Origin of the sequence: Shimia sp. R9_2 (genome assembly GCF_017743735.1) — a bacterium.
Taxonomy (GTDB): Bacteria; Pseudomonadota; Alphaproteobacteria; order Rhodobacterales; family Rhodobacteraceae; genus Shimia.
Genome location: NZ_JAGHRO010000003.1, coordinates 1 through 57,210 on the forward strand (window position 1 = coordinate 1; position 57,210 = coordinate 57,210).

The following is a 57,210-nucleotide window of genomic DNA, read 5'->3' on the forward strand; positions in this document are numbered from 1 at the left end:
TACAACACCAAACGACCGCATAGTGCTCTGGGTTACCGCCCACCAGCGCCGGAAACCGTCGTCCCGATGGATCAGAGGCCAGTCATGCACTAACAATCAAACCGGACCACTTGGGTGGGGCTGATCAGCATTGCCGCCAGCCTACCCAGCTTTGCGAGCGTTGCATCGGTGCTGCGCGGAACAGATATGGTAGCCCTTATGCCCGCGCGCTTGCAATCAACGACATTTCAGGGGCTCTACTTTTGTGATGCGCCTTTCAAAACACCCAAAGATACGATCTCAGCTATCTGGCATGTTCGTGTTGATGCGTCGCATCGCCAAAAGTGGATGCGCAACATGATTGAATTTTGATAAAGCCGACATTGGCGCAAGCGCAGCGAATTCACACTTTGTCCGCGATGTGTGAGTTCGACGAAGCCCAGAATTCGCACTTGCAGCGAATGGCCGTAAGGCGGGTTGCGACCGCAGAATTTTGGCCGGTCAACGAGTGTCCGGAAAGGGTCGAAAACAGCCTTCCCCCAAGGTAAGCTGATTACTTGTTGTTGCAGTGTACGTTTATCGTATGCTTTGTACGCCCTTGTTCATATGAAGGATTTTTAGATCTCTCGATGTTTAAAATTTTTCTTTTTAGAGCTCGATGAGCATTAGTAGTGGGTTCGATGCAAGCTGCACTTTGGGTGCGACGAAGCCGACTTTTTCGCAATCATTCTCGCGAGAGATCTCTGTAGAGCGTATTTTATTGTTGGGGGTATATTTGGGGGTATCGAATGTTAAATTCGTTTTTTGTATTTTATTTACAATATACTAGATTTATTTTTAGGGTCCGTGTGGGCACCACTCATTCTTCCATTTGCGCCCCGTGTAGCCTGATAGTAGCCTGTATTCGCAGGTTTTTTCTTTTGGTCTTGTCTTATGTTGTCCTGCCACGTCCAGCCAAGTCTGCCTCTATCAGGGTATCTCTGGGGGACGTGCCGCGCAGCATTTTGGAAGATACTCCCATGACTGTTTTGAGCGATTCGAGGATTCGGGCAATCAAGCCCAAAGCCAAACCCATCAAGCGCGAGGTTGATCTACCTTTCTGCCATCAGAGAATCTGGCGGTTCATGGCGTTGGTGGGTCGTCAAGGATATTGGTTCTAGCCCTCGGTATTCGCTGCTACTGTCATCCACGATGACACGCGAACCAGAATCTTCATTTTCAACCGTATCAAGTAGCTTCATTCTGGATTGGCTCGAGGCGCTGCAGGGGCTTTGTGAGCCGGGTCAATTTGCGTCGCTGCTTGTCCGATCTGGCATCCCATGTGGCAACGAAATCCCGTTGGGGCGGGTGACTTTGGAGCAGATGGTGCGACTTTACCAACTGGCGGCCGTGGAGACCGGAGATGAGATGATGGGGTTGTGGTCGCGCCCGATAAGGGCACGCGCCTTGCAGCATCTTTTGACATCGGTGCGTGAGTCGACCTCGCTGTCTTCTGCTCTCTATCGATTTTCGACTTTCTGGAACCTGCTGCTTGATGATTACCGGTTTGAACTGATCGATGCAGAAGGCAGCATAACGCTCTGTCTTCTGCCGCGGTCAGACACTCATGCGCAGCGTTTTGGTCATATGCTGATCCTCAAGCTGGCCCATGGGATCCTGTCATGGCTTGCCAGGCGTGAAGTGGCTTTGGAGCGTGTGGAATTTGCGTTTGAGCGTCCTTCTTTTGAGGAGGATTATGCCGTTATCTTTCCTGCGCCGGTCACCTTCAGTGCGCCCGCCACGTCCATTCGCTTTTCCAAGGCCTCCCTCGGACCGGTCAATACGCGCAGTACCGATGATCTGGATCGCTTCTTGGAAAATGCCCCGCGTGATTGGCTCTTTACGCGCTCACAGGAGCACAGGCAGTCTCTGCGTGTCCGTGCTTATCTGAACCAATCGGGTTGGCAAGACGCAAATCTGGCCGGGGCCGCCAAGGCGCTCAATATGACGCCACGCACGCTGATCCGCAAACTGGATGCAGATGGCACATCTTTTCAAGCCATCAAAGACGGCTTGCGGAGAGACATCGCCATTCGCCGCTTGCAAATCGGGGATGCAAGTATCGAAGCCATCGCTCAAGACGTTGGTTTTTCTTCGGCAGCGAGTTTCCACAAGGCGTTTCATAGATGGACGGGCGCGACGCCCAGTTCGTATCGGCAGCGGCATCTTTCCTAGGCAATCTTTTTGTCACTTTTGGACAATCAGTTGTCATCGCGCGAGATGGCATGAGGCTGGTGTGGCCTGTTATCTGGCTGCCATAGCACATCTTACTGCGTGAAACGGAATTGCTTCGCCGACTGAGTTTGGCGAAATTGGATATTTGCGCGCTACAGAAAGGACCAAGCCCATGTCGTCTCACCTCGAAACCATTTTGGCCGCTGCGCGCGATCATGCCAACGATGTCATCCTGCCCAATGTAGATGTTTGGAACACAAAAAAGACATGGCCCCGCGAAGCCTCTGACAAGGCTGGCGCGGCTGGCCTGACCGGTCTTTACGCTCCCAAAGAGTGGGGCGGTCAGGGTTTGCCGCTTTCAGAGGGCATTCAAGTGTATGAACAACTGGGGCTGGGCGATGGCGCCTATGCCTTTGCGCTGTCCATGCACAACATTTGCACTTTCGCGGGCTGTGGATACGGGACCGATGCCTTTAAGGAAGGATGGGCGCGCGATCTGACCTCGGGCCGTAAGCTTGCGAATTTTGCGTTGACTGAGCCGCAGTCCGGGTCAGATCCGATGAAGATGTACACCCGTGCCACCATCAATGATGACGGCACCTGGACAATCAACGGTGCCAAAGCCTGGGTGAGCCTGGCGACCGAGGCCGATATCTACTTTACGGTTGTCAAAACCTCCGATGATCCGGGCCATAAGGACATGGCGATGGTCGCGATCCCGGCAGACGCGCCCGGCATCAGCTTTGGCCCGAAGTATGACACGCCGTCCTACAACTTCTTGCCGCTGGCCGAGATGAATTTCGACAATGTTGTGGTCAGCGAAGACAACATCATTCTGCCAATTGGCCAGGGCTTTCAGGGGGCATTGATGGCCATCGATATCGCACGGGTATCGATCGCTTCTGGATGCTGTGGTTTGATGCAGGCCGCGCTGGATACTGCGCTGTCCTATTCAAAGAACCGCAAGATGTTTGGCGGCAAAAACCTCGATCTTGACGGTATCCAATGGATGTTGGGCGAGGTGGCGACGGATCTCGAAGCCTCCAAGCTGCTTTACCGCAAAGCTGCTGAAGCGCTCGGGACCCCTGAGGGGCCACTCATGGCGGCACATGCCAAACGGTTTGTGCCAGATGCCGCAGTAAAGGCTGCCAACACGTGCACTCAGGTTTTGGGGGGCATGGGACTCTTGCAGCCGTATGGGCTGGATCGCCTATCACGTCTGGCCCAGATGCTGCGGATCGTTGATGGGACTACCGAGATCAGTCGCGTTGTGATTGGCCGTGCGCTTCAAAAACGTGCAGCCGGTTTGCCAGACCTTCCCGTGCCAAAGGGGTATGGCGAAACCGATGAGAACGATGCAAATATCGCGGCGGAATAGAACGCAATACTCACGGGAGCTTAAGCCATGCGCGCCATCCTTTGTTCGAAATTTGAGGGCGCTGATGCGCTTGAGCTTGGCGAAGCGCCAGAGCCGACCCCCGCGGCCGATGAGGTGCTCATCGAAGTGCATGCCGCCGCTGTGAGTTTTATGGACAAGCTGATGGCCGAAGGCGGCTATCAGCTGAAGCCAGAGCTGCCCTATGTCCCGGGAACGGACGCGGCGGGCATCGTTCTTGAGGTCGGCAGTGAGGTCACGAACTTTAAACCGGGAGATCGTGTCGTAGGCCAAATGTGGCATGGGAGCTATGCGGAACGTGCGGTGACCAAACACTGGAAGTGCGCCAAGGTGCCCGAAAGCGTCGACTTTACCGTCGCCTGCACGGTCTTGCACAACTATATGACCGCCTATCACGCGCTGGTTCAACGATGTGCGCTGAAGCCAGGTGAGACCCTAATGGTCACCGGGGCGACCGGCGGGGTTGGGCTTGCGGCCGTTGACATGGGGCGGATGCTTGGTGCGCGCGTTCTTGCGGGGACGGGGGATGTCGCCAAGATGAGTGTCCTGCAAGATCTGGGCGCGGATGCTGTCGTCAACATGCGTAAGGGGGATCTGCGTGAACAGATCAAGGAACTGACAGGCGGCCACGGATTGGATGTGTGCTTTGAGATGGTTGGGGGCGACACTTTTGTAAAGCTTGCCCGATCCATGCGGTGGGGCGGGCGCATCACGCCAATTGGGTTTGTGAGTGGGGACATTTCAAACCTGCCGATGAACCTGCCTCTGCTCAAAGGCTTCTCAGTTGTCGGCGTGTTTGAGGGCGCATGGGCTGAGAAATTCCCGGCCGAAGCCACGGAGGCAGCCGACATGATCATGAGTTGGATTGCGGAAGGGGAGCTGCAGCCACTTATTGATCGCGTTTTGCCTTTGGAACAGGCGGCTGAGGCTTTCCAGTCTCTTCAGGAGCGTGAAGTGATCGGGCGCATTGTTCTGCAAGTCTAAGGGGGCGAGCTGCGGTCTTGGTCTGGTTGGAAGGGCTGGTACGCGGTTTTTTATCCACGGGGTGGGTACGCACCACCCCATTGTCATTTTTCGGTGTTGTTGGGCTGCGTAAAGAATTGCGCTGCCCATTGCGCAGAGCGTCTGTGCGGGGCGCTGTAAACTCACGTTTTAGCGCGGGCGGCCTCATCTTCGGTAATCAGCGCTGCGATCTTCGGGCGGGTTACTTGCTTTGCGAAATAGGCCTCCAGGTGCGGATAGCCTGCTATTGGCACTTGCGCGCGTGCTGAAAGCACAAGGAACCAGACAAGATAGGCGTCTGCAGCTGTAAAGCGATTGCCGACGAGGAAGTCGCGTGTGCTCAGGTGTGTGTTCAGAAGTGCCAGACGATCCGGTGCAAGCGCGCGAAAGTTGTCTTTCACCGGGTCTGTAGCCTCCGGGTAAAACACCACACGCAAGATCTGTTTGTGCAGCTCTGTGGCGGTAAAGCTTACCCATCGGACCAATTGAAAGTAATCCGGATTGTCCGCAGTAATGCGCATGTTTGCCTGAGCTTGTGATTGCACCCAAAGCAGGCAGGCAGTGGTCTCTGTGAGCAGTTCTCCTGTCTCAAGGCGCAAGGTTGATACCTGTCCTAAGGGGTTCACATCCAGGAGGGACCCTCCTGAAGCCAGCGCCTTGGTTGCAAAGTCAACAAGGTCGATATCCAGCGGTACTCCGCCTTCCGCGGCCGCGAAACGCACTGCGAGCGAGCAATTGAACGGACAGTGATACAAAAGCGCGGGCATTGGCGGTCTCCTGATTTTGGGTCTACCGGTTTGTTTATCTCCAGTTTCTAGATCCGTCACTGGTGCAGGCACCGCAATAGATGGCTAAGCCCGATGTTTGGCGAGATCTGCTGTTCTTTGAGCGCGTACCTGCGCAGCGAACTGCAGGAATGCGGTGCAAGGGCGCGGCAGCGCGATGCGAAACCCTTCAGCGCTTTGGGAGTGCCTTGCCTAAGAAAGCGGCGTTGTGGCTGCAGATCCTGACCTTAAACCGGTCATTCTTTGTCTGATTGGGAATATCTATCGCTATTTGCGCAAACCAATTTAGTATTGGTACAGGTTTGATGATTCGGAATGCATTGATGGGCACGCATCTGCAGCAAGAGACAAAAAACACCTCTTTGGGCACCGCTCTTCTCGAGCTGACCGATTTGACTCTGCGGTTCGCAGGTCAGGAAAATGATGTGGTCCAAGGCGTAAATTTGCGCGTGAGCCGTGGTGAAGTTTTGTGTCTGGTTGGCGAGTCCGGTTGCGGAAAGAGTGTCACATCTATGGCTTTGATGGGCTTGCTCTCAAAGAAAAATACTCAAATTTCTTCGGGTTTCCTCTCGATTTCTGAGGGTGGCTGGGAATTGCCAAGCGAAGAACTTCCCGCGGAGATGCGTGGCAACACTGTCTCGATGATCTTTCAAGAACCGATGACTTCTCTCAATCCGGCGTTTCGTATCGGGGATCAAATTGCCGAAGTCGTTCAGCGTCATCGGGGTGGTTCCCGAGAGGGCGCTTTGGGGCATGCAAAGGAGATGTTGGGTCGCGTTGGTATCGCCAACCCTGAGCAGCGATTGCATGAATATCCGCACCAATTGTCCGGTGGTATGCGTCAAAGGGTCATGATCGCCATGGCGCTCGCCAACGATCCAAAGGTGTTGATCGCGGATGAGCCAACCACAGCTTTAGATGTTACTATTCAGGCGCAAATCCTCGAGTTGATCCGGGATCTGCGCGATGAGACCGGCATGGGTACCGTCATGATCACTCATGATCTGGGCGTGGTTGGCGAAATCGCGGACACGGTTGCGGTCATGTATGCGGGGCAGGTTGTTGAGCAGGGGCCGGTGCGCGACGTTTTTGACGATCCGCAGCATCCCTATACCATTGGTTTGATGAGTGCGATGCCGCGGATGGATCGTCCAGGCGAACAGCTTGCCATCGTTCCGGGAACCGTACCAACTATTTCACAAATGCCTGAAGGATGCCGTTTTCGCACCCGCTGTGCGTTTGCCGCTGAAACCTGTGTTGAGCGCCCTGTTTTGACGGAGCTCGGTGGGGGCCATTCTGTGGCGTGCCAATTCGCGCCTTTAGAAGATCATGTGGCGGTGTCGTCATGACGGATGATGTCATTCTCGAAGCCCTTGATGTGGTCAAACACTTTGGAACCGAGCGTCGATGGTTGTCCAATAAGCGCCCGGTGCAGGCCGTCGATGGTGTGTCCCTGCAAATCAAACGGGGTGAAACCTTTGCCATCGTTGGTGAGTCCGGCTGTGGCAAGTCGACTTTGGCACGGGTGTTGATGCGATTATTGCAGCCGACAGGGGGCGCGGTGCGTTTTGACGGTACTGACATCAGCCGTGCGCGGGGTGCGGATCTGACGGCCTTGCGCGGGGATATGCAATTCATCTTCCAAGATCCGTTCTCATCGCTCAATCCCCGCATGAGCGTGGGCAAATTGGTGGGCGAGCCTCTGGAAGTTCATGCCCCGGAGTTAGGCAGGGAAGCACGGCGGGCAAAGGTCGCACATTTGTTGCGGCAAGTTGGCCTGCGCCCCGAGCACGCGGATCGATATCCCCACGAATTTAGTGGCGGGCAGCGTCAACGCATCGGTATTGCACGTGCGCTGGCCGCCGAGCCCAAGTTGATTATTGGCGATGAACCGGTTTCTGCATTGGACGTGTCGGTACAGGCGCAGGTTATCAATTTGTTGGCTGATCTGCGCGATGCCCTGGGTCTGACGCTGGTCGTAATTGCGCATGATCTGGGTGTTATACGGCATATGAGTGATCGCGTAGCCGTCATGTATCTGGGGCGGATTGTGGAAATGGGCACGGCTGAAGAGGTCTTTGGCCAGCCGCGCCATCCTTATACCCAGGCCCTTTTGGCAGCGATCCCGATGATGGATGGTTCATCTCGCGACACGCGGCCGGAACTCTTGGGAGAGTTGCCCAGTCCGTCAAACCCGCCGTCTGGATGCCGATTTCACACACGATGCCCGTATGTCGAAGACCGGTGCCGGGCTGAAAGTCCTGCACTGGCAGGAGGCGGCCACCAGACCGCATGTCACTTTTGGGAACAAATCGCCGGTCGTCATACGCCGTCGGCGCCCCCTCAGAGATCTGCCACCGCTGAGGCGCGTTTCGCGCTCTATCGCGCAGCGACCACTGGTGGAACCGTTATTCACAAAACCAGGAATACAACAGCAGAGGATTGAAGGATGAAGACTATAAAAACGGCTCTATTCACGGCCCTGATGGGCGCCACTGCGCTTGCAGCGGGCCCGACTTTTGCCAAAGACCTGCGGATCGCTCTGCAATCAGACGCAGATGTGCTCGATCCGGATCAGTCTCGGACCTTTGTTGGGCGGATTGTTTATGCTTCGATGTGTGACAAGCTGGTCGATATCACGCCTGACCTTGAGATCATCCCGCAACTGGCGACGGGATGGGAAACCTCGGCAGATGGCAAAAGCATTCGCATGTCGTTACGCGAGGGTGTCGTCTTTCACGATGGAACACCTTTCAATGCCGAGGCCGTGGCAGCGAATATTGAAAGATCGCAAACCCTGGACGAGTCCCGCCGCAAGTCTGAGTTGAAGTCGATCACGTCAACCGAGGTGACCGGCGAGCACGAGATTGTGCTGAACCTGGCTGGCCCGGATGCGACGTTGATCGCGCAATTGGCCGATCGCGCAGGTATGATGGTGTCGCCAACTGCTGCGGCGGCTGCGGGGGCTGACTTTGGTCTGAACCCTGTCTGCTCCGGTGCGTTCAAGTTTGAAGAACGTGTGGCCCAAGACAAGATCGTGCTGACCAAGTTCGATGACTATTGGAACGCGGATGCGATCCATTTTGACAGTGTCACATTCCTGCCGATCCCTGATACCACGGTGCGTCTGGCCAACCTGCAATCCGGTGATATCGATATGCTGGAGCGTTTGGCGGCCACGGACATTCCGCAGGCACAAAGCGACAGCAACCTTGTTGTCGATAGTGCGGTGTCCTTTGGCTATCAAGGCATCACCTTCAACATCAACAACGGCGACAAGGGCGACAATCCTTGGGGCAATGACAAGCGGCTGCGTCAGGCGCTGAGCTATGCGATTGACCGAAATGCGCTGAACCAGGTGGTGTTTGAAGGGGCTTATGCGCCTGGCAATCAGTCTTTCCCGCCGAACTCACCTTGGTACAACAGCAGCCTGCCAGTAGAGAGCATTGATCTGGAAAAAGCCAAGGCATTGCTGGCCGAAGCCGGATACCCTGACGGTCTGGATCTTGAGGTACAGGTGCCCAATTCGACCGAACCTCTGGCTGTGATGCAGGTGGTTCAGGCGATGGCGGCGCAAGCCGGGATCAATATCAAGCTGACATCAAAAGAGTTTGCGACCTTGCTGGCTGATCAATCCGCCGGTGACTACACCGCCAGCCAGATTGGCTGGTCTGGTCGGGTCGATCCCGATGGCAACAACCATCCCTTTGTGACCACAGATGGTGGCATCAACGACAGCAAGTTTTCGGACGCGAAAATGGATGAGCTGCTGAATGGTGCGCGTGTGGCTCCGACGACGGAAGAGCGCAAGGGTCTTTACGACGAGGCGATGACACTGATGCTGGACGAGCTGCCGCGTCTGTTCCTGTATCACGTCACTTGGATCTGGGCCTACAACGACAACATGAAGGGCTTTACGCCTTACCCCGATGGCATGATCCGTCTGGAAAATGTGACCTGGGAAGAATGACCCCACAGCCTCGCGCCGCCGCATGCGCGGTGCGAGGTATTCGTGCAAGAGGCTGACCCATGTACGCATATTTTGCCCGCCGTGTGTTGATCGCCATTCCGACGATCATCCTGATCTCGATCTTTGTTTTTGCCCTGCAAAAGCTGTTGCCGGGTGATCCGCTGCTGGTGCTTGCGGGTGAAGAACGTGATCCGGAGGTGTTGGAGTTTTTACGGGAGAAATACCGTCTAAATGACCCGATCCCGATGCAATATCTGGCGTGGATTGGAAATGCCCTGCAGGGGGATCTAGGCATCTCTCTGCGCTCGAACCAGCCTGTGACTGAGTTGATGGCGGAAAAATTGCCTGTGACCATCCAACTGGCGGTGATGTCGATGATCTTTGCAATGGTGATTGGCATCCCGGCGGGCATTCTGTCCGCTGTCAAGAAAGGAACAGCGACAGATTACGTGGCCAATGTGGTCGCTTTGTCGGGGCTGTCGATCCCGAATTTCTGGCTGGGGATCATGCTGATCTTACTGGTGTCGGTAAAATGGCAGTTGTTGCCTGCGTCCGGTTATGTGCCGTTGTCTGTGGATTTTGGCCAATCCATTCACACGATGCTGATGCCGTCTTTTGTGCTTGGTACCGCGTTGGCGGCCACGTTGATGCGCCACACGCGGTCCTCGATGCTGGGCGTGCTGAGTGCGGACTATGTGCGCACCGCGCGGGCCAAAGGTCTTTCAGAGCGCGTGGTGATCCTGAAACACAGCTTCCGCAACGCGCTCACCCCGATCGTGACGCTCACCGCATTGCTGTTTGGCGAGCTGATCGCGGGGGCTGTGCTGACGGAGCAGATCTTCACCATCCCTGGTTTTGGCAAGCTGGTTGTTGATGCGGTGTTCAACCGGGATTACGCCGTTGTGCAAGGCATCGTGCTCGTCACGGCGGTGGGCTTTATCTTTATGAACCTGTTCGCGGACATGATGTATTTTGTTCTGAACCCGCGCCTGAGAGGGCAGTAGATGACGGACGCCACGCTCCAAAACGCGCAGCCCGATCCCGTGTTGGCAGCCAAGCCGGAAAACCGGGTATGGAAAAAACTGCGCAGCCATCGCAGCGCCATGCTGGGCGGTATTCTGGTGGCTTTCTTTCTGCTGATTGCTTTGGCTGCTCCGATTTTGCCTATTCCGGACCCGGCGAGCACCGATTGGGGTGCTGTTCGCAAAGCGCCGAGTGCGGCGCATTGGTTGGGCACGGATGAAATTGGTCGTGATGTGCTGTCTCGGATGATTTGGGGCGCGCAGGCCTCATTGCTGGCTGGAGTGGTTTCGGTTGGCATTGCGGTGCTGCTCGGTGTGCCGCTTGGGCTTGTCGCCGGGTACTTTGGTGGTTGGACTGATGCCGCAATTTCCCGCTGTACCGAAGCGTTGTTGGCCGCGCCTTTTCTGATCCTCGCCATTGCTTTGGCTGCGTTCCTTGGACCCTCGCTCACCAATGCGATGATCGCCATCGGAATTTCGGCCACGCCGATATTTATCCGCCTGACACGCGGGCAGGTGATCAATGTCAAATCCGAGGATTATGTCGAAAGCGCCAAGGCCATCGGGCTGCCCACACGCCTGATCCTCAGCCGCTATATCCTGCCAAATGTGCTGCCACCTATTCTGGTGCAGGCGACGTTGACCATCGCCACGGCGATCATTGCCGAGGCGTCGCTGTCTTTCCTCGGTCTCGGGCAGCAACCTCCGGCGCCCAGCTGGGGATCGATGCTGAACACGGCCAAAAATTTCTTGAACCAATCCCCTTGGATGGCCATGTGGCCGGGGATTTCGATCTTCCTTGTGGTGCTTGGTTTTAACCTTTTGGGGGACGGGCTGCGCGATGCGCTCGATCCACGCGAACACTAAGAAACTGGAGTAACCATGTCTGACTTTACAACCCGTCCAGAAATCCGAGGCACCTTTGGCGTCGTCACCTCGACCCACTGGATCGCTTCGGCGGTGGGCATGTCTATCTTGGAAAAAGGGGGCAACGCCTTTGATGCGGCGGTTGCCTGTGCCCTGACCTTGCAGATCGTGGAGCCGCATTTGAACGGTCCGGCCGGGGATATGCCCGCGATCTTCCATTCTGCGGAGACAGGTAAGACCGAAGTGCTTTGTGCGCAGGCGGTGGCCCCAGCGGGCGCTACGGTGGAGCACTACAAAGAGCAGGGCCTGACGCTCATTCCCGGATCTGGCCTTTTGTCGACCGTGGTGCCGGGGGCCTTTGATGGCTGGATGCTGATGCTGCGCGATCACGGAACGCTGTCCTTGCGCGAGGTAATGCAGCCCGCGATTGACTACGCGCGCGGCGGGCATCCGGTGCTGCCGCGCGTGGCGAATACCATTTCCGGGTTGGCGGATTTCTTTGCCAAGGAATGGCCCAGCTCTGCCGTAGTCTGGACCCCAGGTGGCAAAGCGCCGGAGGCGCATACTCTGTTCAAGAACCCCGATCTGGCCGCGACTTACGACCGTCTGGCGGACAGCGCTGGCGATACCCGCGAAGCCCAGATTGACGAGGCGCGTCGCCAGTGGCGCGAAGGGTTCGTGGCTGATGCGATATTTGACTATCTCGAAGATGCCCAAGTGATGGACGTGTCTGAGGCATCGCATTCAGCTGTGTTGGCTCCTGAGGATATGGCAATCTGGCGGGCAACATATGAGGCGCCGCTGAGCTTTGATTATCATGGCTGGACGGTAAACAAGACCCACGCTTGGAGCCAGGGGCCGGTGATGTTGCAGGCTCTCGCGATCCTCAAAGGGTTTGATATCGGGGCAATGGACCCAAACGGGGCCGATTTTGTGCATACGGTGATAGAGGCGATGAAGCTCGCCTATGCTGATCGCGAGGCCTATTACGGTGACCCGGACCACAGCGACATCCCGATGGATGTACTTTTGAGCGAAGACTATAACGCGGAGCGGCGCAAGCTCATTGGGGCGAAAGCCTCATTGGAGCAGCGGCCCGGCCGTGTGCCGGGGTATGAGCATCTGGCAGACGCTTATGTCGAGCGCAGCACGCGCGACTTCAATGTGGGGCAGGTTGCAGCACAGGAACCGACCATGTCGCACCTGACGGAAAAACGTGGGGATACCGTGCACCTGGATGTGATTGACCGGTGGGGCAATATGGTGGCGGCGACGCCATCAGGTGGCTGGCTGCAAAGCAACCCGGTTATTCCCGGTCTTGGCTTTCCTCTTAACTCCCGCGCCCAGATGTTCTGGCTGGAGCATGGTCTGCCCACCTCGCTTGCGCCGGGACGAAGGCCACGTACCACCCTGACGCCAAGCCTTGCCGAAAAGGACGGGGTACGTTTGGTGTTTGGCACGCCGGGGGGAGATCAACAGGACCAGTGGCAATTGATCTGGTTCCTGCGCTTTGTCCATTTCGGGCTAGGCCTGCAGGAATGTATGGACGCGCCTCTGTTTCACTCGATGCATTTCCAAGGATCGTTCTTCCCACGTGAGGTGCGCCCCGGTGAGATGATGATTGAACCAAATGTGGGTGAGGCCACGATTTCTGATCTGCAGGCGCGGGGGCACAAGGTGACGGTGGCTGATCCATGGACGGTCGGGCGCCTGACCGCTGCATTACGGGAGGTCGATGGCACCATGCGCGCCGCAGCGACGCCTCGCCTGATGCAAGCTTATGCGGTGGGCCGATGACCTGGTCTTTGATAGCGCGCGACGCCGATGGCAGTGTCGGGTTGATCGTCGCCAGCAAGTTTTTCGCTTGCGGCGGTGTTGTACCCTTTTGCGGGGCGCAGGTGGCCGTGGCGAGCCAAGCCTTTTGCAATCCGGTCTGGGGCACCGAAGGGCGAAAACGCCTCGCTGCCGGAGAGCGTGCGCAGGAGGTGTTGGATGATCTCGTGTCGCGGGATGAGGGTCGGGCCATTCGGCAGACCCATCTCATGGATGCGCACGGTGGCTTCGCGGCCCACACGGGTGCAGAGTGTGTTGATTGGGCGGGCCATATTCTCGGCGACGGGCATTCAATTGCAGGCAATATGCTGGCAGGGCCAGAAGTATTGGAGGCAACATCGGAAACCTATATGGCCAAATCAGACTGTCCGTTTGCGGAGCGTTTGATCCTGGCGATGCAAGCGGGGGAGGCCGCAGGAGGGGACAAGCGCGGGCGACAAGCGGCAGGGCTTGTGATTCATCATGGCGAAGAGCACCCTTGGCTAAGCCTTCGGGCCGATGATCATGCTGATCCGCTGGTAGAATTGGCGCGTCTCTGGGATGTGGCGCAGGAACGTTATGTACATTTCACCAAAGGTATGCCAACAGCGAATGCCTTCTCAGGCAGCCCGACGCGGGATGGCATTGACGCGGCGATTGCTGCTGCTGAGGAGGAGCGCAAGGCAGCTGGGCGTCCGAGCAGCTCCGCTGCTATTGAATACGAATAGGGAGTAGTGATGATGGGTTTGAGTGCGCCGTCCAATCGGGTGCGGGAGCAAGTTCTGGCCCTGATCAAATCAGGTGAATGGGCCGCACAAGGCAAGCTTCCCACCGAACGCGCTTTGGCGGATCGTTTTGACGTTGGTCGCCGCCATGTGCGGCAAGCGCTGGACGCGCTTGAAAATGAAGGGCTTGTTTGGCGCAAGCAAGGCAAGGGCACCTTTCTGGGCCAGCCTGCTGACCCGATGGGGGATTTGGCGGCGAAAATCACCGGCGAGACCAATGCGCTTGAAGTGATGGAGGCGCGCCTCTGTATCGAGCCGGAGTTGGCTGCCCTGTGCGCGCACCGGATCACCGAAGATGAGTTGGCGCGCCTGCGCCATTTGATGCAGCGCCAGTTCGAGGCGGGGGACGCGCAAGCCACCGAACTTTGGGACGGTGCGTTTCACCGGTTGATCGCGCAATGCGCCCGCAACCGACCACTGCTGACGGCTTTTGCCCTGCTCGACAAAATTCGTTCCAACGCAACCTGGGTCAGGATTCGCGCGAAAGCCCGTGACGGCGCGTCTCTGGCGGTTACGCATTCCGAACATTTGGCCATTGTGGACGCTATTGCACTGGGCCACGCTGATGCCGCACGACAAGCCATGCGGGATCATCTCGATACTCGCTTTAAAGCACTTCAGGGTGAGATCGCAGCACTGGCCAGTGCTGAAGACAGAAAGTTCTTCGCCGCAGATGTTGATACCTGAGCGTTAGCAAAGAACGTTTTGTGGCCGAAGAGGCTGCTGCCGGGGCGATGCAGCCCCCCCAAAAAAAAGACATGGGTGGTGAATGCGCGACAATTTCTCTGATTTGTTTATGGCGCGTCGCCACACAGAGAGTTATTCGTGATCGCATCACGGCATTGAGCCTTAAGCTGCTTTGCTTTGCTTTGCCGTAGCGGTTGTGGATCATGCTCCTGCAGATGCCGCGCAAAGCAAAGTTTGGTCCGCGGCAGTGCCAATTTCCTTTATTGTGCAAGCGCCATTAGAGTCGTCGGTTTTGTAGGCGAGGCATCTTCCAGAACGCGGGTTTGGTCACAAACACACCGGTCAAAAGTTGCTCATGAACCGGGTGCGTGTTGCGTCTAGATGGCTTTGCATCGCCTGCTTGGCTGTGTCTTTGTCGCGGCGCATCAGCGCATCCATTACGGCCAGATGATCGCGCGCGGCGGCCCTATCGTGTTCGCCCTGGTCTTGGACTGGCCAAAGATAGTGATAGTTGAAGATCATGGCGATCGCGTCCTGAAACCCGATAAACAGGCGGTTGTCTGCAGCGGCGTTTATGAAACGGTGAAACTCAGTGTCCAACGCCGGAAAATGCAGGCTGGCTTGGGCGGTAGGTGACACAAACGCAGAATGCTCTTGCCTGAGCCGACGTAAGCCGCCCCAAAATGGGTCGTCATCAGGGATGTCGCAGGTTTTCTCGACTGCACGCGTTTCAAACAATGCGCGAATTTCATGAAGCTCCAGAACATATTTCTGAGTAACTCCCTCTAAGACCCAGCGGCGCTGGTGGTCCTTTCTGACAAAGCCAAACCGGCTTAGGCCGATCATGAACTCGCGCAGGGTCTGAACGGAGACGCCGAACTGACGGGCCAACTGGCCTTCGACCAGCCGGGCGCCGGGGGTCAATTCCTGCTCGCGTATCTTACGCATGAACGCAGCCTCCAAGGTTTCGCGGACATCCATGGTTTCGGATGACGGAAAGTAGTCGGCCGGTTCAGGCGCGCGTATTACGTGACCTGCGCCGTCAAGAATTCCAATCTGTTCAAGATGGCTCAGAACGGCGCGGATTGTGGTGCGGCTGACGCTGAGATCTCTGGAGAGTGCGGATTTATTGGTCATGGTGAGGCCGGACGAAGCACGATCCAGCGCCGCGTTGATGGCCGTTTTGAATACTCTGTCTGGTCGTGCCATACGGGAGCTCCGAGATGTTCTAAACTGCACAATAACCCAATTAAAGACATTTGAGCAGCCACCATACGTGGCATATGTTTTTATCAGCGATCTGCCTGTGGCGCAGGCCTGTTTGGGCAAGTGCCGCATGCTCTTTTGATACTTTCATTGCTTAGGGAAACCCGGTTATGGCCAATGGTCCTTATGTGCCCAATGCGGGGCGCTACGACGAGATGATTTACAGCTATTGTGGCAATAGCGGTTTGAAACTGCCTGCGATTTCGTTTGGCCTGTGGCACAACTTCGGTCATGATCGTCGGCATGGTTTGAAGCAGCAACTTTGCCGGACGGCCTTTGATCATGGGATTACCCATTTCGATCTGGCGAATAACTATGGCCCGCCACCCGGCAGTGCTGAAATGGCTTTTGGCGAGATCCTCAAAACAGATTTTAGAGGCTACCGGGACGAGCTGATCATATCATCCAAGGCTGGTTATGATATGTGGCCGGGCCCTTATGGCGAATGGGGCAGCCGCAAACAGCTTATCGCGTCCTGTGATCAGAGCCTGAAGCGCATGGGGCTGGACTATGTTGATATTTTCTATTCCCACCGGTTCGACCCCAACACGCCTTTGGAGGAAACCATGGGTGCGCTGCACCAGATTGTGCAATCCGGTAAGGCGCTTTACGTCGGGATATCCTCCTACAATTCGCAACGCACGCGTGAGGCTGTGGCCATTCTGAAAGACCTTGGAACGCCCTGTGTCATTCACCAGCCCAGCTACAATATGATCAATCGCTGGATTGAGACGGATGGATTGAAAGAGACTTTGCAAGAGCTGGGTGTCGGTTCCATCGCCTTCACACCGTTGGCACAAGGCATGCTGACCGGAAAATATCTCAATGGCGTCCCGCAGGACAGCCGTGCGGCAGATGAAAAATCGCTCGATGCAGATTTGTTGACAGAGGCAACCATTAAAAACCTGCGCGCGTTGGCTGCTGTCGCAAAAAGGCGCGGGCAGACACTGGCGCAAATGGCACTGGCCTGGGTTTTGCGCGATGGCGGGATCACCACAGCCCTGATCGGTGCCTCCAAACCTGAACAGATCGTCGATTGTGTGGGGGCGTTGAAGAATTTGGAGTTCACGCCTGACGAATTGGCCGAGATTGATCAGCTGTCTGCGAACGGGGATGTGAATCTGTGGTCGCAATCATCTGACGCATGATGCGCTGCCAACAAGGGAAAAGAACATGACCAAACCTGTTGTAGGATTTATCGGTGTTGGCCTTATGGGGCACGGCATGGCCAAGAATATCGTGGAGAAAGGGTATCAGCTGGTTGTGATGGGCCATCGCAATCGAGCGCCCGTTGATGATCTGCTGGCGCGTGGCGCGACCGAAGTGACATCCGCGAAAGAGATGGCTGCCCAATGTGACATCATCCACCTGTGTGTCTCTGGCAGCCCTCAGGTTGAAGAGCTGGTGCGTGGACCTGATGGGATTTTGGCCTCAGGCCGGCAGGGTGTGATCGTCGTCGATTGCTCGACTTCTGATCCGGTCTCCACAATGCAATTGGCAGAAGAGCTGCGTGCTGCTGGTATGGATCTGGCCGATGCGCCGCTGGCCAAAACTCCGAATGAGGCTGAAGCGGGCACTTTGGACACAATGGTTGGCGCGACGCCTGAGACCTTTGCACGGATCAAGCCGGTTATTGACTGTTGGGCTTCGCTGGCCGTGCATTTGGGGGATGTCGGCTTGGGCCATAAGATGAAGCTGATCAACAATTTTATCTCCCTAGGGTATGCGGCGCTGTACTCTGAGGCGTTGGCTATCGCAGAAAAATCCGGGCTGACTGTGGAGCAGGTAGATTCCATCATCCGACCTGGCCGTCTGTCCAACGGGTTCTACGATACCTTCATGAAATGGACGCTTGATCGGGATGAGAACGCGCATCGCTTTTCGATCACAAACGCCCATAAAGATATGCGGTATCTGGCGAATTTGGCTGCCCGTGTTGGAGCTGTCACCCCGGTACAGGCTGATGTACGAAATGGGTTTGCCGCGATGGAGGCTTCGGGGCAGGGAGATCGGTACTTGCCAATGCTGGCAGATTTCATTGCGCAGATGAATGGACTGAGCCGGGGATAAAAAACTAAGATTGCGGTACTGGGCAATTCGCCGAGATCGGGTTGGCGGTGACAAATCGCAGGTCGTTGCGGCATTTGCCTGCGTTGCGCACTGCGTAGCCGCTTCGCTGTCTGGCGACGTTGTCAGTCCTCAGAACTGAAACCCGATGCCGACCTTTAGGAACGGGGCGATTGGGAGGTCGTCCAGTGTGTTGTTGATGTCTGAGAGCTCGGCATCGATGTCGGATTGCACAATCGTGTTTGTCGGGTCGCTGGCCGCCGCGGTGGCGCCGCCGGTGTAGATCACGCCGAGATCGCCGGTGAAGACAAAGCGGCTGTTTCTGATCGGCGCTTGCACCCCCAGAGCAATCATAGGTGCGAGGGACTGATCAAAGCTGGCGCTGAGGTTGAGGGGGGCGGAATAGCTGGTGCCATTGACCACGATGTTGCCGCTGGTGGCGCCTTCAAAACGGTGATCCAGCGTCACGGCGCCAGCGCTGAGACGGAAGGTGTTGCCGCTGGTGTAATAGTCAAAAATCAGGCCAAATCCGCCCAGGTTGACATCGCCATCATATTGATTGCCCTCAAGGCTGGTGTCGATGGAGACACTGCCGTCTCCGTAGAGGCCGCGCATGCCAAATCGGCTGTTGAAGCGGTATCCGGCTTCAAACGTGTGCCCCAGAACCGACTCTCCCACGCTGAGCGTGAAAGGGGCAGGGGTGACCTCTGCCGAGGTCTGTGTGCTGAGGCCAAAAGTGGCAACTGCGATGGCGTTGGCGAGGCAGCGTTTCATGTCAGGCTCCTGTGGGCGCACCCCTGATTGGAGCACAGAAACAGTGAATTCTCGAAACTTTAAGTGCCTAAAATAGCCCCTGCTTCCTTTGCAAATCGTTAACCAGCCTGAGATCGCGGGCTCTTTGGGGCACGCTCAAGTTTTTGCTTTGAGATGAGGGGGATCTGCAGTACTAATTTCCTAGTAATGAAGGTACGGAGTGGCCAATTGGCACGTCGACGCAGTGAAATGCTCACCGATGTTGAGCTGGAGTTTATGATTGCCCTTTGGGACATCGGGTCTGGCTCGGTGCGCGATATTATGGCGGCCTTGGAGGGCCAGAGCCAACGCGCCTATACGTCGGTGGCCACCGTAATGAAAATTCTCGACGAGAAGGGGTTTGTCACCTCCGCCCGCAAAGATCGGGCGCTGGTCTATACCCCGGCCGTCGCGAAACGCGACTATGAAGGTCGCAGCCTGAAAAACCTGTCAAAGACCTTGTTTGGAGGAACCCCGACGGCGCTTGTGGCGCGATTGGTGGATAATGAGGACCTGACAGATGAGATGATCCAGGAAATCAAAGAGATCATTGAAACGAGGATCAGAAAGGATGACGGTTGATCAAATCGTAGGGGGGGCGATCTGGATACAGCTTGTGATCCTGTTGGCCGCGTTGGTTTTCGGTGCATTCGAAGGCGTGTTGGTCCTGTCTGGGCGACGACGGAGCTACTATACTCGGCGTCGGATGGGGATGGCGGTGATTGCTTGTCTGGCGGTGTTGCCTCTGGTGGCGCCCTATCTGGTATCATCTCCCTATGCCGCCAGCGTTAATGCAACGGACGCTCTGGTTTCGCAGGTTCTGAACGGCAATCTCGACATCAGCGCGCATAAGATGCAGCAGCTTTTGGCGCTCAAAACCGATTGGATGGCACAGGTGGCCACCGCGAGCTCGACCGTGGCGCAGGTGCTGATTGCAGCCTTCATCGCGGCGTTTATTGCGCGCAGCGGCTACTTGCTCTTGAACGTCGGGCGCATCCGTCATGCGATCACTGAGGGCCGTGTGGTGCATCACACCAAACGCTGCCGGATTGTGGCCAGCCCAACCGTGAGTGTGCCCTTTTCGACCCGTGGGTTCTGGCACTATTATGTGGTGCTTCCCGAGGCGATGTTGCGCGATCGCACTTCTGTGCAAATGGCGCTTGGCCATGAGCTGCAACACATCCGCCAAGGCGATGTGGATGCGGAAGTTCTGCTTTCCCTGATCTCTCCTGTGGCGGTGCTCAATCCCGGTTTCTGGTTTCTTTCCAGTCGCTTGCGCAAGCTTGGTGAACTGGCGTGCGACAGGGCGTATCTGTCGCGCAAGGGCTTTGACGCCCACACCTATGCGCTGCGGCTTCTGGAGATTGCACGACGCAGTGCCAAGGCCTCGCAACAGCCTGCGGCCTTTGGCGTACCACTGGTGGGGCGGCGGGTGCCGTTCCTGTCGCGTCGCTCCATGTTGAAGGACCGCATTCTGGAGATCGCGCAGGATCAGGACACACCAGCCAAGGAAGCGGTGCTGTTTGGCGCGGTTTTATCCATCGTCATGGCGGGTTGTGTGCTGGTGGGGGCGGTGTCTCTGGCGGAGCCCGAGGACTGGAGCCATGAGCGGATCATGCTGAGCACGGTGGCCAATCTGGACCGGCTTAATCAGCTCAACACGCTGGCGCAGCGTAGCTGGTAAAACGCCCAGCACGGCGAAAGGCAAAACAAACGCCAAAACCGGTCAAAGGTTAACGCAAAACGCCCCGTTGTGAGAGGATCACAGCGGGGCGTTAACCATGTGCAAGAACGTCGGTATCGCGTCTGTATCGCGGCTGTTTTGCGTAGGTGCCATTTCGGCGGGCCGGAGCGTGTTAATCTTTGAGTCGTTTTGTCTGAAATCGGGCAAAAGTGTTGCGTGTTGCGTTAGCGGTAAAAGAGATTTCAATTTGAATGAAAGACCATCGTTTATTCGCAGGTCTTTTCAAGTTAGCCTTCCAGCAGCCTTGCGTGGGTCTGCGCGCGAGGAGGTATTTTTACAGAGGTATTCTTCGGTATGAGATTATTGTTTTCGACGCTCGTTGCCGCGACGCTCGCTGCGGGCGCGGTTGCTGCGCAAGACGCGCGGATTGGCACATATATGGCCTTCATCGGGCCGGAAGATTTGACAAACTCCAGCGGGGTGCGTCTCAACGATGCTGCCGCTATTGTCGCGCAGGATCGGGCCAACGTGCATCGCTTTGGCATTGTCCACCAATTTGATGAAAGAGATCCTTGGTTCGCAAGCCGAGGTCATCGTATGGCCATTCCTGAGCTGGTGGTGATGTCGCCAGCGACCGCCAATCAGATCGTCAGAAATGGCGCGCTTATAGCTGTGAGTGTCTATGCCGATCCCACCGGTCAAATGACGCGCATGGTTGTTGAGATTCCCGGCTAGGCATCGAAGTGGTTTGGTTTTGGAGAGCTAGTTGATCGGTTGCTGCACCAGCAACTGCAACTCTCCGTCAATGACATGGGCAACGGAAATGAGGTTTGCATTCGGAAATAGCCCGTCAATTGCAAACAGGTAAATCTCTTCAACTGTTTCGCCGTCATAATCCTGCGGAGCATGGCCCCCGGAGATTGTTGCAGAGCCGGTTGAAGATGCAATGTTCAGCAGTTGACTTGCGATTTCAGATGTATCGAGATCGTAAAATTCGCCGATGACTGAGCAATCTCTGATTTGGCGGTTTCCGATCACGTGGAACTGAATTTCGTCATAAACGTTGTGTTCCCGCCGATAGATGGAAATCGCCTTGGAGTCTGGGCTGACGGAGAGAACTCTGTCGCCAGAAGCCGCCGGAATTGTCAGGCTGGCCATAAAGGCATTGGGATCAAGAAACACTTGCCTGCAGGTCGACTGGAATCTGTTCCAGACCTCTAGTGTGGACAGCTGTTGTGCTTGCAGGGGCGAAACAAAGAACGAGCAAAAAAGCCCGGCGAATGTAATGTTCTTTAGCATGTCAAATTTACTTTCGGATGAAATGAAAAAGTCTGAAGTCCATATCTTTAAAGCACATTTGTTGGGGCGCGAGATAATTTGTTTTGCGCTTGTTCAATGATCACACACGTGTTCGGACGCCGTGTAAGGGGAACATGGTTAGTCTCTGGAGGGCTGTTGAAGGACGCGTGCGAGATCCTGCGGGTTTGCGAAGGTCTCTGACCGGATGGCGAGAATGGCAGTGCCAAAAGAAAAGGGCAGACGCTCCGCACGTCTGCCCTTGGTGTTTTATACCCTTAAAGGAACCGGATCAGACTTTCCAGAAGCAGAAGGTGCCCCAGCCGATGGCGAGGCCCAGCGGCCACCAGAGCGGTTCGCCCATCAGGCCGAGCCATGCCAGGAAGATGAAGCTGCCCCCCAGACAGGTGAGAAACAGACGGTCGCCTCGGGTGGTGACAAGGCCAAGTGCGCCTTTGCGCTCGGCGCCGCCGGGGTATTTGATTTCCAGCACAATCAGCAGGCCGATTGTGGAGAAAAGCACGATGAAGATTGCGGCCGTGGGCCAGGTCCATGCCATCCAGCTCAGCATATCAAACTCTCCCCATCGCGAAGCCCTTCGCGATGTAGTTGCGGACAAAATAGATCACGATGGCGCCGGGGATGATGGTGAGCGTGCCGGCAGCGGCCAGCAGGCCCAGCTCATAGCCCGCGCTTGAGGCGGTTTTGGTCATCGTTGCGGCGATTGGCTTGGCGGCCACAGCGGTCAGGGTTTTGGCCAGCAGCAGCTCCACCCATGAGAACATGAAGCAGAAGAAGGCTGCCACACCCACACCGGCTTTGATCGTCGGGATGAAGATCGTTAGGAAGAAGCGCGGGAAGGAATAGCCGTCCACATAGGCGGTTTCATCCAGTTCTTTTGGCACGCCGCCCATGAAGCCTTCCAAGATCCACACGGCCAGCGGGATGTTGAAGAGGCAGTGCGCCAGCGCCACGGCGAGGTGCGTATCAAACAGGCCAACAGCGGAGTAGAGCTGAAAGAAGGGCAGGGCGAACACGGCTGCCGGTGCCATGCGGTTTGTCAGCAGCCAGAAGAACAGCTGTTTGTCGCCCAGAAAGCGATACCGGCTGAAGGCATAGGCTGCGGGCAGGGCCACGGCGATGGAGATCAGGGTGTTCAGAGAAACATAGATGATCGAGTTGATATAGCCCCAATACCAGGAGGGATCGGTGAAGATCGTGACATAGGCCTCCAGTGTGAAGGTCTGTGGGAAGAGCGAAAAGCCAGAGAGGATCTCATTTGTGGTTTTGAAGCTCATCGCCACCAGCCAGTAGATCGGCAGCATCAGGAAGAAGATGTAGAGGATTGGAACGAGTGATCTTTTACGCATGATCGCTCTCCTTAGTTCAGGTCGTCTTTGGTCATGAGTGTGTAGAACAGCCAAGACACAAAGAGGGTGATTGCAAAGTAGATGAGGCTCATCGCGGCGGCGGGGCCGAGGTCAAACTGACCAAGCGCGATTTTCACCAAGTCGATAGACAGGAGCGTGGTCGAGTTGCCGGGGCCACCGCCTGTGAGCACGAAGGGCTCGGTGTAGATGTTGAAGCTGTCCATGAAGCGCAGAAGGATTGCGATGGTCAGAACGCTTTTCATCTTGGGCAACTGGATGAAACGGAACACCGACCAGTTGGAGGCGCCGTCGATCTTGGCCGCCTGATAGTAGGCGTCCGGGATGGAGACGAGGCCCGCATAGGACAGGAGCACCACCAGCGAGGTCCAGTGCCAGACATCCATGGTGATGATGGTCACCCATGCGGCCACGGGATCCTGGGTCATGTCATAGTTGATGCCCAGCACGTGGTTGAGGAAATAGCCCAGCAGGCCGATGTCTGGCAGGGCAAAGATGTTCCACATTGCGCCGACCACATTCCACGGGATCAGCATGGGCAGGGCCATTAGCACCAGACAGACCGGTACCCAGAAGCCTTTGCGCGGCATGGAGAGGGCGATGGCGATGCCAAGGGGGATCTCGATCAGCAGGATCATGGCGGTGAAGAAGAACTGACGCCCCAGAGCAGCGTGGAAGCGCTCGGACCGTAGGATCTGTTCAAACCATGTGAGGCCTTCCCAGAAGAAGAGGTTATCGCCGAAGGTTTCCTGCACCGAGTAGTTCACCACGGTCATCATCGGGATGATAGCGTTGAACGCCACGAGGATCAGCACCGGGGCGACGAAGAACCAGGCTTTTTGGTTTTCGGTTTTCATGCTGCGCTCTCCTTTTGCGCGGGCGTGGTTGCGATCCAGCCGTCGGCGTAGAGCCGGGTGTGTTCTGGGGTGAAATGCAGATGCACCTCGTCGCCTTTTTGCGGCGCGGGGCCGTTTTGGATGGCGGCGACCTTGTGGGTGCCGACGGTGGCTTCGACCACGGTGTGGCGGCCCACATCTGCCACGCGGGTGACGGTGGCAGGGATGCCGGTGTCAGCCAGACGCACAAACTCGGGGCGGATGCCGATTTCGAGCTGACCGGAGGCGCCTGCATTGATCGGACCTTCCAGCGCGACCGCACGGCCCGCAAAGAGGGCTTGGCCGTCTTTCACTTCGGCGGGCAGGACGTTCATGCCCGGGGAGCCGATGAAGTGGCCCACAAAGGTGTGTGCGGGGCGTTCAAACAGCTCTTCAGGCGTGCCGATCTGCACCACTTCGCCGAGCTGCATCACCACCACCTGATCGGCAAAGGTGAGCGCTTCGGTCTGGTCGTGGGTCACATAGATCATGGTGTGGGAGACGCGCTGGTGCAGCTCTTTGAGCTTGGTGCGCAGTTTCCACTTCAGATGCGGGTCGATCACGGTGAGTGGTTCGTCAAACATGACGACATTCACGTCGTCGCGCACAAGGCCACGGCCCATGGAGATCTTTTGCTTGTTGTCCGGAGACAGGCCAGCCGCTTTGCGATCCAGCATGTCGGTGACTTCGAGCATCTCGGCAATCTCTGCCACGCGCTTTTCGATGATCGCCGGGTCCACGCCACGGTTTTTGAGCGGGAAGGCAAGGTTTTCGCGCACGGTCATGGTGTCGTATATCACCGGGAACTGGAACACCTGTGCGATGTTGCGCTGATCCGGGGGCAGGGTGGTGACATCCTGACCGTCAAACAGGATCTGCCCCTCAGAGGGCACCAGAAGGCCGGAGATGATGTTCAGAAGCGTGGATTTGCCACAGCCGGAGGGGCCAAGCAGGGCATAGGCGCCGCCGTCCTGCCAATCCAGATCCACTTCTTTGAGGGCAAAGTCCTGTGGCCCCTTGGGATCGGGGTAGTAGCTGTGCCGGAGGTTTTTAAGTGTGATTTTCGCCATTCTGTCTGCCCTCAGCCGACGCGGGCGCCATCGGGCGCGAAGTAAAAACATGTGGTCGGATCAAGGAAGAAATCGTGTTCTTCGCCAATCCGGTAGGGGTGGGTGCCATGGGCGAGGCTGACCCAGCTGTTGCCGTCAAAATCAAAGTGGGCCGAGCTTTCAGAGCCTGAGAGTTCGGTCACGCCCACATGACCTTTCAGAGCCACATCGGAGCCGTCATGGGCATGGGGCAGCACGTGGTGCGGGCGCACGGCCATGATGTAGTCGCCATCTTTGAGACCTGCGGCCTCGCCTGTGGCGGTCCAGCTCAGCGCGCCAAGATGCATGGCGTCGCCGCGTTTGGTGACAGGTGCGTGGTTGATGGGCGGATCAGAGAAGATGCGGGCCGCCGTGAGAGAGGCCGGAGCGCGATAGATGTCAGCAGTGGTGCCGAATTGGGCGACGTTGCCATCTACCATCAGTGCGGTTTCACCGCCCAGCAGCAGGGCCTCTTCGGGCTCGGATGTGGCATAGACCACCACAGCGCCGCGACCGGCAAAAAGCTCTGGCAGCTGCTCGCGCAGTTCTTCGCGCAGTTTGTAATCGAGGTTGGCCAGCGGTTCATCGAGAAACACCGCCCGGCTCTCCTTGGCAATCGCGCGCGCCAGCGCACAGCGCTGTTGCTGGCCACCGGAAAGCTCGTGCGGGCGACGGTGCAGCATGGGGCCAAGCTGGAGAATATCGGCGGCCTCAGCCACGCGGTCTTCGATCTCGGATTTGGCCATGCCCGCCACCTTCAGCGGGGAGGCGATGTTTTCAAACACCGTCATATGCGGGTAGTTCACGAAGAACTGGTGCACGAGGCTGATCTTGCGTTTCTGGGTGGTCAGCGCGGTGACGTCTTCGCCCTCCATGATGATCTGGCCGGAGGCGATCGGGTCAAGCCCGGCCATCATCTTGATCAGGGAGGTTTTGCCAGCGCCGGTTTCACCCAGCAGAACGTTGAAATGGCCTTTTCTCAACGTCAGGGTCGTTGGCTTGATGTGTGTCACACCCTGCACGACCTTGGAAATGTTCTTTAGTTCAAGTGCCATGGATGCACCTTTGATCCTTGTGGAGCGTACCCAAACAGATGGGGCAATGGAGGAGGGGAGTGTTGGTAAGGTGGCCGGGGCTTGAAGGGTAAGCCCCGGCCGGTTTGACCATGAACACGGGGAGTGTCAGGTCAGGAGGAACAGTTAATTCTTGTTCCAGCGGGCAACCAGATCGTCATAGTTGACGGTCTCGCCCTGTGGTTTTTCGTTGTCCAGCTTTGGTTTTGCGCCGCCGTTGGCGAACCACCACTCTGCGTCTTTCTCCTCGTTGAGGCGAGGACCACAGCCGCCATAGACATTCTGGGCCTCATCCGCGCGCTGCATACGCGCCATGGTGATGTCCATTTCTTCGGCCAGACGGTCCATCGCTTCTTGTGGAGTGAAGGCGCCGGAGTTCACGTCACCGATCTGCTGCCACCAGATTTGGGCCAGCTTCGGATAGTCAGGCACGTTCACGCCGGTTGGGGACCATGCCACGCGATCGGGAGAGCGGTAGAATTCTACCAGACCACCCAGTTTCGGGGCACGCTCGGTGAAGCTTTCGTGGTTCACAGAGCTGTCACGGGTGAAGGTCAGACCCACGTGAGATTTCTTCACGTCAACCGTTTTGGAGGTCACGAACTGAGCATAGAGCCATGCCGCCTGTGCGCGGTCCGCCGGGGTGGACTTCAGGAAGGTCCAGGAGCCAACGTCCTGATAGCCAACCTTCTGGCCTTTTTCCCAGTAAGGGCCGTGTGGGCTTGGAGCCATACGCCACAGTGGGTTGCCTTCGGCGTCCACGGTGTTGTTGCCTTCAGACTGTGGCTTCACCATGTCTGCGGTAAAGGCGGTGTACCAGAAGATCTGCTGGGCCACGTTACCTTGTGCCAGAGCTGGCAGAGACTGGTAGAAGTCGTAAGACGCCGCACCGGGAGGGGCATAGTTGCGCAGCCATTCGTCCCATTTGCGGATCGCGTAGACCGCTGCCGGGCCGTTTGCCGCACCACCGCGGGTGACGGATGCACCAGCCGGGTTACAGGAACCGGCTTCCATGCGGATGCCCCATTCGTCGATTGGCACACCGTTTGGTTCACCCTTGGAGCCTGCGCCCGCCATGGAGAGCCATGCGTCGGTCATACGCCAGCCAAGGTCTGGTGCACGTTTGCCGTAGTCCATGTGGCCGTAGATGTCGACGCCGTCGATGTTCTTCACGTCTTTGGAGAAGAATTCTGCGATGTCTTCATAGGCGGACCAGTTTACGGGCACGCCGAGGTCATAGCCGTATTTGGCTTTGAACTGCTCTTGCAGGTCTGCGCGGTCAAACCAGTCTTTGCGGAACCAGTAGAGGTTGGCAAACTGCTGGTCTGGCAGCTGATAGAGGTCACCATCCGGGCCGGTGGTGAACTGGGTGCCCATGAAGTCATCCAGATCGAGGGTGGGCGAGGTGGTCGCCGCCCAGTCACCCGCCATCATGTCGGTCAGGTTGTAGGCCAGTTGCAGGCGGGAGTGGGTGCCGATCAGGTCGGAGTCATTGACGTAGCCGTCATAGAGGTTCCGCTTGGTCTGCATCTGGGTTTGCACCGCCTGAACCACTTCGCCTTCGCCGAGGATCTGGTGGTTGACTTTGATGCCGGTGATTTCTTCAAAAGCCTTGGTCAGAACTTCGGCTTCATAGCCGTGGGTCGGAATGCCTTCCGACAGCACGTTGATTTCCATGCCCGCGTAGGGCTGTGAAGCAGAGATGAACCACTGCATTTCGCTCATCTGCTCGTCTTTGCTCAGCGAAGACGGCTGGAATTCGGCATCGATCCAGCGCTTGGCTGCCGCTTCGTCGGCGTAAAGCGATTGTGTACCCGCAATCACGGCAGAAGCCGCAACGGCGGAGATAAGATACTTCCGCATCTTTTCCTCCCGATTGGTTGTATCCCCGGCTGCAGAAAGCCGGATGCCTTACGTTGTCAAAAGAGGAATTTTTAGTCAACTAATTTATTAGTAGTAAGAAATTTCCTTCGGGTCATTCTCACTAAGTGACTGTGTTTGCTTTGGTTTGTTGATATTTGACCCTTTTGGTTGAGGGCGTCAACGGTAAATAAACCTTGACTCTGAACAAGTGTTCAGACTGCTTTGCACGCCGATGCGATGACGTTATGACTGTGGGATGCAGCTTTTCACGCATTCTGGCGCACGCACCGTGGGAGGGATTTTTCATGTCAGATTATCTGTTTGAGGCACCAGAGGTGTTTGCGCTCCCTGTTGCGGGCGAGGCGCTGAGCTATCCGGTGCGCCGTATCTTCTGCGTGGGGCGGAACTATGCGGCCCATGCGGCGGAGATGGGCGGGGAGGTCGACCGTGAGGCGCCGTGGTATTTCACCAAATCCGTGGCGCATGCGGTGTTGAGCGGGGCGGAGGTTGATTTCCCTCCGGGTACTGAGAATTACCATCACGAGATGGAGCTGGCCTTTGTGCTGGGGGCCTCGGTGTTTGAAGCCACCGAGGCGGAGGCCGCAGCGGCGATCTACGCCTATGGCTGTGCGCTGGACATGACGCGGCGGGACCGGCAGCAGGACGGCAAGGACAACCGCAGGCCTTGGTCGCTTGGCAAAGATGTGGAAGACTCCGCTGTCTTTGCGCCGCTGACAAAAGCCGCAGAGTTTGGCGCACCAGCGGCGCAGGCGATCCATCTGGAGGTGGACGGGGAGACCCGTCAGGCCGCCGATCTGAGCGAGATGGTCTGGTCGCCCACAGAGATCGTCATGCATCTGTCGCGCTATTATCATCTGACCGCCGGAGATGTGATCCTGACAGGCACGCCCGCCGGTGTGGGGCCGGTGACAGCCGGGCAGGTGATCACAGGTGGGATCGACGGGCTCGCGCCGATCCGACTGGCGTTGAAAGTTACAAAAAGCTGAGGCTTATCCAGAGCGCAAGCATTTAAGCCAGCCAAGAAGGGCAGGCCGAATGGCCTGATATGGGGAGCAGATGGGGATCAAGTTTTTTTCGGATAAGGCGCGGCCGGTGCATCTTGGCCCCTATCCGCTGGAGCGATTGGTGCGCGGCGCGATGCCTGAGGTGGCGGGGATGCCACGGGATCGCGATCTGAGCTTTCACCGGCCGGAGCGGCCAGAGAGCATCGTGAACGCCATGGGCGAGTTTCAGGCGATGCTGGATGCCTTGCGGGACGGGCTGGTCAATCCGGTGCAGTCCGGCATTCCGGATGATCCAATTGAGCGCTCCAACCATCTGAAATCTTTTGGCTATTTCAACGATGCCTCGATGGTGGGTGTGGGGCCTCTGCCCGCAGCGGCGCGGCTGTCCACCCCACGGCGCAATCCGGATATTGACCGGTTGTCTGAGGCGCTGCGCACGCGGCAGATCAAGTCTTTGGCGGCGGGGATCGATGTCATTATGGCGGATCTCAAGGACAGTATGGAAGCGCCGCCCAGCAGCATTGAGACCCATGAGAACGCGATTGTGTTTCTGATCGAGCACCATCGTGATCCGGAGCGCGGCGAGCCGGGCAGCGACTGGATTTTGGATGCACAAGACCATCGCGCCTGTCTGCGGGCCACCGAAGTGGCGGTGGTGATTGCCAACTACATCCGGCTTCTGGGCTTTGATGCAAAGGCGCACACCGCGACCTCCACCGATGTGGATCTGGGGCGTGTTGGCGTGGCGGCGGGCCTACTGGCGCTGGAGAATGGTGAGCTGATCGCACCCTGGCTGGGCACCCGTTATGGGCTGGCGGTGATCACAACGGAAATGGCGCTGGCCCATGACGGGGCGCTGGCCCCGATGCGCGCGCAGCCCTGGGCGCAAACCCAAGGGCCTGCGTGGTGGTTGGGCACCGGATCAGCGAAATCCGCGCTGAACCAAGACCCCTATCGCAACCGCGACTACGTTAAAGGGGCGCATCCGTTTGAACGGCTGAAGCGGGTGGAGAGCCCGACCACCTATATTGATGAGGCCAATGTGGCGCGTGTGCCCAAGCGGGCGGATATGTTTGCGCGGGCCCAGTTCGGGGACATGGGCAAGACCCTGCAGGATTCCGCGAAGGGCGGCTATTATGTGCGCAAATCGGCGCCGAGTTTTGCCCAAAGACGCGCGCTTGGGGCCTTTGTACTGCTGCAGGATGGCGCGAGTGCTGAGGTCAAAAAGCCAACAGATTCAGATCGTAACGCGGCGAACCTGAAAGCGGCGACCTATTTCCTTGGGGTTGATGCGGTGGGCCTGAGTCGATGCCCGGAATGGGCGTGGTATTCGCATGACGCGACCGGAACGCCAATTGTGCCGAGCCATGACAACGCCATCAGTATGATCATTGATCAGGGCTATGAGACCATGGAAGGGGCCTCTGGCGATGACTGGATCAGCGTGGCGCAATCCATGCGGGCCTATCTTCGGTTCTCCCTGCTGGGCGGCGTGATCGCGCAGCAAATCCGCAATTTGGGGTATAAGGCCAAGGCCCATACGGTGATGGATGGTGAGGTGCTGCAACCTCCGCTGTTGCTGCTTTCAGGACTTGGCGAGGTGAGCCGGATCGGTGAGGTGATCCTGAACCCCTATCTGGGGCCGCGACTGAAATCCGGTGCGGTCACCACCGATATGCCGATGAGCCATGATCTGCCAATTGATTTTGGCCTGCAGAACTTCTGTGAGAACTGCAACAAATGCGCGCGGGAGTGTCCCTCTGGTGCGATCACGGCTGGCCCGAAGCTGATGTTCAACGGCTATGAGATTTGGAAGTCGGACAGCCAGAAATGTGCCACCTACCGGATCACCACGCCGGGTGGTTCGATGTGCGGGCGCTGTATGAAGACCTGCCCGTGGAACCTCGAAGGGCTGTTTTCCGAAGCGCCGTTCCGCTGGGCGGCAAGCAATTTCCCAAGCCTTGCCAAGCCTTTGGCCAAGCTAGATGATGCGGTCGGCAATGGCGGGCTGAACGACGTCAAGAAATGGTGGTGGGATATTGAGCTGGAAGAGGATGGCGCATACCGACCGTCCAAACATCCGCTCAACCGCCGCGATCTGCAGAAAGATCTGGACCTGAAATATGAAGATCAGACGCTGGCGGTCTATCCGGCGGCGTTGGCGCCCCATCCGTGGCCGTATCCTTTCCCGATGGATCGGGAAGCCGGGATCAAAGCCTATGAGGCGATGGTTTCCGCCGATGAGTACAAGCTGCGGCTAGCGGCGGGGGATACCTCGGTGATTGACCGCTATGTGGTGCCGGATGCGGCGGATGCGCCGGTGGTGCAGGTGCAGATTTCTCAGGTCGAACCGATGACGGCGGATGTGACCAAATATGAGTTTCAGTCGCTGGATGGCGCGCCGCTGCCGGAATGGACGGCGGGCGGGCATCTGGATGTGCTGGTCGCGCCGGAGTTTCTGCGCCAGTACAGCATGTCGGGGGATCCCAAAGATCGCTCCAAATACCAGATTGGCGTGTTGCGCGAAGACGAAGGGCGCGGGGGCAGTGCGCTTTTGCACCGGATTTTCCGCGAAGGGCGTAAGGTTTTTGTCTCCAAACCGATCAACCACTTCGAGCTGATTGAGGAGGCGACAAAGAGCTTCCTGATGGGCGGCGGCATCGGGATCACGCCGATGATTGCTTTTGCGCACCGTTTGCATGATCTGGGCCGTGACTTTGCGCTGCACTACTCGGCAAGCCGGGAGGAGGGCGCGGGCTATATCGACGATCTGAAGGCGATGCCCTGGGCCGACAAAGTGGTGTTCCATTTTTCTGACAAAGGCACGCGTGCGGATCTGGACGCGATCCTTGGCGGGTATCAGGAGGGCTGGCATGTCTATACCTGCGGGCCGGACCGTTACATGGAAGGGGTCATGGCGGCGGCAGAGCGGCAGGGCTTCCCAGAAGAGGCGCGGCATCTGGAATACTTCAACGTGCCGGAGCAGCCGGAGTATGAGAATTTCGACTTTAAATTAAAGTTGAAGGATGGGCGGGAACTGTTTGTTCCAGCTGATAAAATCGCGACTGATGTGCTGCTTGAAAACGGTGTGCATGTGGATGTGAAATGCGCCGACGGGATTTGCGGTGTGTGTAAATGCGGGCTGATTTCTGGGGATGTGGAGCACCGGGATTTTGTGCTCTCCAACAAGCAGCGGGAGACTGCGGTGATCCTGTGTCAGAGCCGGGCGAAAGAGGCGGGCGGCGTCGTGGAGATTGATCTCTGAGGAGCGTGCGCTGCCCCGGCGGTGCCTTGGGCACCGTCGGTCCGGGGCGGGGATTTAAGCGGCGACCAAGCGCTGGGTTTCGCCTGCGATGATGCCTTCTTCATCTGTCGCGATGACATGGGCGGCGAGGCGGCTGGTTTTGGTGGTGATGCGGCTCGCGCCGGAGGTGTTGGCCTCGGCATCCAGATCCGCGCCAAGCCATGCGCAGCCCTGCAGGATACGCGCACGTATGGGGGCTGCGTTCTCGCCAATGCCGCCGGTGAAGACAATGGCGTCAAGCCCGCCAAGGGTGGCGGCCAGCGCGCCGATCTTCTTGCAGGCCTGATAGACAAAGAGCTCCACCGCCTCAGCCGCTGCTGGGCTGTCCGAGGCCAAGAGATCGCGCATGTCAGAGCTGAGACCGGAGACCCCGAAGAGGCCGGATTTGGTGCCCAGCGTGGCTTCGATTTCGGCCACGCTCATGCCGCGGTCGCGCATCATGTGAAAGATCACGCCGGGGTCGAGCTCGCCGCAGCGGCGGCCCATCACCAGCCCATCAAGGGCGGTGTATCCCATTGTGGTCGCGACACTTTTCATATCCTGCATGGCGCACATGGAGGCGCCGTTGCCTAGATGGGCGACAATCACCTTGCCGTTGGGCGTGTCCAGATGTTGCGGCAGTTGCGTGGAGATGTAGTGATAGCTGAGCCCGTGAAAGCCATAGCGCAGCACACCGTCGTCAGACAGCGCACGCGGGATCGCAAAGAGCTGTGCAATGCGGGGCTGGGTGCGGTGGAAGGCGGTGTCAAAGCAGGCCACCTGCGGGATGTTGGGCCAGCGACGGGCGACGGCCTCGATGCCTGCGAGGTTGTGGGGCTGATGCCCCGGAGCCAGCGGCGCCAGCGTGCGCAGTTTTTCGATCACCTCGTCGGTCACACGTGCGGGGGCGGCAAACTCTTGACCGCCGTGCACGACCCTGTGGCCCGCGCCAATGATGTTGAAGCCCTTTTCCAGCCCCATGATATGGGCCAGCAGCCAGTCGAGAATTTCGGCGTGGGTCGCGTCTTCGGCGACAGGCAGATCAATCTCGCTTGCGCCGCCGTGATATTGCGGGCCCATGCCGATGCGATCGACCTGACCGGAGAGCTGCACCGCAAGCTCGGTGTTATAGACCGCGTATTTGATCGAGGAGGAGCCTGCGTTCAGAACGAGATAGGCGTCTTGGGCGCTCACATCAGATCCTTTCCAAGGCTGTGGTGCACCAAAAGCTGCGCCAGGGCGGCGGATACGAGGCGGGAGAGCGTGCCGTCCGCGCGGGAGGTCAGCATGATTGGCACGCGTGCGCCCAGAACGATGCCCGCGCTGTCGGCCCCTGCGAGATACATCAGCTGTTTGGCGATCATGTTGCCGGCCTCAAGATCCGGTGCGACGAGAATGTCGGCGTCTCCCGGGACCTCCGATTTGATGCCTTTGGCGTCTGCGGCGCGGCGGGAGATGGCGTTGTCAAACGCTAGCGGGCCGTCAAGCACGCCGCCTGTGATCTGACCACGATCCGCCATTTTGCAGAGCGCGGCGGCCTCAACGGTGGAGGGGATCTTGGGGTAGATGGTTTCCAGAGCCGACAGGATGGCCACTTTGGGGGTGTCCACGCCGATGGCTTGTGCCAGTCCGATGGCGTTTTGCACGATGTCGGCTTTGGCCATGAGATCGGGGAAGATGTTGATCGCGGCGTCGGTGATCATCAGCGGCTTGGGGTAGGCGGGCACATCGAGCACGAAGACATGGCTCATGCGGCGCTCGGTGCGCAGGCCGTGGGTTTTGTGCACAACGGCGCTCATGACTTCGTCGGTGTGCAGCGCGCCCTTCATGATCGCCTGCGCGCGACCTTCGCGGACAAGGCGCACCGCTGTTTCGGCGCTGTCATGGCTGTGGGGGGCGTCAATGATCTCGCAAGCGGAGATATCAAGCGCATGCTCTTTGGCTGCGGCTTTGATGCGGTCCTCTGGGCCCACCAGAAGCGGGGTGATCAGGCCTTTTTCCAGAGCGGCCAAGGCGCCCTCCAGAGAGGCTGCGTCAACGGGGTGAACAACAGCGGTTACAATGGGGTCCAGAGGCGCGGTGGCCTCCAGCATATCGTCAAAGCTGTTCTTGTGATGGGGGGCTGAAAGATCCACGGCATACTCCGAGCCTAGATGTTGCGATGCACGTCCTTGTGGCTGTCATATGGGGGGCGGGGATGTTTTGGCAATAAAAAGCGGACCCGCAAAACGAGAAACCCGCTTTGCGGTTCTTGCAACGCTCCGTTGCAAATTAACTAAGCATTTATGAGGGTTAGGCTTCTGGTGCGAAGCTGCCGAAATCCCGCTGCGCAAAGACCAGAGGTGTGCCTTCGCCAATCGCGGCGCGCAGGACGCGGCCCACCATAATGTCGTGATCGCCTGCGGGATGAACCGCATCGGTGGCGCATTCAAACCGGGCCAGACAGTTGTGCAGGCAGATGACCCCGTCGGCATTCACCTCATGATCAATCAGATCAAAGGCATCGCCCCGTTTGGAAAAGGCAATCGCCAGATCTTTCTGGTCTGCGCGCAGCACGTGGATGGCAAAATGGGTCGCCGGGGCAAACTGTGCATAACGCAGAGAGTCTTTGGCCAGCGACCAAAGCACCAGCGCCGGGTCCAGCGACACGGAGGCAAAGGAGTTGGCGGTCATACCAATCGCGCCGTTGGCTGTCTTGGTGGTGATCACGGTCACGCCGGTTGCAAAGTTGCTGAGCGCATTGCGATAGGCGCGTTGCGTGTCAACGGAAGGAACGAATCCGGTCAGAGTGGTGTCAGCGGACATGAAAGGCCTGTTCGATTGGTCTGCGCGTGGGCGCAGAGATGGGCTGAATTTTACCTAGTTGCAAGGCTTGAGTAAGATTCAGGGCCAGAATGTGGCGGCGACGTAGCGCCCCTGAGCCTGGGGCCCGTGCAGGGCTTTTCCATAAGAAAAAGGGCTCATCGCGCCTTTTGGGTGGCCAGATACAGATAACTTTTGAGCAAAAATGATGAAAGTTGTATTAATCGGAACTGCAAATGGCTTCGGTTCTGCCCGATTGCTGCCCTGATCCGTTGTTCAGATGGGGCATCGGTCAATGGAGGTTCCATGCGGAGCATCAAAGTTTTCGCCATTCTGGCAGCGCTGCTGCCATCGGTGGCGCTGGGGGAAATGGGGAACAATCGGCTTGGTCAAAGCCTGCCAGGGGAAAGCGCCGTGGGGCGCTTGGTGGTGGCAGGTAAGGCCATGTGTACAGGCGCGTTGATTGCGCCGGATACAGTGCTGACGGCTGCCCATTGTTTGTATGATCCACGCAGTGGCAAGCGCGTGTCGGATTCTTCGGTGGAGTTTCAGGCGGGGCTGAAGGGTGGTCAGGCCAAGGCGATTGGCAAGGTCGCGCGCGCCACGGTGCATCCAAATTACGTACACCGCCGCAAGGGCAGTGCGCAGCTTGGCTTTGATCTGGCGGTGCTGAAGCTGACGCGGCCGATTTCAAAAAATTCAGTGATGCCAATCAAATACGGCATGAACCTCGCGGACGGAGACCTGCTGGGTGTGGTGAGCTACACAATCACCAACCGCAATGATCCGATCATGGAATTCCCTTGCCGCGTGCTGGCGCGTCAGGACAAGACGCTGGTGATGAACTGCGAGGTAAACTCCGGTGCCTCAGGTGCGCCGATCCTCGCGCTGAGCCGAAACGGCCGCTCGCCCGCTTTGGTGTCCGTGGTCTCTGCCAAGGCCGCGATGGGCGGGCAGAATGTCTCTGTGGGCACGGTGCTGAGCCCGGATGCGCTGCGCCAGATGATCGCGGGTGGCTGAGATCTCGGAACCCAATTGATCGAGTGAAGGCGGCCTTTGTGCCGCCTTTTTTGTGCGTGTCTACCGCCCAAACAGCAGTCGCAGACCCAGCGCGCTGAGGACCAGTGCTGCCACGCGGTCGAGATGGGTTTTGGCGCGCAGGTAGGCGTTGCGGGCGGTGGTGGTGCTCATGCCAAAGGCCAGAAGGCTATAAAAGATCAGCTCGATGATCAGGTGGTTGGTAAAGATCGCGCCTTTTTGCGCCAGCGTCATGTTGGGCGGGAAGATCACCACGAGGACCGCAGCCGCAAAGAGCACGGATTTCGGGTTCATCAGATTGATCATCAGCCCTTGCAGGAACGCGTGGCGGGCGGGTTTGACCTCTGAAGGCGCGAGCGGCTCCCGTGCGCCTCTCCACATGCCATAAGCGATGTAGAGCAGATACAGAGCGCCGAGCGTTTTCACGGCGACATATGCCCATGGGAAGGCGGTGAAGACGATTTCCAGCCCCATCAGCGCGGCGAGTGTCCAGAGGGCGGCGACGAGGCCGAGCCCTGCGCCAACAGCAAGGCCGGCGCGGCGGCCTGCGGTGAGGGTGGTTTTCACAGAGACCAGAAAGGCCGGGCCGGGGCTGGCGATGGCCGCGGCCAGTGCGATGTTGAAGGCAAGGATGTGGGCGAGGTCCATGTGTGTCTCCTGTGGTTTGAGGGCACGGTAGGTGCGCGCGGTCACTTTGTCACTCATATCACGGGGGTGAAGGGGAGGGCTGATGCTTTGTGAGTGGTATTTGGGCGTTGGTGAGCCGTTAGCGCGGCCAGTTGTTTTGGCTCGCGGAGAGGCGTTTGCCCAACACGGCGACCAATGCAGTCGCGATGAGCAGAAAGACCGCGCCGCCTATCCATGCGACGGGTGTGGCATATGCCTCTGCCACCGCGCCCGCGAGGATCAGGCCCAACGCCCCGCCAAGCTGCTGCATCAGGGATTTCAGGGACAGCATTGTGGAGCGTTGGGTGTCCTGCACGCAGCTGTGGAGAATGCTGCTGGCGGGGGTCTCGGACACGCCGAGGATCACGGAATAGAGGATGAACACCGCCACAAAGCCGATGATGCCGCCTTGCAGAGCCAAAGCGATCTGAAGGCTTGCCAGACAGGCAAAAGCGGCTGCCAGTGTCTTGGCGTGCTGTCGTTTGAACATGCGATTGATACGCGGGGAGAGTGATGCGCCAAAGGCGATCGAGAAGAAGTAGGCTGCGGTCAGGATGCCAATGACGGTGTTGGCGTGGGTTTCCTCCAGCATAGGCTTGGCATGGGTGGGCCAGAGCACCTCGACCGGATTGGTCGCCATGAGGGAAAATGCCAGAGCGGCCAGAAGGAGCGACAGGGCGGGATGTTTCAGGGCGAGAAGGCCTGCGTCTTTGATGACGTGCGGGACCGTTGTGAACCCTTGTTTCAGAGCTTGCGGGTGCAGTGGGCGCGGTGTTTCGATGATGAATATCAGGGTGAAGATGAAGACCCCAAGCATCACGATTAAGCTTGTCAGATAAGAGATATCATAGGCGCTGAGTCCCATGCCCTCAGCCGTTTTACCAAAGAGATCGGGCAAAAGGCCGCCCAGAACGGCCCCCATGGCCAGCCCCATGGCGTTGGCCCATTGCGCTTTGGCCAGCGCGGGTTGCACATCGACATTTGGCGCGGCGGCCTTGAAGGTTTCAACGAACCAAGCGTCGAGTGTGCCGGATCGTAGCGCTCGCCCGAAGCCGATGAAAGCAAAGGAGAGCGCGAGCACATAGAAATCTCTGGTCGAGAGAAACAGGGCGAGGGAGGTCACGCTGGCGAGGACGGCGGCCAGAAAGACCGGCTTGCGCCCGATGGTGTCGGCCAAACCGCCAAAGGGGAGTTCCATCGTCAAGGTTGTGAGTGAGTAGACCCCGAAGAGCAGCGAAATCTGGAAGAGATCCATGCCGCGGTCGGTCAGCGCCAGAGCCACAACGGCAACGATGAGCCCCATCGCAAAACGATCCAGAAACTGATGGATCTGGAACACCCGGATGTGCCGCCGCGCCGGAGGGGGAAGTGCGGTGAAGGAGAACTCTGTTTCCGTTGCCATGGTTGTAGATTTGGCGATCTCGGCAACTGAGGCAAGAGTTTGGTGGGGGGAGAGAAAGGTTGTCGGCGCAGCCTGTGTGAAGGGGGTATGTGGTTCATTTTCCTGCCCGAAAGCCGACTAAATTGGTTGACCGGCCGATTGGTTCGAGGCGGCTTTGTAGTGAGGCGAGCTTATCGACATATTTGCTGCGTCGATTTCCGCAATGCGTCCCAGGCATCGGATACTGCGCAAGCTTCAAATTGCGGCTAAGCGCGGGAAGCAAACATTATAGAGCTTGTCTCACTTCAAAAACGGTTTTCGAATAGCGTGCAATCATGGCCTTGTGATATCGCTAGGCGGGTAAGTTGAATTGGGATGATACTCCCATTTTTGGAAAGGATATCCGCTTGATGAACAGTGAAAAGCTATTGTTTCACTACTGTAGTACGCAGACTGGTTTCGCGATACTTCAAAAAAGGGAGATCAGGCTTTCAGCTTTGTCGTCAGCAAATGATACACTTGAAGGCAGAGTTCTCGGTAGGGTGTTTACTCATCTACTTCGAGAGACCGAGTTACCCGAAGAATTGGTAGATGTCGCGGCAGTTATTGTTGAGGGATATCCGGATGCAACTGAAGGCTTCGCCTTTTGTTTGTCAGAAAAGGGTGACCTCCTAAGTCAATGGCGGTCCTATGGTCGAGATGGTTCAGGATTTGCGCTGGGGTTCTCGCGAGACCTACTTGAAGAAGATTTTGGTGATGTAAATTTCGGTTCTCGCTTTTTTGAGCTGATGGCCGTCAATTATGGCGAGAAGGGGCTAAATGAATCGCTAAAACCATTCGTAGAGGATCTGGCGACCGAATTTGTTGTTTGTGGATCATTTGCTCGTTTAAGAGATGGAATTAATAAAGAGCGTGCGTTGGCCCTCTTGGCAAACCGTGAGAACCAAGCCAGTATTTTCATCGGATCAAACGACAAATCTTCTGAAGTCTTTTCAAGATTGCTTCAGGCTCTTTCCCCGCTTCACTTCCAAATCTACAAAACCAAGCCATTGCACTTTCATGAAGAATGTGAATGGCGCCTCCTTCGCTATCGTCACAAAGTGGCATTACCAGAGGTCGAGTACTTCGCTGATGATCATTCCATTCGACCATACATCACTTCGTCGATAGCCGACCCCGCTAGGGAAGTAATTAAAGAGGTGGTACTTGGTCCAAAGAATCGCACAAATTTAAGTTGGATGCGCGCATTTCTTGATTCAGTTGGCTTGCCACATGTGCGAGTGTTACGCTCGTCAATCGATAGCTACAGATAGCGGCAAGTTTGAAGAAGCGAAGCTTACAAAAAGGAGTAGAGTGGGTTCATTTTCTTCTTCTTGGCGACACTATCAAAACGTCCGACTTGAAGTTTCGATTGGCATCAAACAACGTTGCTTTGCATTTATCAGGAGCTCGGTTGCCAAGCGAATCCCAAGCTCAACCGATCCAACCTACGGCTCGCGAAACGCCTCTTTGCTTTTGTAAAGCGGCTTTAGCAGGTAGCGCAGGATGGTTTTGGAGCCGGTGTGCAACTCCACTGTGGCGCGCATGCCGGGGCGGATTTCTATGGCTTTCTGGCGCTCGGTCAGGGCGTCTGTGTTGACGGTGACGGTGACGCGGTAAAACGGCGGGGCAGACGGGTCGCGCTCGTCTTCAAAAGTGTCCGCAGAAATGAAATCGACCTTGCCTTTGAGCGTGCCATAGATGGTGTAGTCATAGGCGGTGAGTTTGATGGAGGCGTCCTGGCCGGGCTCGACATTGGCGATGTTTTCGGGGCGCACGCGGGCCTCAACAAAGAGCTCTTCGCCCAAGGGGATGATTTCAAAGATTTCGGCACCGGGGCGGACAACGCCACCGATGGTGGTCACGGCGAGGTTGTTGACGATGCCACGCATGGGGGCGGTGATCACGGTGCGGGAGAGCTGATCCTGTGCGAGGCGCATTTCCTGCTGCAGGGAGGTGATTTCCTTGAGCGTCTCTGAGTATTCCTCGGCCAGTACCAGCTCGGCCTGCGTGAGGATGTCCATGTAGCGGATCTCGGCCTCTGAGGCTTTTTCGCGGGCCTTGTTGACCTCCAGCAGCGCGACGAACTCTTTCTTGTAGAGGTTCTCCATGTTGGAGAGCTCTTCCTGAGCCTGTTCAAGCTGGGTGAAGGCCCCTTCGCGGCGGCTGTCGATATCAGTCTGACGGGCGGCCAGAAGCGCCTGCTCGGAGGACAGGATGCGCGGGGCGCGGGTGGCCAGCTCTTCGGGCACGTTGAATTCGAATTTGCCTTCGATTTCGGCCTCAAGACGCAGGCGGCGCAGCTCCAATGCGTCGATCTGGTCCTGCAGATCGTCAAAGGCGGAGCGGAAGCGGGTGTCTGAGAGCGTGGCCAGCACCTGACCGGCCTCCACAAGGTCGCCCTGTTTGACAGCGAGGTCTGCGAGGATGCCGCCTTCGAGGTTTTGCACCGATTGGGAGCGGGAGGAGGAGACAACTTCGCCGTCCGCGCGCACGATCTCATCGACCCAAGCAAAGGCAGCCCAGAGCACAAACAGGCCCATGGCGATGGCGATCAGACGAATGGTGAGGCGGGAGGCGCGGAGCTGGTCATCGAGCCCGCTGTCATAGCCTGCGTCGTTGTCATATCCGGTGGCGCTCATGTGCGGTCTCCGGCGGCGAGATGGGCGAGGACCTGCTCGCGGGGGCCATCCACCACGAGGCGACCGTTTTGCAGGATCAGCGTGCGTGTGGAGAGCGACAGGATTGGTGTGCGGTGCGTGGCGATCAGGGCAGTGCGGCCGTTGAGCCATGTGGACAGGCGGCTGACCAGCGTGCGCTCCAGCGTTTGATCCAGCGCGGCGGTGGGTTCATCCAGAAGCACGATCTGCGGGTTCTGCAGCCAGAGGCGGGCCCAGCCGATGGATTGGCGCTGACCGATGGAGAGGCCTTCGCCGCCGTCGCGGATTTGCAGGTCGAGGCCCTGCGGGTGGTTGCGCAGGAAGGGGCCGAGGCCGGCGAAGTCCAAGGCTTCCATCAGGCGGTCATCATCGCGCTCAAGCTGAGTCAGGTTGAGGTTGTCCCGCAGACTGCCTGCAAAGAGGCGCACGTCCTGAGACAGGTAGCCGATGTTGCGGCGCAGGTCGCGCTGGTCGATCTGGCTCATATCGGTGCCATCCAGCAGCAGGCGGCCTTTGGTCGGGCCGTAAAGGCCTGCCATCAGCTTCAGCAGCGTGGATTTGCCGGAGCCGTTGGCGCCCAGAATGGTGACGCGCTGACCGGGTTTGATGACCACGCCGGGCACATCAAGTGTCGGCGCGCCGTCTTCGTCATAGGCAAAGGACAGCTCGCGCAGTTCAAACTGGCCGGAGAGCTTTTCGCGGCGGAGATATTTGCGTTCGCCGTCTTTCTCCTGCTCAGAAAGTGCAATGGCATCAAGGCTTTCCAGTGCGCCCTTCACGTTGGACCAGCGCGCAAGCGTGCCTGCAAACTGGGTGAGCGGCGCAAGGGTGCGCGAGGTCAGGATGCCGGTTGCGATGATGGTGCCGACGGTGAATTCACCGGCAAACACCAGATAGGTGCCGATCACGACGGTGGCGATATAGGTGGTTTGCTGCACGCCTTGGGACCAGTAGGTCAGGGCGGAGCTCAGGCGGCGCTGTTCGGCGGAAGAGTAAGAGGACACCGCGTTGAGTTCGTCCCAAAGACGCAGCACACGGTCTTCGCCGCGTTGGGTCTTGACGGTGTCAAGCTCGGTGATGACCTCCTGCAGCAAGCGGCCGACCTTGGCGGAGGCGCCTTGGGTTTCGCGGGACAGCGCGATCATGCGCTTTTGCAGGACATAGGCCGGAAGCACCATCAGGACGCCGCCGAGCATCAGCACCCAAACCAGATTGCCCGCGATGGAGGCGACGAGGGCCAGAAAGATCACGATGAAAGGCATGTCCGCCAGCACGGAGATCGTGGTGGAGGTGAAGAAATCACGCACAGCACCAAAGTCGCGCATGGCGGCAAAGAGGCCGGAGGGCGGCAGGGGGCGGCGGTCTGAGCGCATGCCAAGTAGGCGTTTCATCAGGCGGTGCTGGATCGAGAGCTCCATGCGGCGGCCAGCGGCGTCGCTCATCTTGGCGCGCGCAAGCTTGAGGAGACCCTCAAGGCAGATGGCGAAGATCGCGCCAATGGCGAGCACCCAGAGCGTGGCCTGACTTTGGTGCGGGATTACGCGGTCATAGACTTGCAGGGAAAACAGGGCGACCGCGACGGCGAGCAGGTTGGCCACCAGAGAGCCCAGTATGATCTCGCCCATGTGGCGGCGGTATTTGGTGAACTCACCCCAGAACCAGTGGCCGGACATGCCGTCCGCGATTTGCGGGATGTGCCGCTCCGCCAGTTGGCGCAGGGAAACTTTGGCGCGCAGTGCGGTGCCCGAGAAGAACGGCGTAAATTCTGCAACCGGCACCTCGGCGCGGTTATCAGGCTGGCTGTCGTCATAGACGGTGAGCGTCTCGTCTTCTTGGGAGAGCACCAACACGGCCTGACCGTTGGTCATCATGGCGATGGCGGGCCAGGCGGCGGGGCCGGGCGCAAGCTTGCTGTGGACTTTGGGCTCGACACCGGCCTGTGCCAGCGCGTTGGCGAGCGCTTTCACGGAGACATCGCCGGGGGCGGAGGTCCACATGTGCTCGGCCACATCGGTGACGGGTACCTCAGAGCCGTTGAGCGCGGCCAGCGTGGAGATCAGCGTGGCGCGGTGCTGGATGCGGTTGGCGGTGGCCTCCACCAGATCATGGATCGCGTCGCCGGGTTTTGCGGCCTCAGCGGTTGGGGCCGATTGGGCCGCAGAAATCGTGCTGACCTTGGGCGGGCGGGGCTGGTTGGCCTGACCGGCCCGATTGGCGGGCTGCGTCGGTTTGATGGAGGCGATAGAGAGCACCGTTGGCGCCTTGCCTTTGGGGGTATCCGCGGTCAAATCGCGTCTCCATCCGCCAGCAGCCCGAGATCGCGGGCCAGCTCCAGCTGCGCAAGAAGGCGGTCATATTTGGCGTCAACGCGGTCCAGATCGCGCAGCACGGATTGTTCGTAGACGTCCACGACCTCCAGCACCGAGCGTTGACCGGCACGGAACTGCGCCTCAAAAAGCTTGTAAGTTTTGCGGCCTTCCTGAGCGAGGTTTTGTGCCTCGGCTTCCTGACGGGAGAGACTCTGAATATTGCTTTCCAGACGCTTGCGGAGACGGTCGCCGTCTTCGCGGGCTTCATCCACCTGACGGGCGGCGATGTCTTTGGAGGCTTCGATGGCTTTGAGGCGCGCACCAGTGCCCAGACCCAAGCCCACGTCATTGCCGACATTCAAGCTGCCGCTGTTGCCATCGGTGGTAAGGCTGGCCCCGGCGGTCAGGCCCGGAAGTTGGCGGGCGCGCTCAACCGTGGCCAGCGCGACGGCGCGGTCGGCTTCGGCGCGGGCTTTGACGACCTCAAGCGGTTCCACCGCCGGGTAGGCCTGATTGGGCAAGGGGGCGGCGGGGGTGAGCGCAAAGCGCGTGCCGGTCATGGCCTGCAATTCGCTGATTGCGGTGGCGGCGTCTTCGCGGGCGGTGTCGTTGCGGGTGTCCAGGGTCTGGATCTTGGTGCGCACCATGCGCAGGTCGCCTTTGTTAGAGACACCACCGTCGATGCGACCCTGCACGATACGTTCAAAATGTTTGAGCTGTTTAAGACCACCTGCGCCGACTTTGGCCCGTTCCTGACCGCGCAGCCCTTTGATGTAGAGTGCCAGCGCGGTGAAGCTGCGCTCATTGAGATCCTGAGACAGGGTGACAGCGGCGACTTCGACATCGGCGGCGGCATAGGCGCGCTCGGCCTTTTTGCGGCCATGGTCATAGAGCACCTGTTCCAGCACCAGACCGGCAATCACATCACCCAGAGAGGTCAGCGAGATTTCCGGGCCAATCGTTGGAAGCCAGTTTTTGTCTTCAGCCTCGGCACGCAGGCGGGCGGTTTGCAGCTCGGCCTCGGCAGCGCGGCGCGAGGAGGCGAGGGCCACATCAGAAACTTCGCTCAAGGCGCTGTCGGCAGGCAGCACAGAGCGGCGCGCCAGCAATGTGTTGAGAATTTCGCTTTCGGCTTTGGCTTCATCCTGAGCAAAGCTGCTGCGTTTGCTGACCTCCGGTGTGGCGGCCGAAGCGGCCTCAGAGGCAGGCTTTGGTTTCAGGAAAGACTCGGCTGAGTCTAGGTGTGGGACCGAGAACATGCAGCCGCTCAGAAGCGTGGCCCCAAGGAGCAGGGGCAGGGACTTATGATGCGTGCGGCAGGGCATGTCGCGTGCGTATAGCCTTGAGCTGGAGGGAGAGAAAGGGCGGCAGAAAGCCGCCCCCGGGATCTGTTAGACGATGACGTTGATGTCTTGGTCGACCACAAGCGTTACGCCGTCATTGCCAACGGTGTAGACGTCATAGAGCTGACCGTCGATCGTCTCTGTCTGGTTGGTTTTGACCGCGCCATTGACGGTAATCTGGTCATCAGAGCCACCGTGGATCGTGAGCGTGTCAGAGGTGTTTGACAGGTTTTTGATCTGTGCTTCGGTCAGGGTCAGGCTGGTGTCGGACGCGTAGTCCAATTCGATGCCCTCAATGTTGAAGCCGCCGATTTGTGCGTGATTGAGCGTGCCCGAGTTGGTGGCATTGTCATCCAGCACAACCAGCGTGTCAGACTTGTTGCCCGCGCTGTCTGTGGAGGCGACCACAAGATGGGCGCCATCAGGTGCGGCCGAGTTCAGGCGGAACAGCGTTTCATTGCCGCCCAGATCAATCTCGGTGGTGGCCACGTCGGTTGTGGTGCCATCGGTGTTCAGCGAGTGGATGTCATAAGACTGAGATTCCGTGTCCAGCGACAGGGAGGTGACCTCATCACCGGAGAAGGTCACCGACTCCACGATTGGAGTGGTGATCTCCGTATCCACCTGGAAACTGGCGTTTGCCGTGGCGGTGTTGCCCGCCGCGTCAGTCACCGAGAGGGTGGCGTTGGCAGTGTAGGTGCCCTCGCGCAACGCGCCGGATTCATAGGTCACAGACCAGTTTCCGTTGCTGTCTGCCGTTGTGCGGCGCACGACGCCGTCCACGTTGACAACCACAAGGGCGTTGGCCTCGGTGGTGCCGTCCAGCACAACGCCGCCCCGCATCTGCGCAGCGTTCACCGGGTTTGCGAAGACGCCGGAGGACAGGTTCACGTTGATTGCGGTGGACGTGTCGACGCGCAGGGTGCCGGAGGACGAAGCGCTGTTGCCAGCGGCGTCGGTGGCGGTGACGGTGACCGCTGCGTCATATTCCCCTTGGCGCACATCGGAAGAGGTGAAGTTAGCTGTCCAGTTGCCGCTGCCGTCTGCGGTGACGGTGCGGGTGGCGTTCTCAAGTTTGACAACCACGGTGCTGCCGGCCTCAGCCGTGCCGGTCAGAGCGAAACCGGAGGCGACCTCTGCGGCATTGGCGATGTCGTCGCCGCCGACCTGATTGCTGTCCAGACCTGCAGAGATCTGGGTATCGACAGCCACGGTTGTGGAAGAGGTGGTGCTGTTGCCAGCGGCATCGGTGGCGGTGGCTGTGACCAGGCTGTTGTAGGTGCCCTGCGGGATTTCCGCAGAGGTGAAGCTGGCCGTCCATGTGCCGTTTGCCGCGGCCGTGACGGTGCGGGTGACACCTTCCATGGTGACTGCGACGGATGCGCCCGGATCTGCGGTGCCGGTGAGCGAGATGCCGCTTTGGACCTCGGCGGCATTGGCGGTGTTGTCGCCGCCCAGCTGGCTGCTGTCAAAGGCGAGACCAATCTCCGTGTCCACGCGCAGGCTTTCAGTGGTGGTGATGGTGTTGCCCGCCGCGTCTGTTGCGGAGACAGTCACTGTGCTGTCGTAGGTGCCGGAGCGGATTTCGCCAGCGCCGAAGTTGGCGGTCCAGTTGCCGCTGTTGTCTGCGGTGACAGTGCGGGTGACGCCTTCCAATGTGACGGTCACGGATGCGCCTGCGTCGGCGGTGCCGGTGAGGGCGAAGCCAGAGGCGACCTCGGCGGCGTTGGCTATGTCATCCCCTCCGACCTGATTGTCGTTCAGGTCTGCGGAGATTTCCGTGTCCACTGCGATGGTTGAAGTGGTGGTTGTGCTGTTGCCCGCGGCATCGGTTGCGGTGAGGGTCACCGTGGCATTGCCGGTGCCCGCTGTGACCGTGCTGGCCGCGAAGTTAGATGACCATGTGCCGTTCGAACCGACGGTCACATTCTGGGTGACGCCGCCAAAGGTGATGGCAAGTGCGCTGCCAGCTTCGCCGGTGCCAGAAAGTACAACACCGTCAGTGGCTTCTGCGGCGTTGATGATGTTGTCGCCTTCCACGGTGTTGAGGGCCACAGACGGGGCGATGGTGTCCACTTCCAGCTGGTCGGTCACGGTGGTGACATTGCCGCGCGCGTCGGTGGAGGTGATCGTCACAGCGGTGCTGTATTCGCCGGTGTTGATCTCGCCCGAGGCAAAGGTCACCGACCATGTGCCATCGGCCAGCACGGTGGTGCTGTGCGTGGTGCCGTCGATTTCGACGGTGAGGGCTGCGCCCGCTTCGCCGGTGCCGGAGATCACATGGCCGGAGCGGTGCTCGGCCTCGTTGACGATGTCGCCGGTGGATACGGTGCCGTCCTGAACACCCACGTCAGGCGGTGTGGTGTCGATGTCGACTGAGGGGCCATCCAAATCATAGGTGGTGGCATCTGGTGCAACCACCGCAACGGTGCTGGCGTAGACGCCGTCATCGGGCAGGGCGGCGGCATCAAAGCTCGCGGAATAGGTGCCGTCATCTCCGACCGTGGTGGTCACGGTTTCAGAGCCAATGGAAACGGTCACGGTCGAGCCTGCCTCTCCGGTGCCGGTGATGGTGACGCTGTCATCCTCGGTGCCGCCGACAATGCGCGAGACATCCGGGTCGTCCACGGTTGGGATGATCGGGCCGCCGTTGCCACCGGCATCGCCGCCACCGTCGATGGTGGAGGCCACAACGGCCGCGCCGCCAACGCCGAGAAGGCCTGGGATAAAGCCTGCGACAGGCGCCACAAGCGGCGCAACAACCGGCTCGATGCGTTCCAGATCGAGGAAGGTCAGCTGATCATAGGCGCTCCACTTTTCGGACGTGGAGATTTCGGTGTATTGGGCAAAATACTGATCGACCACAGGCTCTCCGAGGTCGACCTGTTGGAAGGCGCCATTCTTGGAGATGAAGAGGTCACGCTCTTCGCCTGCGACGGATTGGAAATAATTCTGAAGTGTGATGGTCTCGCCTGACGCCAGGTGGATCACCAGATCCTCACCCTGTTGCATGTAGCCTGCGATGTCATCAGAGGCGAGATTGAGAGAAACGTCCTTGGCTTGACCTAAAAAGATGACGCTATTGGCCTCTTCCGCAGTTTGCCCGCGAACGACAACCCCATCCGTCCCGCGGATGGCGTAACTCAGTGTACTCATATTTGTATTACCGCTCTAAGTTGATCGGGCTTTGGCCCTTGTTGGATTGCGGTGAGTATAGCTCATGACCTTCAATAATCTAGGGTTTTTCCACAATTTAAGGCGAATTCGGTGCAGTTTTTCCTCAGGGTGTTGCGGATTTATTTACGGGAAACCTGTTGAGCTTTAACGCTTATTTAGGGATTTGTTCCGGAGGGACGCTCGATTGGGTGCCGAAAGGGTCGATTGCACATCTCTGGGGGTGAATGGGTGTGCCTCACGGTTGCTTTGAGGTTTGTTAAATCTTCTTAAGGGTGAAATTGCTGCCAGTATTGCGGATTTGTGTTCAGCGAAAAGGTGAGTCCTTGAGGAGCGGAAGTGCTGTGCTGATCGCGAAAATGTGATCTCGGGGCGGGGTGCTTGTGTGCTGGGTGGCGAATTATGGCTCAAGTTGATTTTAGGTAAGCGGAAAACCGCTTATGTCGTTTTTGACGCACGCGTAAGATTGGGGAAAATTTGGCTAAATATATGAAAACAAACATATAAAGAAAGAATATCTGGCATTTAAACTGTTAATGGAAGATCTAAATGCGAATTTCGATGTGGGAAAACGACAGAATTTCACTCGTTAACGACCCAAGCGCCTCCGATTGCTAAAATTTTAGCGAATACTGGATTTGCAAAGCCAGATGACCGGGCGTAGACGCCCCACCGCATCAGGGCTGCGTGCCCGAAAGCTCTGTGGCGCGGGATGGCGTTCAGATGCGTTTGCACGTGGTTTTGAAGCACAGCATGACGGCTGGCGATCCCAATGGGGAGATCGTTGGCCAGGCTCTCGCACAAAAAGCCCTTGGGAATGCCCCAGGGGATCTATGGAGAAGAACAATGGTTGGATTGAAACAATCCGTATGGATCGCCCCGGCGGCGATGATTGCAGGCAGCGTGGCGATGACCTCCGCAGCACAAGCAGAAGATGGCTTCAGCTTCTACGGCCGTCTGGGTGGCGCGATCACCAGCGTAGATGATGGCGTGGATTCCCAAAGCGAATTCAGCGACAACTCCAACTCGTCCAGCCGCGTTGGCGCATGGTACGAGCGTGGCGTTGCTGGCGGCACTCTGAAGTTCAACGTTGAGGCATCCCTGGGGCTGCGCGGCACCGACGAAGTGAGCCAAGCAGGCACCCCAGACTTCCTGTACTGGGACCGCAACGACATCCGTAAGTTCGAAGCGATCTACGAAACCGACCGTTTCGGCACTTTCTACATCGGTGAAGGTTCTTCCTCCTCCGACGGCACCGCAAGCGCGGGTGACGTTGCAGGCACTGACATCGCGGGTGGCGTGTTTGTGGCCGATACCGCAGGTGGCTATCAGTTCCGCACCAGCGCAGGCGCTCTGTCCGGCGTGAGCATCGGTGACGTGTTTGACGGTCTGGACGGTGGCCGTCTGGGTCGTATCCGTTACGACGCACCAACCTTCAACGGTTTCACCGTGTCTGCGTCCGCAGGTACCGAAATTCTGGAGCCAAACGTTGACCGCGAGTACTATGACCTCGCTGTTTACTACAACAACACCCTTGGCGACTATGACGTTGCGGGTGGCCTGTCCTACTCTCAAACCGGCAACACTGACAACGACGCAGATGCGATCGTTGGCTCCGTTGGCGCACTGCACACCCCAACCGGTCTGAGCGCAAGCGTTGCTTACGGCACCGCTGACTTTGACAACAACGGTGCAGGCGGCCAGCCTGACGCAGACTATGTCTATGTGAAGCTTGGTCTGCAGCGCGACTGGTTCTCCATCGGCCGCACCTACCTGTCCGTTGACGCATACCGCGGCAACGACTTCGCATCCGCAGGTGACGAGAGCACCGCATACGGTGTCGAAGCGGTGCAGGACATCGACAACTCCAACATGAAAGTGTTCGCGAGCTACCACCAGCACCAGTACGAAGCGACTGGCGCGTCTTTCCAAGACATTGACGCATTCCTGGTTGGCGCACGCTGGAGCTTCTAATTTCTGAAATCTTTCAGAAATGAGCCTTGAAAGGCGGTCGGAATTTCCGGCCGCCTTTTTCCTATTTTAGTCGCCCAATTGCGGGGCGACGCCTTTTTAATTTGCCACATCGCAACTTGATGTCGTGAATTTGAATAGAGTTTACGATATAGTCCAATTGGAGTGCACAACTCATCCTTTGGGATTGGGTGGCGCTTTGAGCCCGAATTGAATTGGTGGGCCCGAATTTGCGAAACGGCAATTCGGGTGGGGGCTCTCAAATACGACTTTAAGACACATTTTGAACTCTCAATCGATTGGAGAAGCGTGATGGGTAAAAGGGTCTTGGGCAGTATATCCAAAATTACCAAAACCATGGTCGGCGGGGCGATTGCCTTTTCAGGGACAGCAACGGCGGTATTGGCGCAGAACAATGCCGAGCTTTATGGGCATTTGAACTACGGGTTTATTGTGGTGGACGACGGGGACATCACCACCAGCGAATTTGCAGATAACTCAAATGCGGTCAGCCGGTTTGGTGTGCGCTATTCCCAGCCAATTGGGCAGGGCACATTCAAATTTAATTTCGAAACCGGATTGGGTCTCGCGGGCAGTTCTGATTGGAGCCAGATCAATGATCCGGAGTTTCTGGAATGGGAGCGCACCAATATCCGGAAGGTGGATTTCAGCTATGAGGGCAGCTTTGGTAAGGTCTATCTGGGGCAGGGCAGCATGGCGTCTGACGGGATCACCGGGGCGAGCTTCTCTGGCACAGACGGGATTGCGACCAGCGCGGTTGCCGATGTCGGCGGCGGGTTTCACTTCAGCGACGGGATGGTTGATGGCACGGAACCCACTGTGAAATCGGTGTTCAATGACTTTGACGGTGGCCGGTTGGGACGTGTGAGATATGACACGCCGCCGTTGGCCGGAGGCGGTTTGATCCTCAGCGCGGCTGTGGGGGAGAACATCCTGAGCGAAGGTGTGGATGACACGGTCTATGACCTTGGTCTGGTCTACAACGGCGATGCCGGAGATTTGCAATATAGTGCGCGCATCGGCAGCGAGTGGACGGATTTTGACGCCGGCGGCGACGCCAATTCGGTGTTTGGGTCCTTTGCCATTTTGCACACGCCCACCGGATTGAACGGCAAGATCGCAGCCGGACGTCGCGACAGCGACAACAGCGCGGTGGACAGTGATTATTTTTACACCAAGCTGGGCAAACGTGATTTTGAATGGTTTGCCTGGGGCAAGACCCATCTGTCGGCAGATTTCTTCTGGGCCAATGACTCCCGTCTTGCGGGCGATGATGGGTTTGCCTGGGGGCTGCAGGCGACACAGGAGCTCGATAACTATAATGCCGAGCTTTATCTCGCGTATCGTCAGTTTCAATATGAAGAGCCGGGGCTGGATTATCAGGATATCGACATCTTCATGGTGGCGGCACGCTGGAACTTCTGACACCCGCTGATCGGCAGAGGGCCGCCCCTTGGCCTCTGCATGGTCCCTGTCGCTGACTGAAAGCCGCTCTCTGCGTGGAATTGGCCTTGCACAGCGGCGCGGGGGCCACTAGAAGAGCACAAATTTTCTCGACTGCGCGCGGACTCTCATGTGCCGCGCGCCGCTACTTATGGGGACTCCTGATGCAGGTTACCGAGACTCTGAACGAAGGTCTGAAACGCGGCTATTCGATCACCGTGACAGCTGATGAGCTGGACGCGAAGGTCAATGAAAAGCTGAAAGAAGCACAGCCGGAAATCGAAATGAAAGGTTTCCGCAAGGGCAAAGTGCCGATGCCGCTTCTGAAAAAGCAGTTTGGTGAGCGCCTGATGGGCGAAGCCATGCAAGAGACCATCGACGGTGCGATGAACGCGCATTTCGAAGAGTCCGGCGACCGTCCGGCGCTGCAGCCGAAAGTCGAAATGAAAGACGGCGAAAATTGGAAGCCTGGCTCTGACGTAGAAGTCGAGATGTCCTATGAAGCGCTGCCAGAGATCCCTGAAGTGGACCTGAAAGGCATCAAGCTGGAGAAGCTGGTTGTCAAAGCAGACGACGCAGCCGTGGACGAAGCTCTGGGCAACCTCGCAGAAACCGCGCAGGACTTCAAAGCACGCGGCGAAGGCGACGCGGCACAGGACGGCGATCAGGTTGTCATGGATTTTGTGGGTCGCATCGACGGCGAAGCCTTTGACGGCGGCGCAGGCGAAGAATTCCCACTGACCCTCGGCTCCGGCCAGTTCATCCCCGGCTTTGAAGAGCAGCTGGTTGGCGTGAAAGCAGGCGAAGAAAAAGACGTGACCGTGACCTTCCCTGAAGAGTACGGTGCAGAAAACCTCGCGGGCAAAGAAGCCGTGTTCTCCTGCACCATCAAAGAGGTGAAAGAGCCGGTTGCTGCAGAGATCAACGACGAGCTGGCGACCAAATTCGGCGCTGAAGACCTTGCCGGTCTGAAAGCTCAGATCACCGAGCGTCTGGAAGCAGAATACGCCGGTGCCGCACGTGCGGTGACCAAGCGCGCGCTGCTTGACGAGCTGGACAAGCTGGTGTCCTTCGAGCTGCCGCCATCCCTGGTGGAAGCGGAAGCGGGCCAGATCGCACACCAGCTGTGGCACGAGGAAAACCCAGAAGTGGAAGGCCACGATCACGACAAGATCGAGCCAACTGAAGAGCACAACACTCTGGCAGAGCGCCGCGTGCGTCTCGGCCTGCTGCTCGCAGAACTGGGCCAGAAAGCAGAGGTCGAAGTGACCGACGCCGAGATGACCCAAGCGATCATGAACCAGGCGCGTCAGTACCCTGGTCAGGAGCGTCAGTTCTTTGAGTTCATCCAGCAGAACGCACAGATGCAGCAGCAGCTGCGCGCGCCGATCTTTGAAGACAAAGTTGTCGACTATGTCTTTGAGCTGGCGGAAGTGAGCGAGAAAGAGGTCTCCAAAGACGACCTGCAACAAGCCGTAGAGGCACTGGACGACGAATAAGTCCATACCCTGTTAAAGGGACAGTGAGAGGCCGCTCCGATGGGGCGGCCTTTTTTTTGTTGGCTACTGCGGTCATTTGGGGGCTGCCGTGATGCACAGGTTTTAATGGGGCCAGTCCCCATACGCAGGTTTTAATGGGGGCCAGCCCCCATGCACCCGGGATACTTCAGGAATGAGAATGCAGGGGCGGGGGCGCGGGGAGGTGCTTGATCTTTTATGGCTGTGGTTGTTCTCTGCGAGGGTGTTTTGAGGAGAGCAGACATTGGACTACACCACATTTGACAAGGCCGGATATGAGGCTTTCAAGGCCAACGATCGGGAGGGGCCGGTGCATATGCTGAACCTGATCAAGCTGCGTGATCAGGCGGTCTATGAAGATGGGCGAGAGGCCACCGGTGCGGAGGCTTATGCCGCTTATGGGCGCGAGAGTGCGCCGGTGTTCAAACAGCTTGGCGGCAAGATCATCTGGCGGGGCAGCATGGAGCAGATGCTGATCGGGCCGGAGAAGACGTGGGATCTGTGTTTTATTGCGGAGTATCCAAGCGTGGAGGCCTTTACCTCTATGCATAAGTTTCCGGAGTACCGCGCGGCGGTGGCGCATCGGCAGGCGGCAGTTGAGGACAGCAGGCTGATCCGCATGGCCCCTATGGCGCTTGGCGGGAATTTTGGAGAATAAGCGCTCCCAGAGTTAGATCACGAGAGCTTGCAACAAAAAAGCCCCGGTGAAAGACCGGGGCTTTTTCTGTTTTTCTGTCGCCGGGATCAGTGGTGGCCGGAGAAGACCAGCGTTCTGAACGGCATGAGAATGGCGCGGAAGCGCAGGATCAGAGCGTGGGCGTAGCCGACGGTGTCGATCACATGCAGGGCCACAAATTTTGCCGTGCCGATGTCAGGATCCTGCAGGCGCTCGTGGTTGCTGGTGTAGGCGTTGACCTCACATTGGCTGCCCGGGGGCAGATGGTCGATGCCGCCTTCCCAGAGCGGTTCCATATAGGCGATCACTGTGCCGGGGCGCTGCAGGTTCTGCGGATCGCGCAGGGTATCAGAGGGGCGCACCTGACCGGAGGGGATCACATCCTGCACACCGATGATGACCATGGGGGTCACCCGCATAGGTGCGGTGGCGCAGGAGATTTCTGCCAGCATGCCGGGGTGCAGCACCTGTGCGGTGAGCTGGCTGAAGCCAGCCTGAAACCGCCCGCGCCCGGTGTCTGAGGGCACGAGGATGCCCGCAGGGCGCAGGATCGGGTTGATGTAATCTCCGGGGCGGAGATCAAACTGTTCGATACGTCCGGCTTGTCCGGCATAGATCGTCATTTTCGACAGTTCTACCTGGGCCTGATTAAGAGAGGCCTCGGCGCTGTCTTTCTGGGCCGGGATCTGGATTTCCTGCCGGTGCTTGGCGGATTCAAGGGCGGAGTGGGCCGCATCCACGGCGGCAAGGCGTTCCTGAATGAGGTTCTCCAGACGCTCGACCTCACGCACGGTCACAGCAGGGGAGTTTTCCTGAAACAGGGTGTTTTTGCGCTCAAACTCGTCCTTAGTTTGCTCAAAGGCGGCTTCGGCGGCATCAAAGTTGGCCTGTGCCACGCGGGTGTCGTCATGGGCCAGCAGGGCGGCGGCATCCACTTCGATCACAGCAGCGCGGGCGGTGGCGACGGCGGCGCGCTGGCGGCTGTCATCCAGTTTGAAGATCACATCGCCTTCTTCCACGGTTTGGTTGTTTTCCACCATCACCTCGGTCACGCGGCCGCTGATTTCCGGCAGGATGGTGACGGTGCGGAAAAACGAGGTCACATTGGAGGTGGACGGGTGGTAATAGAAGATCAGGGTGATCAGGCTGACCGTCAGAATGAAGCAGGAGCTGAGGCCGTAGCGCAGCTCATACCACATGGAGAATAGGGTGATTTCCTGCCCCAGACGTTTGCCCTGCCAATAGCGGCGGAACAGAAAGTCGGGGAAGATGGTCAGCATGGAGCAACAGATAAATTCCAGCATGGCTTACACCTCACCGTCTTTGGTGGCGTCTTTGGACGCCGTGTGGGTGGGGGCTGGAGTGGCCTTTGCGGATGCGGTCTGGGCGACGGTTTGCGGAGGCTCCGGCGATTTTAGACGGTCCAGCGCATCGGCGATGCGCCCAAGCGGGGTTTCATAATCCGGGATCTGGATCAGGGCCAGCAGAAGGGCGGCCACCCAATAGATGTTGTTGTGGGTGAACAGAGCGATCAGGGCAAGCACACCCACGATTTGAAGCTGATTGGCCCCCACTTTGTGCGCGAGCTGTTCCGGTAGGGAATGCAGGTGCAAAAAGAAGGTGGTGAGGAGGAACACCATGACCACAGCAAAGATGGCCACATTGGTCATCATCGGGTCTGCCCCTGTCGCATCGGATATGAAGCTGGGGAGATGGTGGGGGGCGAGGGGGTGCAGGGTGCCTGCGGATTCGGTGCTCACAAGGGGCCTCAAAAACTGAAAACAATTGCGGGGAGAATAGTCTTCGCTGAGACCGCTGCCAAGGCGACTTCGTTAAGAATACACTAATCCCGTCAATCTGGTGCCGGGGTGTTTCTTATCTGCCAAAGCGCGAAAAATGGCGGCCTCAGGCAGGCACGTGTGTTTTGGGGATCAGGGGGCGAGGCCGGTTTCTTTTAACAATCCTGCGCGCTTGGCCTCCGGGTAGTAGCCTTTGGCATAAAGGAACACAGAGCGGTCGTAGTTGCCCTCGGCCACAAGGTAAGCGCCGCGCAGGTATTTGACGGCGTAGGTCAGATTGGTTTCAGCATCGAGCAAGCCCTCGCGGTTGCCGGTGTAGCCCATGCCGCGGGCGGTGGGCAGCTGGATTTGCATGAGGCCGATGTTGTTGCCGTTGGTGACCCAGGGGCGGTGGGTGCTTTCGCGAATGACCACGCGCTGCACAAGATCACGCGGCACCTCATAAAAATCGGCATATTGATTTATCAGCGCGCGCAGCTCCAGCGTTTCATTGGGGTAGAGCGGCGGGTCAAATTCTGGGGCGGCGGTTGGTTCTGTGCTGGCGCAGGCCGCTGGCAGGGAGATCAGAAGGGCGAGCGCCATACGGCGTGAATAGTGGGCGGGCATGCGGCCTCCTGAAAGTCATTTTGTTCAGTATGGCCGGTCGCACAGAAAAGGGAAGCGGTTGGTCGACACAGAGGCACTCTTGCGCAGGAGTTTGCGTAAGCACTGGCCGGAAAAAGAAAAACCGCGCCCAGGTGCACCCGGACGCGGCTTCGCGAATTCTTCGCTGGTAAAGCGTTTACTGCTCTTCGGCAGGCGCTTCCTCAGATGGGGCAGGTGCACCCATGTCGTCGTCGTCAGAGGCAGCTGCGCCGATATCGTCGAACAGTTCGGCGATTTCGAATTCTGCTTCTGCTTCTGCTTCTGCAGCCAGTTCCTGAATGGATTTACCGGAAGCTTGCAGCTCCGCTTCTTCCTCAGAACGGGCAACGTTCAGATTGATGGTGATCTGAACTTCAGGGTGCAGGTTCACGTGAACCGCGTGCAGACCGAGCTCTTTGATCGGAGCGGCCAGAGCAACCTGTTTCTTGTCCAGAGAGAAGCCTGCTTCGGTGGCTGCTTCTGCTGCGTCACGTGGGGTGACGGAGCCGTAGAGCGCACCAGCGTCGGACGCGGAACGAATCACGATGAACTGTTCGCCATCGAGCTTCTCGCCCAGTGCTTCTGCTTCTTTCTTGGTTTCCAGGTTGCGCGCTTCGAGCTGAGCTTTCTGCGCTTCGAAAGATGCGATGTTGGCTTTGGACGCGGTCAGCGCCTTGCCCTGTGGCAGCAGGAAGTTACGAGCATAGCCCGGCTTCACGTCCACAACTTCGCCCATTTGGCCCAGCTTGGCCACACGTTCCAGAAGGATAACTTGCATGTCAGTGTCTCCTTACTTCACGGCGTATGGAAGCAGTGCAAGGAAGCGCGCGCGTTTGATTGCACGGGCCAGCTCACGCTGTTTCTTGGCAGACACGGCTGTGATGCGCGAAGGCACGATTTTGCCGCGCTCAGAGATGTAGCGCTGCAGCAGCTTGGTGTCTTTGTAGTCGATCTTCGGCGCGTTCTCACCCGAGAAAGGGCAGACTTTGCGACGGCGGAAAAATGGTTTTGCAGCCATAACTTAATGTCCTCTCTTAAGGTGATCAGGAGCGGCGGTCGCGGCGGTCGCCACGCTCGTCACGTTTCTGCATCTGAACCGAAGGACCTTCAGCGTGTTCGTCAACCTTGATGGTCAGAACGCGCATCACATCGTCATGCAGGCGCATCAGGCGTTCCATTTCCTGAATCGCTGCGGCAGGCGCGTCGGATTTCAGGAAGGCATAGTGGCCTTTGCGGTTCTTGTTGATTTTGTAGGCCATGGTTTTCACGCCCCAGTACTCGCTCTCTACAACGGACCCGCCGTTGTCAGAAAGAACTGTACCGAAGTGTTCAACGAGGCTTTCTGCTTGCGCGTTGGACAGGTCCTGGCGCGAGATGAAAACATGCTCATAAAGCGGCATGTGCTCTCCATTCATTTTACAGGCGCATTTCAAAGAGCGGGGCATCTTGGCCTTTCGCACCCCACCCACGAGAGACTGCGCGGTTCAAGCTTTTGCGAAAGGATGGCGCTGTATAGCCGAATTCGGCG

Annotated in this window: 50 protein-coding genes; 25 read left to right on the forward strand and 25 right to left on the reverse strand. The window is 58.0% G+C overall.

Going from position 1 to position 57,210, the window contains the following annotated elements:
* The first annotated feature begins 114 nt into the window (after positions 1–114).
* The 4 genes from J7400_RS08660 (at position 115) to J7400_RS08675 (ending at position 4,573) form a co-directional block, all read left to right on the forward strand.
* Complete coding sequence (locus J7400_RS08660) at positions 115–351, forward strand: hypothetical protein (protein WP_209062113.1); 237 nt, start codon at positions 115–117, stop codon at positions 349–351.
* An 819-nt stretch (positions 352–1,170) separates the two neighbouring features.
* Entirely contained in the window at positions 1,171–2,193 is a 1,023-nt protein-coding gene (locus J7400_RS08665; RefSeq protein WP_209063005.1) for an AraC family transcriptional regulator, read from the forward strand.
* Positions 2,194–2,365: 172 nt separating this feature from the next.
* On the forward strand, positions 2,366–3,571 hold the full coding sequence (locus tag J7400_RS08670; protein ID WP_209062115.1) for an acyl-CoA dehydrogenase family protein: 1,206 nt from the start codon (positions 2,366–2,368) through the stop codon (positions 3,569–3,571).
* 27 nt (positions 3,572–3,598) lie between these two features.
* Positions 3,599–4,573: an NADPH:quinone oxidoreductase family protein gene (locus tag J7400_RS08675; RefSeq protein ID WP_209062117.1), complete on the forward strand. Its 975-nt coding sequence runs from the start codon at positions 3,599–3,601 to the stop codon at positions 4,571–4,573.
* A gap of 161 nt (positions 4,574–4,734) precedes the next feature.
* Here J7400_RS08675 and J7400_RS08680 read toward each other — a convergent pair whose 3' ends face one another.
* Entirely contained in the window at positions 4,735–5,358 is a 624-nt protein-coding gene (locus tag J7400_RS08680; RefSeq protein WP_209062119.1) for a glutathione binding-like protein, read from the reverse strand.
* 341 nt (positions 5,359–5,699) lie between these two features.
* Here J7400_RS08680 and J7400_RS08685 point away from each other — a divergent pair, with 341 nt between their 5' ends.
* Genes J7400_RS08685 through J7400_RS08720 form a run of 8 tightly spaced genes read left to right on the forward strand, consistent with a single transcriptional unit; the run spans position 5,700 to position 14,519 of the window.
* Positions 5,700–6,725: an ABC transporter ATP-binding protein gene (locus tag J7400_RS08685; protein ID WP_209062120.1), complete on the forward strand. Its 1,026-nt coding sequence runs from the start codon at positions 5,700–5,702 to the stop codon at positions 6,723–6,725.
* The gene (locus J7400_RS08690; RefSeq protein WP_209062122.1) at positions 6,722–7,822 is read left to right on the forward strand and encodes a dipeptide ABC transporter ATP-binding protein; all 1,101 of its coding nucleotides are present in this window, start codon (positions 6,722–6,724) and stop codon (positions 7,820–7,822) included. The genes J7400_RS08685 and J7400_RS08690 overlap by 4 nt, the downstream gene beginning before the upstream one ends.
* Before the next feature lie 3 nt (positions 7,823–7,825).
* Positions 7,826–9,346, forward strand: a complete 1,521-nt coding sequence (locus J7400_RS08695; RefSeq protein ID WP_209062124.1) for an ABC transporter substrate-binding protein — start codon at positions 7,826–7,828, stop codon at positions 9,344–9,346.
* Positions 9,347–9,405: 59 nt separating this feature from the next.
* Positions 9,406–10,350, forward strand: coding sequence for an ABC transporter permease (locus tag J7400_RS08700; RefSeq protein ID WP_209062126.1), 945 nt, complete (start codon positions 9,406–9,408; stop codon positions 10,348–10,350).
* Positions 10,351–11,235, forward strand: a complete 885-nt coding sequence (locus tag J7400_RS08705) for an ABC transporter permease (RefSeq protein WP_209062128.1) — start codon at positions 10,351–10,353, stop codon at positions 11,233–11,235.
* 15 nt (positions 11,236–11,250) lie between these two features.
* On the forward strand, positions 11,251–13,032 hold the full coding sequence (locus tag J7400_RS08710; protein WP_209062130.1) for a gamma-glutamyltransferase family protein: 1,782 nt from the start codon (positions 11,251–11,253) through the stop codon (positions 13,030–13,032).
* Positions 13,029–13,775: a DUF1028 domain-containing protein gene (locus J7400_RS08715; protein ID WP_209062132.1), complete on the forward strand. Its 747-nt coding sequence runs from the start codon at positions 13,029–13,031 to the stop codon at positions 13,773–13,775. Before J7400_RS08710 ends, J7400_RS08715 begins: the two co-directional genes overlap by 4 nt.
* Positions 13,776–13,784: 9 nt before the next feature.
* Positions 13,785–14,519 (forward strand): FadR/GntR family transcriptional regulator, encoded by a 735-nt coding sequence (locus J7400_RS08720; RefSeq protein ID WP_209062134.1) that lies wholly within the window; start codon positions 13,785–13,787, stop codon positions 14,517–14,519.
* 342 nt (positions 14,520–14,861) lie between these two features.
* Here the strand turns inward: J7400_RS08720 and J7400_RS08725 are convergent, their stop codons facing one another.
* Positions 14,862–15,728, reverse strand: a complete 867-nt coding sequence (locus J7400_RS08725; RefSeq protein ID WP_209062136.1) for a GntR family transcriptional regulator — start codon at positions 15,726–15,728, stop codon at positions 14,862–14,864.
* Between the two features lie 167 nt (positions 15,729–15,895).
* Here J7400_RS08725 and mgrA point away from each other — a divergent pair, with 167 nt between their 5' ends.
* Together mgrA and J7400_RS08735 are read left to right on the forward strand one after the other, a co-directional pair.
* Positions 15,896–16,933, forward strand: coding sequence for an L-glyceraldehyde 3-phosphate reductase (mgrA, locus tag J7400_RS08730; protein WP_209062138.1), 1,038 nt, complete (start codon positions 15,896–15,898; stop codon positions 16,931–16,933).
* Positions 16,934–16,958: 25 nt separating this feature from the next.
* Positions 16,959–17,855, forward strand: coding sequence for an NAD(P)-dependent oxidoreductase (locus J7400_RS08735; RefSeq protein ID WP_209062140.1), 897 nt, complete (start codon positions 16,959–16,961; stop codon positions 17,853–17,855).
* A 129-nt stretch (positions 17,856–17,984) separates the two neighbouring features.
* On the opposite strand, the gene J7400_RS08740 is transcribed toward J7400_RS08735, so the two are convergent.
* On the reverse strand, positions 17,985–18,626 hold the full coding sequence (locus J7400_RS08740) for a hypothetical protein (RefSeq protein WP_209062142.1): 642 nt from the start codon (positions 18,624–18,626) through the stop codon (positions 17,985–17,987).
* A gap of 207 nt (positions 18,627–18,833) precedes the next feature.
* On the opposite strand from J7400_RS08740, the gene J7400_RS08745 reads away from it, so the two are divergent.
* The 3 genes from J7400_RS08745 to J7400_RS08755 all read left to right on the forward strand — a co-directional run bounded on the left by J7400_RS08745 (position 18,834) and on the right by J7400_RS08755 (position 21,063).
* Positions 18,834–19,226: a BlaI/MecI/CopY family transcriptional regulator gene (locus tag J7400_RS08745; protein ID WP_247738717.1), complete on the forward strand. Its 393-nt coding sequence runs from the start codon at positions 18,834–18,836 to the stop codon at positions 19,224–19,226.
* The gene (locus J7400_RS08750; protein ID WP_209062146.1) at positions 19,216–20,328 is read left to right on the forward strand and encodes a M56 family metallopeptidase; all 1,113 of its coding nucleotides are present in this window, start codon (positions 19,216–19,218) and stop codon (positions 20,326–20,328) included. Before J7400_RS08745 ends, J7400_RS08750 begins: the two co-directional genes overlap by 11 nt.
* A 354-nt stretch (positions 20,329–20,682) precedes the next feature.
* Complete coding sequence (locus J7400_RS08755; protein WP_209062148.1) at positions 20,683–21,063, forward strand: hypothetical protein; 381 nt, start codon at positions 20,683–20,685, stop codon at positions 21,061–21,063.
* Positions 21,064–21,090: 27 nt separating this feature from the next.
* On the opposite strand, the gene J7400_RS08760 is transcribed toward J7400_RS08755, so the two are convergent.
* The 7 genes from J7400_RS08760 to J7400_RS08790 all read right to left on the reverse strand — a co-directional run bounded on the left by J7400_RS08760 (position 21,091) and on the right by J7400_RS08790 (position 27,911).
* Positions 21,091–21,627 carry a hypothetical protein gene (locus J7400_RS08760; RefSeq protein WP_209062150.1) on the reverse strand — a complete coding sequence of 179 codons (537 nt, stop codon included), beginning with the start codon at positions 21,625–21,627 and terminating at the stop codon, positions 21,091–21,093.
* Positions 21,628–21,916: 289 nt separating this feature from the next.
* Complete coding sequence (locus J7400_RS08765) at positions 21,917–22,195, reverse strand: DUF2160 domain-containing protein (protein ID WP_209062152.1); 279 nt, start codon at positions 22,193–22,195, stop codon at positions 21,917–21,919.
* A gap of 1 nt (position 22,196) precedes the next feature.
* Positions 22,197–22,994, reverse strand: a complete 798-nt coding sequence (locus J7400_RS08770; protein WP_209062153.1) for a carbohydrate ABC transporter permease — start codon at positions 22,992–22,994, stop codon at positions 22,197–22,199.
* 11 nt (positions 22,995–23,005) lie between these two features.
* Positions 23,006–23,869 (reverse strand): sugar ABC transporter permease, encoded by an 864-nt coding sequence (locus J7400_RS08775; protein WP_209062155.1) that lies wholly within the window; start codon positions 23,867–23,869, stop codon positions 23,006–23,008.
* Complete coding sequence (locus J7400_RS08780) at positions 23,866–24,957, reverse strand: ABC transporter ATP-binding protein (RefSeq protein WP_209062157.1); 1,092 nt, start codon at positions 24,955–24,957, stop codon at positions 23,866–23,868. The genes J7400_RS08775 and J7400_RS08780 overlap by 4 nt, the downstream gene beginning before the upstream one ends.
* Positions 24,958–24,968: 11 nt before the next feature.
* Positions 24,969–26,030 carry an ABC transporter ATP-binding protein gene (locus tag J7400_RS08785; protein ID WP_209062159.1) on the reverse strand — a complete coding sequence of 354 codons (1,062 nt, stop codon included), beginning with the start codon at positions 26,028–26,030 and terminating at the stop codon, positions 24,969–24,971.
* A 144-nt stretch (positions 26,031–26,174) separates the two neighbouring features.
* Positions 26,175–27,911: an ABC transporter substrate-binding protein gene (locus J7400_RS08790; RefSeq protein WP_209062161.1), complete on the reverse strand. Its 1,737-nt coding sequence runs from the start codon at positions 27,909–27,911 to the stop codon at positions 26,175–26,177.
* 305 nt (positions 27,912–28,216) lie between these two features.
* On the opposite strand from J7400_RS08790, the gene J7400_RS08795 reads away from it, so the two are divergent.
* Entirely contained in the window at positions 28,217–28,918 is a 702-nt protein-coding gene (locus J7400_RS08795) for a fumarylacetoacetate hydrolase family protein (protein WP_209062163.1), read from the forward strand.
* A gap of 70 nt (positions 28,919–28,988) precedes the next feature.
* Positions 28,989–32,201 carry a reductive dehalogenase domain-containing protein gene (locus tag J7400_RS08800; protein ID WP_209062165.1) on the forward strand — a complete coding sequence of 1,071 codons (3,213 nt, stop codon included), beginning with the start codon at positions 28,989–28,991 and terminating at the stop codon, positions 32,199–32,201.
* Positions 32,202–32,255: 54 nt separating this feature from the next.
* Here the strand turns inward: J7400_RS08800 and J7400_RS08805 are convergent, their stop codons facing one another.
* The 3 genes from J7400_RS08805 to J7400_RS08815 all read right to left on the reverse strand — a co-directional run bounded on the left by J7400_RS08805 (position 32,256) and on the right by J7400_RS08815 (position 35,024).
* Positions 32,256–33,413: an acetate/propionate family kinase gene (locus tag J7400_RS08805; protein ID WP_209062167.1), complete on the reverse strand. Its 1,158-nt coding sequence runs from the start codon at positions 33,411–33,413 to the stop codon at positions 32,256–32,258.
* A complete protein-coding gene (locus J7400_RS08810) occupies positions 33,410–34,354 on the reverse strand; it encodes a bifunctional enoyl-CoA hydratase/phosphate acetyltransferase (protein ID WP_348540150.1) in 945 nt (314 codons plus the stop codon). Before J7400_RS08810 ends, J7400_RS08805 begins: the two co-directional genes overlap by 4 nt.
* Before the next feature lie 157 nt (positions 34,355–34,511).
* Positions 34,512–35,024, reverse strand: coding sequence for a flavin reductase family protein (locus tag J7400_RS08815; protein WP_209062169.1), 513 nt, complete (start codon positions 35,022–35,024; stop codon positions 34,512–34,514).
* Between the two features lie 303 nt (positions 35,025–35,327).
* Between J7400_RS08815 and J7400_RS08820 the strand changes: the two genes are divergently transcribed.
* Positions 35,328–36,041: a S1 family peptidase gene (locus J7400_RS08820; protein ID WP_247738718.1), complete on the forward strand. Its 714-nt coding sequence runs from the start codon at positions 35,328–35,330 to the stop codon at positions 36,039–36,041.
* Positions 36,042–36,101: 60 nt separating this feature from the next.
* Here the strand turns inward: J7400_RS08820 and J7400_RS08825 are convergent, their stop codons facing one another.
* Both J7400_RS08825 and J7400_RS08830 read right to left on the reverse strand, forming a co-directional pair.
* Complete coding sequence (locus tag J7400_RS08825) at positions 36,102–36,707, reverse strand: LysE family transporter (protein ID WP_209062171.1); 606 nt, start codon at positions 36,705–36,707, stop codon at positions 36,102–36,104.
* A gap of 118 nt (positions 36,708–36,825) precedes the next feature.
* On the reverse strand, positions 36,826–38,127 hold the full coding sequence (locus J7400_RS08830) for an MFS transporter (protein ID WP_209062173.1): 1,302 nt from the start codon (positions 38,125–38,127) through the stop codon (positions 36,826–36,828).
* A gap of 344 nt (positions 38,128–38,471) precedes the next feature.
* On the opposite strand from J7400_RS08830, the gene J7400_RS08835 reads away from it, so the two are divergent.
* The gene (locus J7400_RS08835) at positions 38,472–39,419 is read left to right on the forward strand and encodes a DUF2971 domain-containing protein (RefSeq protein WP_209062175.1); all 948 of its coding nucleotides are present in this window, start codon (positions 38,472–38,474) and stop codon (positions 39,417–39,419) included.
* Positions 39,420–39,593: 174 nt separating this feature from the next.
* Here J7400_RS08835 and J7400_RS08840 read toward each other — a convergent pair whose 3' ends face one another.
* The 4 genes from J7400_RS08840 to J7400_RS08855 form a co-directional block, all read right to left on the reverse strand.
* On the reverse strand, positions 39,594–40,787 hold the full coding sequence (locus tag J7400_RS08840) for an HlyD family efflux transporter periplasmic adaptor subunit (RefSeq protein ID WP_209062177.1): 1,194 nt from the start codon (positions 40,785–40,787) through the stop codon (positions 39,594–39,596).
* The gene (locus tag J7400_RS08845) at positions 40,784–42,916 is read right to left on the reverse strand and encodes a type I secretion system permease/ATPase (RefSeq protein ID WP_348540170.1); all 2,133 of its coding nucleotides are present in this window, start codon (positions 42,914–42,916) and stop codon (positions 40,784–40,786) included. Before J7400_RS08845 ends, J7400_RS08840 begins: the two co-directional genes overlap by 4 nt.
* A 173-nt stretch (positions 42,917–43,089) precedes the next feature.
* A complete protein-coding gene (locus J7400_RS08850) occupies positions 43,090–44,373 on the reverse strand; it encodes a TolC family protein (protein WP_247738719.1) in 1,284 nt (427 codons plus the stop codon).
* A gap of 132 nt (positions 44,374–44,505) precedes the next feature.
* Positions 44,506–47,613: an Ig-like domain-containing protein gene (locus tag J7400_RS08855; protein WP_209062181.1), complete on the reverse strand. Its 3,108-nt coding sequence runs from the start codon at positions 47,611–47,613 to the stop codon at positions 44,506–44,508.
* A gap of 864 nt (positions 47,614–48,477) precedes the next feature.
* Here J7400_RS08855 and J7400_RS08860 point away from each other — a divergent pair.
* From J7400_RS08860 to J7400_RS08875, 4 genes are all read left to right on the forward strand, one after another.
* Entirely contained in the window at positions 48,478–49,605 is a 1,128-nt protein-coding gene (locus tag J7400_RS08860) for a porin (protein ID WP_209062183.1), read from the forward strand.
* 309 nt (positions 49,606–49,914) lie between these two features.
* The gene (locus tag J7400_RS08865; RefSeq protein WP_209062185.1) at positions 49,915–51,048 is read left to right on the forward strand and encodes a porin; all 1,134 of its coding nucleotides are present in this window, start codon (positions 49,915–49,917) and stop codon (positions 51,046–51,048) included.
* A 182-nt stretch (positions 51,049–51,230) separates the two neighbouring features.
* Positions 51,231–52,565 carry a trigger factor gene (tig, locus tag J7400_RS08870; protein ID WP_209062187.1) on the forward strand — a complete coding sequence of 445 codons (1,335 nt, stop codon included), beginning with the start codon at positions 51,231–51,233 and terminating at the stop codon, positions 52,563–52,565.
* A 262-nt stretch (positions 52,566–52,827) separates the two neighbouring features.
* Complete coding sequence (locus J7400_RS08875) at positions 52,828–53,241, forward strand: DUF1330 domain-containing protein (RefSeq protein ID WP_247738720.1); 414 nt, start codon at positions 52,828–52,830, stop codon at positions 53,239–53,241.
* Positions 53,242–53,327: 86 nt separating this feature from the next.
* Here the strand turns inward: J7400_RS08875 and J7400_RS08880 are convergent, their stop codons facing one another.
* From J7400_RS08880 to rpsF, 6 genes are all read right to left on the reverse strand, one after another.
* Positions 53,328–54,563 (reverse strand): biotin/lipoyl-binding protein, encoded by a 1,236-nt coding sequence (locus J7400_RS08880; protein WP_209062189.1) that lies wholly within the window; start codon positions 54,561–54,563, stop codon positions 53,328–53,330.
* Positions 54,564–54,566: 3 nt separating this feature from the next.
* Complete coding sequence (locus J7400_RS08885; RefSeq protein ID WP_209062191.1) at positions 54,567–55,019, reverse strand: hypothetical protein; 453 nt, start codon at positions 55,017–55,019, stop codon at positions 54,567–54,569.
* A 171-nt stretch (positions 55,020–55,190) separates the two neighbouring features.
* Entirely contained in the window at positions 55,191–55,664 is a 474-nt protein-coding gene (locus J7400_RS08890) for a lytic transglycosylase domain-containing protein (protein ID WP_209062193.1), read from the reverse strand.
* A gap of 175 nt (positions 55,665–55,839) precedes the next feature.
* Complete coding sequence (gene rplI, locus J7400_RS08895) at positions 55,840–56,460, reverse strand: 50S ribosomal protein L9 (RefSeq protein WP_209062195.1); 621 nt, start codon at positions 56,458–56,460, stop codon at positions 55,840–55,842.
* A 12-nt stretch (positions 56,461–56,472) separates the two neighbouring features.
* Positions 56,473–56,700 (reverse strand): 30S ribosomal protein S18, encoded by a 228-nt coding sequence (gene rpsR / locus J7400_RS08900; protein ID WP_009805008.1) that lies wholly within the window; start codon positions 56,698–56,700, stop codon positions 56,473–56,475.
* Between the two features lie 25 nt (positions 56,701–56,725).
* Positions 56,726–57,082, reverse strand: coding sequence for a 30S ribosomal protein S6 (rpsF, locus tag J7400_RS08905; protein ID WP_209062197.1), 357 nt, complete (start codon positions 57,080–57,082; stop codon positions 56,726–56,728).
* Between the last annotated feature and the right edge of the window lie 128 nt (positions 57,083–57,210).

What these genes read in the sequence shown, in the direction of transcription:
- J7400_RS08665 (WP_209063005.1), top strand. Translation starts at nt 1,171, where the DNA reads ATGACACGCGAACCAGAATCTTCATTTTCAACCGTATCAAGTAGCTTC.
- J7400_RS08670 (WP_209062115.1), top strand. Translation starts at nt 2,366, where the DNA reads ATGTCGTCTCACCTCGAAACCATTTTGGCCGCTGCGCGCGATCATGCC.
- J7400_RS08675 (WP_209062117.1), top strand. Translation starts at nt 3,599, where the DNA reads ATGCGCGCCATCCTTTGTTCGAAATTTGAGGGCGCTGATGCGCTTGAG.
- J7400_RS08680 (WP_209062119.1), bottom strand. Translation starts at nt 5,358, where the DNA reads ATGCCCGCGCTTTTGTATCACTGTCCGTTCAATTGCTCGCTCGCAGTG.
- J7400_RS08685 (WP_209062120.1), top strand. Translation starts at nt 5,700, where the DNA reads ATGGGCACGCATCTGCAGCAAGAGACAAAAAACACCTCTTTGGGCACC.
- J7400_RS08690 (WP_209062122.1), top strand. Translation starts at nt 6,722, where the DNA reads ATGACGGATGATGTCATTCTCGAAGCCCTTGATGTGGTCAAACACTTT.
- J7400_RS08695 (WP_209062124.1), top strand. Translation starts at nt 7,826, where the DNA reads ATGAAGACTATAAAAACGGCTCTATTCACGGCCCTGATGGGCGCCACT.
- J7400_RS08700 (WP_209062126.1), top strand. Translation starts at nt 9,406, where the DNA reads ATGTACGCATATTTTGCCCGCCGTGTGTTGATCGCCATTCCGACGATC.
- J7400_RS08705 (WP_209062128.1), top strand. Translation starts at nt 10,351, where the DNA reads ATGACGGACGCCACGCTCCAAAACGCGCAGCCCGATCCCGTGTTGGCA.
- J7400_RS08710 (WP_209062130.1), top strand. Translation starts at nt 11,251, where the DNA reads ATGTCTGACTTTACAACCCGTCCAGAAATCCGAGGCACCTTTGGCGTC.
- J7400_RS08715 (WP_209062132.1), top strand. Translation starts at nt 13,029, where the DNA reads ATGACCTGGTCTTTGATAGCGCGCGACGCCGATGGCAGTGTCGGGTTG.
- J7400_RS08720 (WP_209062134.1), top strand. Translation starts at nt 13,785, where the DNA reads ATGATGGGTTTGAGTGCGCCGTCCAATCGGGTGCGGGAGCAAGTTCTG.
- J7400_RS08725 (WP_209062136.1), bottom strand. Translation starts at nt 15,728, where the DNA reads ATGGCACGACCAGACAGAGTATTCAAAACGGCCATCAACGCGGCGCTG.
- mgrA (WP_209062138.1), top strand. Translation starts at nt 15,896, where the DNA reads ATGGCCAATGGTCCTTATGTGCCCAATGCGGGGCGCTACGACGAGATG.
- J7400_RS08735 (WP_209062140.1), top strand. Translation starts at nt 16,959, where the DNA reads ATGACCAAACCTGTTGTAGGATTTATCGGTGTTGGCCTTATGGGGCAC.
- J7400_RS08740 (WP_209062142.1), bottom strand. Translation starts at nt 18,626, where the DNA reads ATGAAACGCTGCCTCGCCAACGCCATCGCAGTTGCCACTTTTGGCCTC.
- J7400_RS08750 (WP_209062146.1), top strand. Translation starts at nt 19,216, where the DNA reads ATGACGGTTGATCAAATCGTAGGGGGGGCGATCTGGATACAGCTTGTG.
- J7400_RS08755 (WP_209062148.1), top strand. Translation starts at nt 20,683, where the DNA reads ATGAGATTATTGTTTTCGACGCTCGTTGCCGCGACGCTCGCTGCGGGC.
- J7400_RS08760 (WP_209062150.1), bottom strand. Translation starts at nt 21,627, where the DNA reads ATGCTAAAGAACATTACATTCGCCGGGCTTTTTTGCTCGTTCTTTGTT.
- J7400_RS08765 (WP_209062152.1), bottom strand. Translation starts at nt 22,195, where the DNA reads ATGCTGAGCTGGATGGCATGGACCTGGCCCACGGCCGCAATCTTCATC.
- J7400_RS08770 (WP_209062153.1), bottom strand. Translation starts at nt 22,994, where the DNA reads ATGCGTAAAAGATCACTCGTTCCAATCCTCTACATCTTCTTCCTGATG.
- J7400_RS08775 (WP_209062155.1), bottom strand. Translation starts at nt 23,869, where the DNA reads ATGAAAACCGAAAACCAAAAAGCCTGGTTCTTCGTCGCCCCGGTGCTG.
- J7400_RS08780 (WP_209062157.1), bottom strand. Translation starts at nt 24,957, where the DNA reads ATGGCGAAAATCACACTTAAAAACCTCCGGCACAGCTACTACCCCGAT.
- J7400_RS08785 (WP_209062159.1), bottom strand. Translation starts at nt 26,030, where the DNA reads ATGGCACTTGAACTAAAGAACATTTCCAAGGTCGTGCAGGGTGTGACA.
- J7400_RS08790 (WP_209062161.1), bottom strand. Translation starts at nt 27,911, where the DNA reads ATGCGGAAGTATCTTATCTCCGCCGTTGCGGCTTCTGCCGTGATTGCG.
- J7400_RS08795 (WP_209062163.1), top strand. Translation starts at nt 28,217, where the DNA reads ATGTCAGATTATCTGTTTGAGGCACCAGAGGTGTTTGCGCTCCCTGTT.
- J7400_RS08800 (WP_209062165.1), top strand. Translation starts at nt 28,989, where the DNA reads ATGGGGATCAAGTTTTTTTCGGATAAGGCGCGGCCGGTGCATCTTGGC.
- J7400_RS08815 (WP_209062169.1), bottom strand. Translation starts at nt 35,024, where the DNA reads ATGTCCGCTGACACCACTCTGACCGGATTCGTTCCTTCCGTTGACACG.
- J7400_RS08820 (WP_247738718.1), top strand. Translation starts at nt 35,328, where the DNA reads ATGCGGAGCATCAAAGTTTTCGCCATTCTGGCAGCGCTGCTGCCATCG.
- J7400_RS08825 (WP_209062171.1), bottom strand. Translation starts at nt 36,707, where the DNA reads ATGGACCTCGCCCACATCCTTGCCTTCAACATCGCACTGGCCGCGGCC.
- J7400_RS08830 (WP_209062173.1), bottom strand. Translation starts at nt 38,127, where the DNA reads ATGGCAACGGAAACAGAGTTCTCCTTCACCGCACTTCCCCCTCCGGCG.
- J7400_RS08840 (WP_209062177.1), bottom strand. Translation starts at nt 40,787, where the DNA reads ATGAGCGCCACCGGATATGACAACGACGCAGGCTATGACAGCGGGCTC.
- J7400_RS08850 (WP_247738719.1), bottom strand. Translation starts at nt 44,373, where the DNA reads ATGTTCTCGGTCCCACACCTAGACTCAGCCGAGTCTTTCCTGAAACCA.
- J7400_RS08855 (WP_209062181.1), bottom strand. Translation starts at nt 47,613, where the DNA reads ATGAGTACACTGAGTTACGCCATCCGCGGGACGGATGGGGTTGTCGTT.
- J7400_RS08860 (WP_209062183.1), top strand. Translation starts at nt 48,478, where the DNA reads ATGGTTGGATTGAAACAATCCGTATGGATCGCCCCGGCGGCGATGATT.
- J7400_RS08865 (WP_209062185.1), top strand. Translation starts at nt 49,915, where the DNA reads ATGGGTAAAAGGGTCTTGGGCAGTATATCCAAAATTACCAAAACCATG.
- tig (WP_209062187.1), top strand. Translation starts at nt 51,231, where the DNA reads ATGCAGGTTACCGAGACTCTGAACGAAGGTCTGAAACGCGGCTATTCG.
- J7400_RS08880 (WP_209062189.1), bottom strand. Translation starts at nt 54,563, where the DNA reads ATGCTGGAATTTATCTGTTGCTCCATGCTGACCATCTTCCCCGACTTT.
- J7400_RS08890 (WP_209062193.1), bottom strand. Translation starts at nt 55,664, where the DNA reads ATGCCCGCCCACTATTCACGCCGTATGGCGCTCGCCCTTCTGATCTCC.
- rplI (WP_209062195.1), bottom strand. Translation starts at nt 56,460, where the DNA reads ATGCAAGTTATCCTTCTGGAACGTGTGGCCAAGCTGGGCCAAATGGGC.
- rpsR (WP_009805008.1), bottom strand. Translation starts at nt 56,700, where the DNA reads ATGGCTGCAAAACCATTTTTCCGCCGTCGCAAAGTCTGCCCTTTCTCG.
- rpsF (WP_209062197.1), bottom strand. Translation starts at nt 57,082, where the DNA reads ATGCCGCTTTATGAGCATGTTTTCATCTCGCGCCAGGACCTGTCCAAC.